The organism is Paraburkholderia sediminicola (assembly GCF_046026675.1).
Taxonomy (GTDB): Bacteria; Pseudomonadota; Gammaproteobacteria; order Burkholderiales; family Burkholderiaceae; genus Paraburkholderia; species Paraburkholderia sediminicola_F.
Genome location: NZ_JAQQEY010000001.1, coordinates 1,949,433 through 2,007,103, shown reverse-complemented (window position 1 = coordinate 2,007,103; position 57,671 = coordinate 1,949,433). Strand labels below are relative to the sequence as shown.

Genomic DNA, 57,671 nt, shown 5'->3' with positions numbered 1-57,671 from the left:
TCAGCAGCGAGCCTTCCGGCAGATCGTGCTTGTGCGTGTGCTGATCCGAAATATTGCCGATACCGCCGGCGATCATGATCGGCTTGTGATAACCGCGCACCAGACCCGCAACGTTCTGCTCGTACGCCCGGAAGTAGCCACCCAGATTCGGCCGCCCGAATTCGTTGTTGAACGCGGCGCCGCCGAGCGGGCCGTCGATCATGATTTGCAGCGGCGACGCGATGCGGTCAGGACGGCCATACGCTTCGTGCTTGTCGTCCGGGTTCCGGTGAGCCAGCGGCTGCGCGGCATCACGGGCGTTTTCCCACACTTCCACGCCGTCCGGCAATTCCAGATTCGACACCGTGAAGCCTGCCAGACCCGCCTTCGGACGCGCACCGCGGCCGGTCGCACCTTCGTCGCGGATTTCGCCGCCCGCGCCGGTCGAGGCGCCCGGGAACGGCGAGATCGCGGTTGGGTGGTTGTGCGTTTCCACCTTCATCAAGGTGTGCGTCAGTTCGACGTTGCGGCGATAGTGTTCGGGCAGCGCGCCGGGTTCAGCCGGCGTGCGCGGGAACCAGCGCTCAGCCACGCCACCCGCCATGATCGCCGAGTTGTCCGAATACGCGACGATCGTGCCTTGCGGGTTCAGCTTCTCCGTGTTGCGGATCATGTTGAACAGCGAGATGTCCTGCTTCTCGCCGTCGATCGTCCAGTCTGCGTTGAAGATCTTGTGACGGCAGTGTTCGCTGTTGGCCTGCGCGAACATCATCAATTCGACGTCGGTCGGGTTGCGGCCGAGTTTCGTGAAGGCGTCGACGAGGTAGTCGATTTCGTCGTCGGCGAGCGCGAGGCCCAGTTCCGTGTTCGCCACTTCCAGCGCGCCACGGCCGTTGCTCAACACGTCGACGGTTTGCAGCGGCTTGGCCGGCAGCTCGTCGAACAGATGCAGCGCATGGTCACGCGAGGGCGACACGCTCTCGGTCATGCGGTCGTGCAGCGCCGCGGCGACGGCCGCGCGGGCTTCGTCGGAGAGCGCCTTCTTGCCGCCCAGCAGACCGCTTTTCAGCGTGACCGTGTATTCGACGCCGCGCTCGATGCGGCGCACCTGTGTCAGGCCGCAGAGGTGGGCAATATCGGTTGCCTTGCTGGCCCACGGCGACACCGTGCCGAAGCGCGGCACCACGAGGAAGGTTTCAGCCGTGCCGCGCTCTTTGGTTTCTTCGAGCGGATCGCCGTAGTGCATCAGCGCTTCGATCTTCGCGTTGTCTTCCGCCGACAGCGGATTTTGCGCATTGACGAAGTGCAGATACTGCCCGCGCACGCCGGTGATGTTGGCGTCGATGCGCGTGAGCGTGTCGAGCAGGCGGGTTTGACGGAAATCGGAAAGGGCCGAAGCGCCGGGGAAACACGAGAAGTGGGCCATGGACTTGACGTTGCGTCGCTAATGTTGCCGATGAGTGATGCCGATGAGTCGCGCGTGAAGGCGACGTGAGGCGCAAAGGAAGTCCGAGATTATACCCCGGGAACGGCCTTCCAACGGGCGTCGCACCAGGGTTTTGGCGGGGTCTGCGTGGCCGGTCCGCCGTTTTGACTGCTATCATTCGCCCTTTCACCAGATCGGCGCGAGCAGCCTGAGGAATCCCGGGCAGTGCGCCGCATGCCACGCTTAACGGGAACGCGGCGTTTCGGCGTCCCGCCGGCAAATCGAATCAGATCATGGATGTCATCGTCATTGGCGGCGGAATTGTGGGCGTCGCCACCGCTTATCAACTGCGCGCGGCCGGGCACCGGGTATGCGTCGTCGAGCGCCACGCAACGGTCGCGCAAGGCGCGACCTATGGGCACGGCGGCACCGTGCTGCCGACCCCGCTCGACGTCTGGTTCGGTCCGACTTTCATGGCGAGCCGTCAGGGCGCCAAAAACGGCGTGATCAGCAAGACCGGCTTTAACGGGCCGGCACGCCAGTTCGTCAAGCAGCTGGCCGCTTTGCAGGAGCCGGAGGCGTTCAGCCGGCAGTACGCGCGGCTGCGTCCGTTGATCGAAGCATCGCGCGAGGCGATGGCCGACATCGAAGCGCGCTTCGGGCTGGAATTCGAACAGGCGAGCGGCCTGCTCTATCTGGTGCGTTCCGGGCAGGAATGGCAACAGACCCAGACCGCGCTCGATCTGCTGCGCCAATACGAAGTCCCGCACCATGTGCTCACGCCGGCCGAATGCGCCGCGTTTGAGCATTCCGTGCGAACCGAGCCGGAATTCGCCGGCGGCGTGCTGTTCGACCACGAGCGCACAGCCAACTGCCCGCTTTTCGCGAAACTGATCAAGCAGACCCTCGATACGCAAGGTGGGGTGCAATTCATGCTGGGCTGCGAAGTCTCGGCGATCCGCCTCGAGGGTCAGCGCGCCGCAGTGGAACTGGCGCCACGGCCTGGCATGGCATCGCGTTCACGCGAAGTCGACGTGATCAACGCCGATGCGATCGTCGTGGCTGCCGGTTACGGCAGTCTGCCGCTGCTCGAACGCCTGGGGCTGCGGCTGCCATTGCATCCGCTGCGCCTGCATAACCTGGTGGCGCCGATTGCGCATGAGGAATGCGCGCCGCACGTCGCGATTGTCGACGCGGTCAAGCGGATTACGGTCAGCCGCATGAATCATCGCCTGCGGGTTGCGGGCGGTGCGGTCCTGCAGAGCGCCGGACAGATCGACAAACCGCTCGGCGAAGCGTTGACAAAGGAAGCGCTGGCGCTGCTGGGTCAGGCGACGCACGACTGGATCCCGGGCGCCGCCCGGATTTCCGCGGCTTTGCCGTGGGAAGGCGTAAAACTGCTGTCACCGGACGGAATGCCTGTGATCGGCAATGCGCTTCATCCGCGCCTGTTTGTGAACGCCGGCCACGGGCCGGCCGGTTGGGGTCTGGCATGCGGGGCGGGCAAGCTGATCGCCGACCTGATTTCGGACAAGCCCCCCGACGTCCCCGCGGACACTCTCGCTGCACTGCGCGCGGACCGATTCCAGTAAATGGCGCGGCGGGAGCGTTCGGCACTACCATAGTGGCTCCCAACGCTTCCTCACCTTGCCCACAAGGTGAACTCCAAGCCTCGCCATGACAGTGCCCGAATCCACGCTCCCGACGCTAATCAGCCCGCACAACCGCGCGTTGCCGCTGCTCACGCTAACCGATCTGCGAATCCTTGAAACCCAGGCCGCAGCGGCACTGCCTCGGCACACCCTGATGTCTCGCGCCGGCAAAGCAGCCGCGAGCTACCTGCAGGAACAGATCACCCGCGACCCCTCGATCGAGAAATCGAAGCACAAGGTATGGGTCGTAGCCGGCCCGGGCAACAACGGCGGCGACGCTTTAATTGTGGCCGCGGAGCTGCACCAGGCAGGCATCGCCGTAGACCTTTGCATGCCGCTTGAAGTCAAACCGGACGACGCCCGCTGGGCGCTCGACACCGCCCGTGCGGCAGGCGTAGCCATGACATCGACACCGCCGGCTTCGCTGGAAAGCTATACATGGCTGGTGGACGGCATGTTCGGCATCGGCCTGACCCGCCCTCTGGACGGCGTCTTCGCCACCATCGCCCGCCAGCTTTCACAACGCACGAAAGCAAAGTCCAGAAGAGGCGGCGTCCTGGCACTCGATACGCCAAGCGGCCTCGACAGCGACACCGGCACGGTCGTCGGTGAAAAACAGAACCAGGGCGGGGGTCGAAGCGAAAACCAGAACGACGGTGCCGCAACAGTTCACGCCACCCACACGATCACCTTCATCGGCGCCAAGCCCGGCCTCTTCACGGCGCAGGGTCGCGATCTTGCCGGCACGGTAACGGTGGCGCCGATCGGCATTGACAGCACCAGCCGCACGGCCGTGCAACTCAATGCGCCGGAGCTATTCGCCGACTTCCTGCCGCCGCGCGACTTTGCCACCAACAAGGGCACCTTCGGCAGCCTCGCCGTGGTCGGCGGCGACACCGGCATGTGCGGCGCGCCGATCCTCGCCTCGCGCGCGGCGCTCTACACCGGCGCGGGCAAAGTGCACGTTGCCTTGCTCGGCGACGGCGCCCCGCCCTACGATCCGCCGCATCCCGAACTGATGCTGCATGCGATCGACGATCTGCCGCTCGACAAAATGGACGCGCTCGCCGTCGGTTGCGGCATGGGCGTGCGCGACATCGCCACGCGTGTCATGCACGACGTGCTGACGCTCGACGTACCCAAACTGTTCGACGCCGACGCGCTCAATCTGATTTCAACAGACCCATCGCTCGCGGCCAAAGTCACCGCGCGCGGCGTACAAGGCGATCCTTGCGTGCTCACGCCGCATCCGTTGGAAGCCGCGCGCCTGCTCGGCACGGATGCGCCGGGCGTGCAACGCAACCGCCTCGCCGCAGCACGCGCACTGGCTGCGCGCTTTGCCGCGGTGGTCGTGCTGAAAGGCACGGGCACGGTCATCGCCGCGCCGGACGGCCGCGTCGCGATCAATCCGACCGGCAATGCCGCACTCGCGACAGGCGGCACCGGCGACGTGCTCGGCGGCATCATCGGCGCACTGCTCGCCCAGCATCTGCCGCGTTACGAAGCCGCGCTGGCAGGCGTCTACCTGCACGGCCTCGCCGCCGACACGCTGAGCGCGCAAGGCCACGGCCCAGCCGGGTTGACGGCGGGTGAACTCGCGCCGATGGTGCGGACTCTGCTCAACCGTATGTTCTATCCGGCAACGGGTGGATGAGGCTGCGGGTGAATGAAGCGCCCCATCCAGCACCTCAAACCGGGTGTCCTGAACGTGACGCCCCATCCCACAGTTTGCATGGGACGCCCAATCCGCTGCCACCCGTCACACAACGCCGTTATACTGATTGACTGCGCCGCGCGTCGGGTTCATCGCGGGTTACGGCGAAATTTTGGTGAGCCGTTCGATCTCCGGGCGAACTCGCGAAGTTTCACCGCAACCCACCGCGAACCCCACCGCGCGGCATCGCTCTAACAGCATCGTTGCATCATCCTCGGCAGCGCTTCACGCGCGCGCCTTTCTTCGTGCCCCTTCGTTAGACGGACGCTATGACGCAGAACTCGCTCCCCTCCTGGTCCTCGCTGCAAACGCATTACGAGAAGATTCGCGATGCGCACATGCGCGACTGGTTCGCCCCCGAGAACGATCCCGCCCCTACCCGTGCTGAGCGCTTTGCGTTCGCGGGCGGCGGTCTCGCGGCCGATTTTTCGAAGAACCGCATCACCGACGAAACCCTGAAACTGCTGGTGCAACTCGCGCGCGAAGCCGGCGTCGAGAAACGCCGCGACGCGATGTTCGCGGGCGAAGTCGTCAACCCGACCGAAGGCCGCGCCGCCTTGCACACCGCGCTGCGCGCCACCGATTCGAAAGCACCGTTCCATGCGGAAATCCAGGCGGAACGCGCGAAGATGGCGGCGTTCGCCGACAAGGTTCGCAGCGGCGAGTGGACCGGTTATACCGGCAAGCGGATTCGCTACGTCGTGAACATCGGCATCGGCGGCTCGGACCTCGGGCCGAAGATGGTCGTGCACGCACTGCATCATCTGGCCACGCCGGAGATCACCACGCACTTCGTGTCGAACGTGGACGGCGCGGATCTGTACAACGTGATGCAGATGATCGATCCCGAAGAGACGCTTGCGATCATCGTCTCCAAGACCTTCACGACGCTCGAAACGATGACCAATGCGCGCTCGCTGCGCGACTGGTTCATCGAGAAAGGCTGCCCGGAGAGTGCGCTGGCGAAGCACTTTGTTGGCGTGTCGGCCAATCCTTCTGAGGTGGTCAGGTTCGGCATCGCGAAAGAAAACGTGTTCGAGATGTGGGACTGGGTCGGTGGGCGTTATTCGCTGTGGTCGGCAGTGGGTCTGTCGATCATGATCGCGATCGGCCCGCAACAGTTCGGCGAACTGCTGGCCGGCGCCAACGAGATGGACCAGCATTTCCGCGACGCTCCGCTCGAAAAAAATCTGCCGGTGCTGCTCGGCATGATTGGCATCTGGTATCGCAACTTCTTCGGCTCGCAAAGCTATCTGGTCGCGCCGTATTCGGAAGCACTGCATTTCCTGCCGTCGTATCTGCAACAGCTCGAAATGGAGAGCAACGGCAAGTCGGCTCGCCTGGATGGCGCGATGGTCGACTATCCGACCGCCGCCGTGACCTGGGGCGAACCGGGCACGAACGGGCAGCATGCGTTTTTCCAGATGCTGCATCAGGGCCCGACGATCGTGCCGATCGACTTCATCGCCGTGTTGACGCCGGAGCATCCGCTCGTCAGTCATCATCCGAAGCTGCTGGCGAACTGCTTCGCGCAAAGCGAAGCGTTGATGCTCGGCCGCACGCTCGAAGAAGCGAAGAAGGTTGCCGGTGCGGACAAGCCGGAACTGGCGCCGCATCTGGTGTTTCCGGGCAACCGTCCGACGAGCACGCTGCTGGTCGATGCACTCACCGCGCGTTCGCTCGGCGCATTGATCGCGCTGTACGAGCACAAGGTGCTGGTGCAGGCATCGGTATGGGATATCAACCCGTTCGATCAATGGGGCGTCGAGTTGGGCAAGATCCTCGGCAAGGTAGTCGAGGCGGATCTGACGTCAGCAAGCGTCGATGAGAAGAAGCATGACTCGTCGACGTCGGCGTTGATCGCGCGGGCGCGTGCTGCCTTGAAGCGATGAGCGTGAGCGGCGCGTTTCCTCGCGCCGCATGCGCTGAATGTTCACGCGCGCCTGGTTAGCGGCGTTGCGTTATCGCGTTGCATGAGATGAAAAGCAAAGCGGGCCCTTGTGGCCCGCTTTGCTTTATACGAACGAGTGACGCATGGCTGGCACGCTGCTCAGGCCAGACGTCCCGCTTCGATGGTCACCGTCGTATCGCAGCGGCGCGCCAGCTCGATGTCGTGCGTGACGAGGATCAACGTGGCGCCGTTCGCGCGGTTCATCTCGAACATCAAATCGATCACCGCGTGACCGGTGGCTGCATCGAGACTGCCGGTCGGCTCGTCGGCAAATAGAATCGCCGGATGGGTGACAAAGGCTCGCGCGAGCGCGACCCGCTGCTGTTCGCCGCCCGACAGCAGCTTCGGATAGTGCCCGGTGCGCTTAGCGAGTCCCACCTGCTCCAACAATCCGCGCGCACGCGCCGCGGCCTCGCGCGTACCGATGCCGCCTTGCAGTTCGAGCGGAAGCGTGACGTTTTCGAGCGCCGTCAAATGCGGCATCAGTTGAAACGACTGGAACACGAAACCGACCGAGCCGCTGCGCAACGCGGCTCGCTCGTCTTCGTTCAACTCGGTGAGCTCGCGGCCGAGCAGTCGAACCGAGCCCGAGCTCGCGCTGTCCAATCCTGCGAGCAAGCCGAGCAGCGTAGACTTGCCCGACCCGGATGCACCGACGATCGCCACACTGCTGCCGGCATCGATAGCAAGATCGATGTCCTCGAGAATCGTCAGTTCGCCTGTTGCATCCTTAACCTTCTTGCACAAACCCCGCACTTCAATGACTGGATCAGTTTTGTTTAGCATGGTGAAGCGTAGGTTGAAAGTGCGCGCCGTAGCGACGGCGCTGACTACTGCATTCGGCCCGGCCGTGCTGGCCGCAACCCTGTTTTCGTTGCCCTTCCCGGCCTATGCGGCCAACCCGCCCGAACAGGCCAAGCCGGTGATCGTCGTGCTCGGCGACAGCATCTCGGCCGAGTACGGCTTGCCCCGCGACACTGGCTGGGTTGCCTTGATGCGCCAGCGCCTCACCGATGAGCGAATCGATTATAGCGTCGCCAATGCAAGCATCAGTGGCGACACCACGAGCGGTGGCCGGGCCCGCTTGCCGGCGCTCCTGCAGCGGCTCAAGCCGAGTATCGTGATCGTCGAGCTCGGCGCGAACGATGCGTTGCGCGGCGTACCGCTCGCCACCACCGAAGACAACCTGCGCACGATCATCGAGCAGGCTCAACAAGGCCACGCGAAGGTCGTGCTGGTCGGCATGTATGTACCACCCAATTACGGCCCCGACTACACGCAAAAGTTCCACGGCCTGTACGGCGAACTCTCGAAGCAATTGCGTGTGCCGTTGGTGCCCTTCCTGCTAGCTGGCATCGCCGACAAACCGGACATGTTTCAGGCGGATCAGATCCATCCCACGCAGCAGGCACAGCCAGTGCTACTCAACAACGTGTGGCCGGCTGTCAAGCCACTCCTTCGCACAAGTTCGCCGCACTGAAAAGCTCGCTAACAACTTGTTTCCGGTAATTGGGGAGCGCGGATCGGCAAGATCGCTCCGACTTTCGTAATCCCGCGCAACCCGGCTCGATTCTGAGCGACTTCTGAGGAGATAACGTGAAATATTTACCGTTAATCGCTTTGACCGTGGCAATTTCTGCATGCGCCGCTCAACCGCCGGCAGGTGTCCAATCCGTGGGCCAAAGCCAGCAGCCGCCGAAGGCCGTCGCGACCTGCATCGCGCAAAAATGGGCCGATAGTTCGCAACAGCAAGTCGTGTCGCAAGACACCATGGCTAACGACCAGGCAATGGATGTCTATGTGCCGGGTCAACAGCCACCTAACGGCGCAGCCGCCGTCGTACGGCCCTCCTACAGCGGCCCGGGGTCATGGGTCGGCTTCCGCGCCAGTGGCGCTGCGGGCAGCGATGCCACCAGTTCGATCAGCGCTTGCCTCTAGGGCGGCTAACGACATAACAAGCTGCGCTCCCCGGCAGACCATTTGACGCGCTTGCACGCGTCAAATGAAAAAGCCCCGCAATTGCGGGGCTTTTTTGTGGCTGCGCGCTTTACCTGCTTGCGCGCGCCCACGCCGGTGCTTATTGGCCGCTCGCCTGCGCATTGCTGCTGTCGAGCGAGCCGTAGAACTTCACCTTCGAACGGGCGCGCAGCGACTCGACGTAAGCTTCAGCGTCGGACTGCGCATCGACTTGCGCAATCTGCTGTTGCGCAGCAGCCAGACGTTGCGGATCGATCGGGGCACTTGCAACGACCGCGTTCACGCGATAGATCGCATAGCCGTCGTCGCCAAGGTCCACACCGACGTACGCAGGTAATTTTTGCGCGTCTGCTTTGTAGATTGCACTCAATGCAGCCGGCGGCACGCCTTGCGCATCGTTGCGCGACACCTTCAGCGACGACGAGAAGCCCGTCGTGGCCTTCGACTTGTCGAGCTCCGCCAGTTTCGCGATGCCTTCCTTGTGAGCGGCCTCGTTCGACTGAACCGCGATCACTTTCTGACGCACTGCGTCCTTGACGGCGTCGAGCGCCGGCACGGCTGCAGCCTTGTAATCGGTCACGCGGGCCGCAATCAGCGCGTTACCGCCGACGTCGATCGCTTGCGTGTTGTTGCGCGCGGTGACCGCGTCGTTCGCGAACACGGCAGCCAGGAACTTCGCATTGTTCAGCGGGCTGTCAGGCGGCAGCTTCGGATCCGGCTGCGGCGTAACCGTGGCCGTTTGAAGTTGCAGCTTGTACTTGTCGGCAGCGGGCTGCAGGGTCTTCGCCTTCTCGTAAACGATCGACGTGAAGCCTTCCGAGTCGTCACTAAATGCCTTGCTCGCCAACTGCGTTTTCAGGTCTTTTGCAATCTGATCTTTCACTTCGTCGAACGGCTTGGTGACGGCCGGCTTCACGTCCGTGACCTTGACGATGTGATAGCCGAAGTCGGTCTGCACGATGCCGCTGACTTCGTCTTTCTTGAGACCGAACACCGCGTCGTCGAACGCCTGACCGCCTGCGATCATGCCGCGACCGAAGTAACCCAGGTCACCGCCCTTCGACGCCGAACCCGGATCCTGCGAATTCTGCTGCGCGATCTGCGCGAACTGGTCCGGATGTGCCTTGACCTGCGCGAGTACCTCATCGGCCTTCTGCTTTGCCTTAGCCTTGTCAGCCGCGCTTGCATCTTTCGGCGCGGCGATCAGGATGTGGCTCGCGCGCACCTGACCGTCCGTTCGGTAATGGGCGATGTTGTCGTCGTAGTACTTTTTCAGATCAGCATCGCTCGGCTGCACGGCGGCAGACAACGTTGCCGGCGACATCACAAGGTACTGGATCGTTGCAGTTGCGGGCGTGGCGAAGGCGTTGCGATGCGCGTCGTAATACGCCTGAAGTTGCGCGTCCGTGGGCTGCACCTTCGCTGCATAGTCGCGCGGATGGAACGCAATACCCTGCACTTCGCGCTGCTGTTCGGCGAGCTCGGTGAGATGCTGTGCGAGCGTCTTCGATGTGAAGGCGCTGCCTTGAATGCTTGCAGGCAACTGCTGCGTGGAAATGCTGTAACGCACGCGTTCGTCGTATTGATCGGGCGTCATGCCTTGCATTGCGAGCAGCTGCTTGTAACGGTCGACGTCGATCGAGCCGTCAGGATTCTTCAGCGACGAGATCACCGGATCGTTCAGCAGCACACGGCGCACGGCGTCGTCAGAAGCGGTCAGATGCAGGCGCTGTGTTTCGTCGGCCAGCACTCGCTGCTCGATCAGACCGTCGAGCATTTCGCTACGGCGCGCAGGCGTGTCGAACGACTTCATGTCGAACTGCGCACCGAGCATTTGACGGGCGCGGTCTAGCTGCTGACGCATCGCGTCGTCATACTCTGCGCGAGTAATCTTGTGGCCGTTGACGCTGGCGACGTTTGCACTTTCGTCAAAGAAGCCGCGGAAGCCTTGAATACCCACAAAACCCAACCCCGGCACAATGACGAGGATGAGCATGAACATCATCAGGCGTTTGTGATTGCGGAAAAAATCGAGCATGCGTGAGGGAGTGCCAAAAACAGAACGCCCGATCTTACAACAGCGGGCAATAAAAAAGGCGAACCGGAGTTCGCCTTTCGTGGATACTGGCGGAGTGGACGGGACTCGAACCCGCGACCCCCGGCGTGACAGGCCGGTATTCTAACCGACTGAACTACCACTCCTTATACTGCACTTGTACTAAACAGAACCACTATGCCGAATCTGAAACTGGTGGGTGCTGAGAGGCTCGAACTCCCGACCTACGCCTTGTAAGGGCGCCGCTCTACCAACTGAGCTAAGCACCCGTTTCGCGATTCAGCGTGCTTCTGCTTTTGCTGCCTGATTGATCAACTTGCGTATCAACTAGTGCGACGCCAAGTCACATAGATCACGCAGAATTCGTCGCACTTCTTTCTAACGAACCCGCAATTCCTCAAGCAGCAAGCCCATTAGTTTAGCGCATCCTTCAGAGCTTTGCCAGGCCTAAATTTAGGGACCTTCGCTGCCTTGATCTTGATGGCGGCGCCAGTGCGCGGATTGCGTCCTGTGCGCGCGGTACGCTTGCCCACGGCAAAAGTGCCGAAACCCACCAGCGTCACCGAACCGCCCTTCTTCAATGTACCTTTGACCCCACCGATCACCGCGTCGAGTGCACGACCTGCCGCAGCCTTCGAAATATCGGCTTGCTGGGCAATGTGATCGATCAATTCCGTTTTATTCATTCCAACCCCCGAGAATGTTTGTGGCAATCGTGACGGCGCTCTGTAGCGCCTGGCATCACGCGGCCGGCGGGTAACGCCGAGCCGACTCATTAGAATTGGCCGAAACCCTTGTGTCAAGCGGGGTTGAGCCTGATTTAAGCGGTTCTGGAGGGCGTTCTCTGTCACCAGATCTTGCTATAGATCGATGCGCGCGCAACCAGTCGACGGCTCAGAACGTCCTTTACTCAAAAAGTGGGATTGCGCGCATTCCGGACGTGATTTCCGGTATCTCGCAGGCATTAAAAAACCCGCGACCGAGGCCGCGCGTTTTATACAGCAAACAGCTTTCGCCGCTGACTAGCTTAGTGTTTGACGACTTCCGTTGCAGCAGCGTCTTTACCCGGCTCAGCCGCCGCGACAGGCGCAGCGGGCTTGGGCTCTTCGTCCGGCAAGGCCTGCGGCACACGTTCAAGCGCCAGTTCGAGCACCCTGTCGATCCAGCGGACCGGCATGATTTCGATGGCGTTCTTCACGTTGTCCGGAATCTCCGTCAAGTCCTTGACGTTTTCTTCCGGAATCAGCACCAGCTTGATACCGCCGCGATGCGCTGCCAGCAGTTTTTCCTTCAGGCCGCCGATCGGCAGGACTTCGCCACGCAACGTGATTTCGCCCGTCATCGCGACATCGGCACGAACCGGAATACCAGTCAACACCGACACCAGCGCGGTGGTCATCGCAATACCGGCCGACGGACCGTCCTTCGGCGTCGCGCCTTCCGGCACGTGGATGTGAATATCCTGCTTCTCGAACGCTTCGTCTTTGATACCCAGACGGCGCGAACGCGAGCGGACCACGGAGCGCGCAGCCTCGACCGATTCCTTCATCACGTCGCCGAGCGAACCCGTGCGGATCACATTGCCCTTACCCGGCATCACCGCGGCTTCGATGGTCAGCAGATCGCCGCCCACTTCCGTCCACGCAAGACCCGTGACCTGGCCAACCTGATTTTCCTTCGCGGCCAGACCGAAGTCGTACTTGCGCACGCCGAGGAAGGTGTCGATATTGCTGCCGTCGACCGTTACCGCGCCTTCCGCCTTCTTCAGCAGAAGCATCTTCACGACCTTGCGGCAGATCTTCGAAATTTCACGCTCGAGCGAACGGACGCCCGCTTCACGCGTGTAGTAACGAATGATGTCGCGGATCGCAGTTTCCGTCACATCGACCTCGCCATCCTTGAGGCCGTTGTTTTTCTTCTGCTTGGGCAAAAGATAACGTTGCGCGATGCTGACCTTCTCGTCTTCCGTATAACCCGACAGACGGATCACTTCCATCCGGTCGAGCAGCGGCGGAGGAATGTTCAGCGAGTTCGACGTCGCCACGAACATCACGTCCGACAGATCGAAGTCGACTTCGACGTAGTGATCGGCGAACGTATGGTTCTGTTCCGGATCGAGCACTTCCAACAGAGCCGACGACGGATCGCCGCGGAAATCCTGGCCCATCTTGTCGACTTCGTCGAGCAGGAAGAGCGGATTGCGCACGCCGACCTTGGCCAGGCTTTGCAGAATCTTGCCGGGCATCGAACCGATGTACGTACGACGGTGACCGCGAATCTCGGCTTCGTCGCGCACGCCGCCGAGCGCCATACGCACGAACTTGCGGTTCGTAGCGCGAGCGATCGACTGACCCAGCGACGTCTTACCGACACCCGGAGGCCCAACGAGGCACAGGATCGGCGCTTTCACCTTGTCGACACGTTGCTGGACCGCAAGATACTCGAGAATGCGTTCCTTCACTTTCTCGAGACCGAAGTGGTCTTCGTCGAGCACGCGTTCCGCATTCGAGAGGTCGTTGTTGACCTTGCTCTTCTTGCGCCACGGCAGGCCGATCAGCGTATCGATGTAGTTACGCACGACGGTCGCTTCAGCCGACATCGGCGACATCAGCTTGAGCTTCTTCAGCTCGGCGTCGGCCTTCTTCTTGGCTTCCTTCGGCATGCGGGCAGCCGTGATGCGCTTCTCGAGTTCTTCGAGATCCGCACCTTCTTCGCCCTCGCCCAGTTCCTTCTGGATCGCCTTGACCTGTTCGTTCAGGTAGTACTCGCGCTGGCTCTTCTCCATCTGGCGCTTCACACGCCCACGGATGCGCTTTTCGACCTGCAGGATGTCGATCTCCGCTTCGAGTTGCGCGAGCAGATGCTCGAGGCGCTCGATGACCGGGAACATTTCGAGGATGTGCTGCTTCTGGTCGAGCTTGAGCGGCAGATGCGCCGCGATCGTGTCGGCCAGGCGGCCAGCCTCGTCGATACCCGACAGCGACGTCAGGATCTCCGGCGGGATCTTCTTGTTCAGCTTCACATACTGATCGAACTGCGACACGATCGCGCGGCGCAGCGCTTCAGTTTCAGCGCTGTCGGCGTGGTCGGGTTCGAGCGGCATGACTTCGCACGAGAACTGCGTTTCCTGTTCTTCGATGGAAAGCGTTTTCGCGCGCTGCAAGCCCTCGACGAGCACCTTAACGGTGCCATCGGGCAGCTTCAGCATTTGCAGGATGTTGGCGATACACCCTACTTCGTACATGTCCTTTTCGGTCGGCTCATCTTTCGCAGCCGTTTTCTGGGCGACGAGCATGATGTGCTTGCCGCCTTCCATCGCTGCTTCGAGAGCCTTGATCGACTTCGGGCGGCCTACGAAGAGCGGAATCACCATGTGCGGGAAGACGACTACGTCACGCAGCGGGAGCAGCGGGAGCGTAATGCGTTCCGGCGGAAGGAGTTGGGTTCCTGACATTTCATTTCCCCATGAGTGGAATCAGTTCGTTCGATAGGTGAGGCCAGCAGAAAAGATTGCAAGCCTCCGCGTGTGGGAAAAGTTCAGTGACTCCGAAGGTTCAGTGACTCCATAGTGAAAACAACCATCCTGACCACACGATAAACGAAAAAAGCCGTTCACGTTGCCATGAACGGCTTTTTTTGCAGAACCCGAAAGCCGATCAGTTTGAACCCGCCACTTTGGGCGCGTCTTCGTAGATCAGTAGGGGTTTCCCGTCGCCGTCAATCACGTTGTCGTCGATGATGACCTTGCTAACACCTTTCATCTGCGGCAAATCGTACATGACATCAAGCAACGCCTGTTCCAGGATGGAGCGCAGGCCGCGAGCGCCCGTCTTGCGACGGATCGCTTTACGTGCAACAGCCTGCAACGCAGCCGGGCGAATTTCGAGCTCGACGCGCTCCATATTGAACAGCTTGTGGTATTGCTTCACCAGAGCATTCTTCGGTTCGACGAGGATCTTCATCAACGCGACTTCGTCGAGTTTGCCGAGCGTAGCCACCACCGGCAGACGGCCGATCAGTTCAGGAATCAGACCGAACTTGATCAGATCTTCCGGCTCCACTTCGCGCAGCACTTCACCGGCGTCGCGGTCCTGCTTGCTCTTTACGCTTGCACCGAAGCCAATACCAGTTTTCTCGGTACGGTCGACGATGACTTTCTCGAGACCGTCGAATGCGCCACCGCAAATGAACAGAATATTGGTGGTGTCAACCTGGATGAAGTCCTGATTCGGATGCTTACGGCCACCCTGCGGCGGCACCGACGCCATCGTGCCTTCGACCAGTTTCAGCAGGGCCTGTTGCACGCCTTCGCCCGACACATCGCGGGTGATCGACGGGTTGTCGGACTTGCGGCTGATCTTGTCGATTTCGTCGATGTAGACAATGCCACGCTGGGCCTTGTCGACTTCGTAATTGCAATTCTGCAGCAGCTTCTGAATGATGTTCTCGACGTCTTCGCCGACGTAGCCGGCTTCCGTCAGCGTCGTTGCATCGGCAATGACGAACGGGACGTTCAGAAGGCGCGCGAGCGTCTGAGCAAGCAGGGTCTTGCCGGAACCGGTCGGGCCGATCAGCAGGATGTTGCTCTTGGACAGCTCGATCTCGTCCTTCTTGTCGAGGTGCTTGAGGCGCTTGTAGTGGTTGTACACCGCGACTGCGAGAATCTTCTTCGCGCGTTCCTGACCAATCACGTACTGGTCGAGGATTTCACGGATTTCCTGCGGACTCGGCAGATCGGACTTGGACAAGCCCGCCTCAATGCCCGCACCTGCAGCCTCATCGCGGATGATTTCGTTGCACAGGTCGATACATTCATCACAGATGAACACCGACGGGCCGGCAATCAGTTTTTTGACTTCATGCTGGCTCTTGCCGCAGAACGAGCAATACAACAGCTTTTCGCTGTTAGAACCTTTCTTGTCCGCCATAGATGTGTGAGCCTCCGGACACTCGATTACATGATACGCCGTTTGCCCCGGCCTCGCAGTTTGGGCGTGGCAGGGCTTGAGCCAAGGTGACGGCGTTTGCCGCAGGCACTCGGACGAGTCTTGATTATTTCACAACCGATCCGACGACGGCCTTGCCCCGTTTTGGGGCAAGGCCGCACCGGCGTTTCAGGGACACTTCAAGGACGCTTGTGCGCCACCTGGTCAACCAGACCGTAAGCTTGCGCGTCATCGCCGGACATGAAATTGTCGCGGTCGGTGTCGCGCGCAATACGCTCGACCGGCTGGCCGGTGTGGTGCGCGAGCAGATGATTCAGACGTTCCTTCAGGTACAGAATTTCACGCGCCTGGATTTCGATGTCCGACGCCTGGCCGCGCGCCCCGCCCAGCGGCTGGTGAATCATCACACGTGAATTCGGCAGCGCAAAGCGCTTGCCCTTCGCGCCCGCCGCCAGCAGGAACGCGCCCATACTGGCCGCGAGACCCATGCACAGCGTCGACACGTCCGGCTTGATGAACTGCATCGTGTCGTAGATCGCCATCCCGGCCGAAACCGAACCGCCCGGGCTGTTGATGTAGAAGCTGATGTCCTTGTCCGGGTTTTCACTTTCAAGGAACAACATCTGCGCGACGACGAGGTTGGCCGTCTGGTCGTTCACTTCGCCGACCAGGAACACGATGCGTTCCTTCAGCAGACGCGAATAGATGTCATACGAGCGCTCGCCCCGGCCGCTCGTTTCCACGACGATCGGCACCAGTCCGAGCGCCTGCGCTTCGAGATCCCGGGACGACTGGGAGGTCAACGTGTCCAGCATTTGGGCGCGAAAGGTCATGCAATGGATCCTTGTCTGGAAATATTCTAAATATTAGATGCTAGACAGGTGTGGTCGACGAGCCCGTATTCAAGTGCCCGATCAGTGCCAACGCGGCATGCGACGCAGTGTGAAACACGCCATGCAAAACGCACCGCACTTTCACAGCACAAAAAAACGGCGTGCGGGCCGTCGCTTCGACAGCCGGCACGCCGTTGCAGCGACGCTTACGCTTGCGCCGTTGCGCTTGCCAGTTCTTCGAAGCTTACTTCCTTGTCCGTCACCTTGGCCTTGCTGAGGACGAAATCGACGACGTTGGCTTCAACGACGTACGCTTCCATTTCTGCAAGACGCTGCTGGTTGGAATAATACCAGCGGACGACTTCCTTCGGGTCTTCGTAGCTTTTCGCGAATTCGTCGACTTCGGCACGAATCTGCTCCGGCTTGGCTTGCAGTTCGTTGGCCTTGACCAGCTCGGCCAGCACGAGGCCCAGCTTCACGCGGCGCTCAGCCTGTTCCTTGAACATTTCAGCCGGGATCGGTGCGTCAGCGGCGTTCGGCACGCCACGTTGCTCGAGGTCTTGACGCGCCATGCCGACCAGACGTTCCTGATCTTGTGCGATCAAGGCGGTCGGCACGTCGAGCTCCGAAATCTTCAGCAGCGCGTCCATCACCTGATTCTTGACGATGGCTTGCGTGCGGCGCTTCGCTTCGCGTTCGAGATTGTCTTTGATCTCAGCGCGCATCTTGACCAGATCGCCGTCTTCGATACCGAGCGACTTTGCGAATTCAGCGTCGATTTCCGGCAGATGCGGCCACTCGATCTTCTTCATCGTGATCGTGAATTGCGCAGTCTTACCGGCGACGTCCTTGCCGTGGTAGTCAGCCGGGAAAGCCAGGTCGAATTCCTTCGATGCGCCGACCGCGAGACCCAGCGCTGCCTTTTCGAATTCCGGCAGCATGCGGCCTTCGCCCAGCACGAATGCGAAGTCGTCAGCACTGCCGCCCTGGAACACTTCACCGTCGATCTTGCCGACGAAGTCGACCGTCACGCGGTCGCCGTCTTTAGCCGCCGTGTCCGCGCCGCCGTCGCCATGCTCGCCGGCTTCGCCGCGAGCGTGGAAGTGCACGCGCTGCTTGCGCAGGATGTCCAGCGTGCGGTCGATTTCCGCTTCGCTGATGGTGGTCGTGGTGCGTTCGATTTCAGCCGTGCCGACGTCGCCCAGCTTCACTTCCGGATACACCTCGAATGTCGCGTCGAACGCGTAGTCGCCTTCAGCAGCGTCGGCCTTCGGCGCGAAGCTCGGCTGACCGGCAACGCGCAGGTTTTCGGCGCGACTGATGTCGAAAAATTCCTTGCCGACCTTGTCGCTCAGCACTTCAGCTTCAACCTGGCCCGAATACTGTTGCGTCACCATCTTGAGCGGCACCTTGCCCGGGCGGAAACCCGGCATGCGCACGTTCTTTGCCAGTTGGCGGATACGCGAGTCCACTTCCTTCTGCACGGTGTCCTTCGGCAGGGAAATCGTTACGCGGCGTTCGAGCTTGCCGAGGTTTTCAACAACGTTAGCCATGGCTTCAATCGTCCTAAAATTATTCGAGCGAATCAGTTATCTTCTCCGTGCCGCTTTTCGATGTCGCGTTTGCGTCGTCTGGCATCGATTGCGCGCCTGCGCCGCGGGCTTGCAGGCCGCCGGCAGCACGGTTGGGTCCAAAGAGCCGAATATTTTAGCAAACTATTTGCACGCTTAGCCGGGATTCGATGATTGCGCGCGCTTTTATCGGCGTTCGAGCCGTTTTCCGCGCTGTTTTTCGCCAGTTTGCAGGTTGCCTGGCGGCTGTTCGCTGACCGCTTCACGCCCAGCCCCTGCCAGTTTTCAGCCCACTTACGGCATCTTAACGAGCCCTTTCGCCTGCCGCGCTGCCGCCGGAAGCGCCCGCATTACCGAGCGTCGCGCCCGCCGCCCGCGTTCGCACGGATGGATCCCGCACGTGTCTTCACGGACAATCCCGGCTATGCCGTTCGACATATTCAGTCGGCGCGCCCATGCTGATAAGCTTACGGACGCGCTCGTGGCTGCGCCCGCATCTGGTCAATTCACCCGCCCTCGCAACGACTCCAACCATTCAGAGACACCATGCCGAATTTGCCGTCCTCGCCTGTCGTCGTCATTGCTCCCGATTCCTTCAAAGGTTCGCTCAGCGCGGAACAGGTCGCGCAGGCGATTGCGTCCGGCATCCAGCGCGCCCGGCCGGACGCCAGCGTGCGCATCTGTCCGATGGCCGACGGCGGCGAAGGCACACTCGACGCCATGCTCACGAGCGGCGGCGAACGCCGCAAGCTGAGCGTGCGCGGCGCGGCCGGTCCGGTGCGCGAGGCACTCACGGGTCTGCTAGCGGACGGCAGTGCGATCATCGAAACAGCGGAAATCGTCGGTATTACCGATCCGGTCGGCATGGGCGTACCGGTCGAGGCGCGCAGCACGCGCGGCATGGGCGAAGCAATTCGCGCACTGCTCGATGCAGGCGTGCGGCGCTTTTTCGTCGCGCTCGGCGGCAGCAGCACGAACGACGGCGGCGCCGGCTTGCTGGCCGGCCTCGGGCTGAAACTTTTCGACGCACAGGACAAAGAACTCGACGCCACGCCCGAACAACTCGCGCGCGTGGCGCGCCTCGACGTGTCGCAACTTGACGCGCGTCTCGCGGACACACAATTCGTCGGCATGTCAGACGTGGATAATCCCCTGACCGGCGATCACGGCGCAACCGCGGTGTTCGGTCCGCAAAAAGGTGTGAAGCCGGAGCAGGTTGCCCCGATCGACGCCGCCCTCGCCCGCTTCGCCGATCTGCTCGAAGCGGCGCTGGGACGCACGGCACGCGACCAACCTGGCGCGGGTGCGGCCGGCGGCCTCGGCTTTGCGCTGCACATGCTCGGCGCGCAGTTCGAGCCGGGCGCGGAAACCGTCGCGCGCCAGATCGGTCTGGACGCGGCGCTTGAGGGCGCGAACTGGCTGATCACCGGCGAAGGCCGCTCGGACGTGCAAACGCTGCATGGCAAGGCGCCGTTCATCGCGTGCCGTCATGCGCAGGCAGCGGGCGTGCCGGCCACGCTGCTCTCCGGCGCGGTTGACTCCGCGGCGCTCCCGCGCCTCGCCGAATACTTCAGTGGCTGCTTCTCTCCGGCCCCGGGGCCGATCACGCTCGAGGTTGCGATTCGCGACGCGGCGCGTTTGCTGGCGGACGCGGCCGAACAGTTGACGCGCCTGAAATACGGCGCGCGTTGACCGGCGGAACGGTTGCGGCAACAATCACTGCGCCACGACCGCGCCACTCATCACGGGAAGACAATGAAGGCCTCCGCCAGAACCGGACTCGAACAGTTCCTCACGTACCGTCTGCACGTCCTGAACAAACTCGCCGAGCGTGGCATCAGCGAGCGCTATCAGGACAAACTGGGCGTGACATTGCCTGAAGCAAGGGTGGTGGCGTCGGTGGGTTCGTTCGGACCGTTTTCGATCATGGAACTGGCGCGGCACGCCAACCTCGACAAGAGTCAGGCGAGCCGTGCCGCTGAGGCGTTGATCAAGCAAGGACTCGTGAAGCGTGAGCCGAGCGCCGAAGACGGCCGCGTCGTGCTGGTGTCGCTGACCCCTGAAGGCCGCGCGCTCTATCGCAAGGTGATGCCGATCGCGCGTAAATGGAACGGGGATATGTTCGACTGCCTCGACGAACAGGAAAAACTCGCGTTCGGCGAAGCGCTGGACAAGATCATCAACACGATGTCGGAGCGCGAGGAGTAAGTAACGGCGCGCAGCCGCGGGGTGCCCGCGCCATGCACTCACCTGGCGCCGCGCGATCGCTCTGTGCAGCGCGGATTCCCCGGCTGCAGGCAGCCCCTCGGCACGTTCCAGTTGCACGGTTTCCTGCAATCCTCTACGCCGAAATACGCTCGCACCGAAGTCACTTCTTTTCGGTGCTTTGACCGTCAGCGCTGGCGGTGCCTGCGTCCTTGGCTGTAGCGCTCGCGGCGCCTGCCGCGCCGAGCGCATCACCTGCCAATCCGGCATCGCCGGCCGCTCCAGCCACTCCACCGCCGCCGTCGGCCACGCCACCAGCCCGACCCCCGGCCTGCCCCTGAGCGCCACGCGCGAGCCGCCAGGCGATTGCACCGAGCGAGCCGACGGCCAGCAACAAAGCGGCCCACAACATATAGCGCCGCATTGCGTCAGGGTCTTTGCCCGATGACTGCGCATCGGTTTCCTGCCCAACGGGAAGTTCCTCACCCAGTCGCGCCGCCACGGCAACCGACGAAGCACCCATCAGCAGGTCCGCCCGGCTCACTGCCGACGACACCGCAGCCGCACTCCCCACCACCAGCGTGAACGGCGCAGCGCCGCGCGCGACGAAAGTGAGCGTCGCCGGACGCCAGCCCGCGGCGACGCTCAACGCGCCGCTGCCCAAACCGCCATTGCGCGTGTCGACCACCACGCGCCATTGACGATCCGTGTCGGGCGCCATTTCAAGCGATGGATTGCTCTGCTCCACCGTGCCGTTGTGCAAGCGGAACAGCATCGCGCTCGATACCTCTCGCCACGCCGTCTCCAGACCCGAGCGCGAATAGACGACGGCTGGCGCCACGGTATTTGGCTGCGGGAGATTCAGGCGCAAACGATCGACGGGATAAGGCCCCCCGGTCTCGAAGAAATACTCGCCGGCTTTCGGCCCCGGACGTGCCACGATACCTTCGCGCCATTGCCGTTGCATATCCGCGCGCTGCGCCGCGCCGGCGCTGGCCACCTGCACCTGAGCGTCGATCGATTCGACATACGGCGCGCCGTCGAGCCAGTGCAAGCGCAGATAACGCGCGCGCATCCCGTTGAGCTCGATGCGATCCTGGCTCAACGTGCTGCCGTTGTAGCTGACCTTGAGCAGTTGCGCCTCGCCCGCGGGTTGCCAGTTGCGCAGATCGTCACTCGACTCGACGCTGACGCGCCCCTGGTAATTGTCGTCGCGCACATGAACAACCAAGGCATCGACCCGAGCTTCGCCCCGCGCCTCGCGCGCGACATCGATCAGGTCGGTGTCATGTTGTGCGCGATCGGGCGGCGCCGATGTTGCCCGTAGCGATCCGTCCGCGGCAATCGTCACGCCGAGTGGCGCACCGGTGCCGCCGGAAGCGGCGGGCGGCAAGGGAAACCAGTGCACCGTTCGCAATGTGGCCGGTGCGCGGGCCGACTCATGTGGCGCGTCGAGCGAATAAGGTACAGGTTCGCCGGCGCCATTGAACACGCGCACATCGCCGAGATCGTTGCGCTGGCTGGCAGCGTACACGGCAGCCGGCAGCGGCACGCTGTAATAGGCGGCGCCGCTTTCGAGTTCGAGCGCAAAACGATGGGCAAAACGATCGGCCGCTACCGCCGCCATCGATACCCACACAGACGAGATTGCAAGACACCACCCCGTCGCTATCAGGACACGCTTCATTGCTCAGTTTCCAGAACTGCCGCTTTGGGCGGCAACGGCGAGAAGTAGCCGATCAACAGCAGCATCACGCCGATACCGATGAACGATACGATCCGTTCGATACCCGTCACGTGCGACAAATCGAACAGGAACAGCTTGACGACGGTCGCCGCCAGCAGGCCGCCGCCGATGAACCATAATATGCGGCTCGCCCGGCGCGTAGCCCAGATCATCATAGCCAGCGCGCAGACCGTCCAGAACACCGATACCGAAGCCTGCACGAACATCGAGTGTGACATCTCGTCGAGCTGGTATGGGACGCCGATCCAATGATGCAGCGTGCGCAGCAGCAATGCGTTGAACCATAGGAACAGCGTCGCGAGCACCGCGTAGTCGAAAGCCCGCGGATGCCAGTGCACACCGAGTGCGCGCAGCCGCCGCAGCCACACGGCGCAGGCGATGAACGCGAGGATTTGCGCCACATCCAGCGGATTGAGAATCGGTAGCCAGAAGAGCGGCGCGGCGCTGCCGTCGCTCGTCACGCTCGCGATGCTCCACGCCCACAGCAAGGCGGCGAGCGGCGCCGCTGCCCACACCTGATAGGCCGTTACGAAACGCTCGACCGGCCAGCCCAAACGGTGCCCGATGCCCGCCACCAACAGCAGCAGAATGCCGAAGCCATAAGCCCACGCGCTCCAGCTCCATGTGCCTTCCGGCACGTAAGCGCGCAAGCCCCAATAGCCTTCGAGCGCGATGAGCGCGCCGGCTGTCCAGAACATCAGTGTATGAAGCGGCGCAAGCACACGATCGCCGACTTCGCGCTGCTGACGCCACAGCAGCAGGTAGGTGGACGCTGCGACAACCGCGCAAACCAGCCAACCGTAGCCGCTGACCGGCGCCATGCTCAACATGAACAGACTCAAGGTCAGCAGAGCGAGAACCGGCACGAGCGCCAGAGCAGGCAGTCCGGCGAGCGGCCAACGCAGCTTGCGGCGCGCGCCATGCGCGAGCCACGCTGTCAGAACGGCAAACAGCGCGATGACTGCGGCCTCGAAACGATCGCGGTCATACGCAAGATGCGCCTGCCCGTACGCGTCGATTTCGTGGAGACCGCCAGAGACCCACCACAACAACCCCCACATGCTGGCGACAAGGCCGATCTGCGGCATCCATGCGTGCCAAGCGCCCGCCTCGCTGCGCCCATGCAACCGCCATCCTGTGAAGATGCCCGCGACCGCGATCAGCACGCTCGCGATGTACGCGCCGTTGAGGATCGGCCAGGCATGCGCGGCATCGATCTGCGCGAGCGTGCCGACCACATACGCGCCCGCCGCGGCCAGTTGCATCAGCAAGCCGAAGCCAAACGCGATCAAACGCCGCTGACGCACCGCGAGCCAGGTGATCGCGGCGCCTTCGATTGCCCAGGTCGCGCTCGTGGTCGGTCCGGTGAACGCGAGCGGGACAGCGAGCGTGGCGAAGATCACGGCCAGCGCCAGCATGGCTTCGAACATCATGCCGAGGTGCACGCGCCGCCGCGCCAGCCAGCCCGCGATCGCGAGGTAGAACGCGGCCAGCGCCACCGCGCTCCATGCAAGACCGAATTCGGTGCCTTTCATCAGCGCCGCTTGCAGACCGATCGCGACGAGCGGCGTGCCGAACACCAGCGTGCCGTCGACGTAATGCTTGAGCGCGACCTCGCGGCGCACCGCGTAGAGCAACGCGATGCCGACGTACATCAGGAAGAACAGGATCAGGAACGGTTCAGTGCTGGCAAGCAGCTCGGGCCGGTAAGCCGTCACGCCCCACGCGGCGCCGATCGAAAACGTGAACACGAAGCCGAGCAGATTGAGAGGCCGCCACGCCTTGAACCACGCAATCGCGAAAATGCCCGCGTTGAGTAGCGCGTAGTAGCTGAACAGCATCACGTGACTGCCGCCGCCCGTCGACAGGAGCACCGGCGCGAGGAAACCGCCCGCGCTGCCCATGAAGGCCAGCGACGACGCGTTCTGCCGCACGGCCAGAAACGCACTCAAGCCGCAGATCGCGATCATCAGCGGCAAGGCAGCGCCCGCCGGCAGCAGATGGTAGAGCCTGGTTGCGGCGAACACGGTCAGATAGAGCGCACCGACGCCACCGCCCTGCAAGATCAGTCCGTAGGCGCCGCGGCGCTCGCCGATGCGCCAGCCGAGTCCGATCAGGACGGTTGCGGCAAGCGCAACGCCGGCGAGGCGGAATTCGATCGGCAGCAGGCTGTTGTCGGCCGCGTATTTGAGCAGGAACGCAATGCCGAAGAACAGCACGACGATGCCGACCCGCACAACCGTGTTGCCGCCTAATAGCCAGTCGCGGCCACTTTTGAAGAGGCGTTCGGCGAGATTGGGACGGCGCGGCGGTGCGGGCGGGGTTGGCGCCGGCAGTTGTTCGGTGGAAAGCGCGGGCCCGGCGGACGGCGACAACGTCATCGGGCTGGGTGGCTGAGCATTCTGCTTGCTCGATGCACCCGAGGCGCTCGATGCAGGCGTGCCGGCCAACACCGGCGGCGTGACCGCAGTGGCGCTCGCCGCCGGGCGCACGGCGGCTGGTTGCGCTGGCATTGCCTCGGCCTCGCGGCGCGGCTTCTGCCCCGTCGCGGGCGGCATCGCGTACGGGCGCGGCACGACGTCGGCCGGACGCAATTTGAACGTCGCAGGCTCGCCATCCACGCTTTCAGTCGCCGATGCACCGGTGACGCTGGCCCGCAATTCGTGGATTTCGCCGCGCAGAGCAACGATCTCGCGCTCAAGTTGCTCGACGCGCGCGGCCAGTGTGCCGGATGGGCTGGCGGTCCGGCTCAAGCTATCGGCCGCAGCCGGCTGGGACGCGGGTTCGTTCGCGGCGCCCGGACGTCTCTTTTGCAACAGCCGTGCGAGCGCAACGCCAGCCACCCCACCCACCAATGCACCGAAGCCGATCGAGAAATCGTTCGACACGGCGGCGATTATCCCGACCACCACGCCGATCACGGCAAATATCACGCTCATCGCATCCCTCTTTTATTGTCTTCTGTTGCGAGATCCATTTGTCGCTCGAATTAATCCGCGAATATCGCGTCAGCAATACGGCGAAAATCGGCGCGCAGAATACCACGTAAAGCGCGCTTTTTAGCCATCGGGCGAGCGCAGTCGGATCGTCACGCTTATTTGCCGATGCATATCGGTTTTTCCCAACTTTGCGCTGCTTATTTCCCTGGATTAATCCACGAATGTGCTGGCATGAGCGCAAGCTGCATTAACAATCTACGCAATATGCGTGACAACGGATACCACCTTATCTCGGGCGCAGCTCGATGGGCACATCGATTACCTGAGCAAACCGGGCAGCGGTGTCCAACTCCGTATTGTTTAATCGACTGACTGCGCTGAAAACCATCGTCACGCTTCGAACACGGCAGGCCCGGCGAGGCATCCGCGTTCGCGGCAACCCGCCAACCATGTCAAAATTCGGGATCGGCCACCAGGCCTTCAGTCACCCCCATTTCATCCAGGGAAGCTTCAGTGGACATCAACAAACAGGTAGCGGCCCTCACCGCCTCAGAACTTCAAACCGCCGGCGCGAGCCAGGCGACGGCGATCGCCGTCAGCGTGCTGCTGCGTCATCTGCGCTCGCCTGAGCTGGCAAAGCTGTTGTCGTCGGCGTTCGAAAACCACCAGGCGGTCATGCTGCAAACGCCGTGGCCCGATCCGATGCTGCAGGCGTTCGAATCGACCCGCCGCTTTCTCGAAGGCGCCGTGCAAGCCGAGTTGCCAGGCACACAAGCCGAACCGCAACCGCCAGCACCGGACGCCTGAGCGCGGCCGGGCACGCGAGGCCTGGCGCCAGGTCATACGAAAAACAAAAAACCCCGTCAGTCCAAAGACTTAACGGGGTTCTCTGCTACATAGGCTTGGTGCGAGGGAGGGGACTCGAACCCCTACACCCTTGCGGGCGTCAGGACCTAAACCTGGTGCGTCTACCAATTTCGCCACCCTCGCAGCCGGGCAAAGCGCTGTGCGTTCCGCCCGATGTCCTGCATGCCCACGGCCGCGTTAAAATCCGCGCCCGAAAGCGTAAGCGCGAGATTCTAACCGATTGATTCGCACTTGTCTGCATTTGCTCGTGCATCGGCCTGCGGGGCGTCGATGCTACAATTTTTGGCTAAACGCACGCCCGACGTGCCCCTGTTCGCCTGCCCTTCCCCACATTCCTATCCCGTGAATTTCGACGAATACTGCCAGCAGAAAGCGACGCCGCCCGGATCGAGCACTTACTATGCGCTTCGGCAGGCGCCCGCGGCAAGCCAACCGCTCCTGACCGCGCTGTTCGCGCTGCGTCGCGAGTTCGAGGAAACCGTTAAGGAAACCAGCGATCCCGCCATCGGCCGCACCAAACTCGCGTGGTGGCAAAACGAGCTCGCCGCGCTCGCGTCGGGCTCACCGTCACATCCGGTTTCCAAGGCGCTGGCGGCTTATCTGCCTAACGTAGAGGCCGAATATCCCGAGTTGCAGGCGTTGCTCGCCGGTTTCGAAATGGACCTCGACCAGGCGCGCTATCTCGACTACCCGAATCTGCGGCGCTATGTGCAAGGCGTCGGCGGCACCTTCGCGTCGCTGGTCGCGCGTGCTACGGCGAAAGACGGCGCACAGGCGTCGAACTGGTCCGCGCCGCTCGGTGAGGCGCTGCAGCTTGCGCAGTTCGTCGCCGAAACCGGTAATGATGCGCGCCACGGTCGCATCTATATCCCGATCGATGAGATGCAGCGTTTTAACGTCACCGCTGCGGATCTGATTAATCGGAAATATTCCGACGCGTTTACCGAGTTGATGCGCTTCGAGACCAAGCGGGCGCGCGACGCGTTACAAGCAGCGCTCGCCGCCATGCCCGCGAATGAGCGCCGCTCGCAGCGCACCTTGGTGGCGCAGGCGGCACTCGCCCTGGCGCTGCTGGATGAAATCGAGCGTGACGGTTATCACGTGCTGCATCAGCGCATTGCATTGACGCCGATCCGCAAACTCTGGATCGCATGGCGCGCGAGGTAAACGGCCGGCACCTCATGCTGATAAGCCAACGCCGTCCGTCATCAGACGCGCAGTAACGGCAGCGGCTCGAACCGCTGCTGCAGGATCGCGGACGCGTCGAGTCCCCACCACGGTCCGAGCACGGTCGCGTAGAGTTGCTGAAAATCGACGCCGACCGGCAAGTTGCCATTGCCATCGAGCCGCGCGAGCACCGGCGGCACGCCGTACAAACCGCCCCGCACCCGCCCGCCCATGACGAAATGCGGCGCCACGGTGCCGTGGTCGGTGCCGTTGCTCTGATTCTCACGCGGGCGCCGGCCAAACTCGGCATAGGTCATCACCAGCGTCTCGTTCCAGCGGCCGAGTTCCACCAGCGCCGATTTCATCGACGCAAACCCATCGGCCAGTTGCTTGAGCAGAGCCGCCTGTTGACCCGGCTGATTCTGGTGCGTATCGAAACCGTTCAGCGTCAAACGGATCACCGCGACACCCTGCCCGCTCTTCGGCTGACCTTGCGGAGTATTCCCGGCAGCGAGCACCTGCATCGCCGTCTTGATTGAACCGCCGAACGCACCACCGGGAAACACCGTCTTCAATTGCGCCTGACCTTGTGTGGGACGCAGACGGTCGGCGGCTTTCACGATGTCGTTCTCGACGTCGAGAATGTGCGCCAATTCCGGATTGCGCTCGTGCAGCGACACGGGCGTGGCGAGACGCGAAGCCTTGACGAACTGCGCCGGATTGACCAGTGCGATCGCGCGTGCGCCGTTGGCGAGCGGTCCCATTTCGGCGCTGCCGATCACCACGCCGTCAGCGGCAAAACCAGCAGGCACCGGCGCCTGCGCGAACGCACGTGTGAGCCAGCCCTCGCGCAAATATTGATCCGAACGCGAAGCAGTGTCCCAGATCTCGATCGAGCGGAAATGCGACAGATTCGGCTGCGCGTAGCTGACGCCCTGCACGATCGCCAGTTGCTGGCTCTGCCAAAGCGGCATCAGCGGCTGCAACGACGGATGCAGCGCGGTGCGCTCGTCGAGCTGGATCGCCTGCCCGCGTTTGATGCCGATGTTTTTCCGCAGCTGATAGTAAGCGGGATCGGCAAATGGAATCACGGTATTCAAACCGTCGTTGCCGCCCTTCAGTTCGACGAGAATCAGCAGGTTGCCGTAACCTCGATTCGTCGAGCCGCCCACTTCTGCCGCCTGCGCAGCGAACGCGCGTGGCAACCAGAGCGTCGCGCTGGCGGCTGCACCCATCGAGAGAAAGCTGCGTCGTTTCATCCTGCACCTCGTTCGATTGTCATGGCGCGTGTCTTGGCATCGTCGACGGATCGTTTATTTGCGCGGCTCATCGGCGTTACACGGTTGAGCGGCTCAATTCCGTCGCGCTTCAGCGTTGCTCACTTCCTCACTTCAATTGATAAGCCGGGTCCATCAGCAACGCCTCCAGATAAGCGCTGGCGGTCGAATCGGTTTCGATCGCGTCGACCGGTGTGAGCGGCAAGACCGCGTGCTGCAACTGAAGCTCTGCCGACAGCCCCGGTTTCGCCGTCGGCGCGGTGTTGTAATGCGCAAGCCACGTGTCGATGTCAAAGCGTACGCCACCCTGGCCGGCCGGGCCGACACGCGCCATCGCGTGCTGCATCGGCGGACTCGTCTGCATATTGCCTGGTGCGCCGCTCGCCGCGATCTTCGCACCCACCGGATTGTTCATGCGCTGCGGACGGGCAGTTTCAGTCGCGCGAAACAGTTGCTCGACAAATTGCTTGCGCGCCAGCAGCGTCGAACTATTGATCCATATCGTACCGCCCGGCCATCCTTTGACGTTGGGCGGGTAGAACAGGTTCTCGCCGAGCGTACGGATCTGTGCGGCGAACGGTGCCGTGTTGTCGTAACCGATGTCAAACGCACGCAATGTCCCGACCACGAATTCCACCGGCGATTTCACGAGGACGCCGCGATCGCCGTCGTCCCAGAACCCGTCGCTCATGAAAAGGCCGCGCAGGGCGACCTTGATATCGTAATGACTCGCGCGGAACTGGGCGGCGATCGGCGCGATGCGCGCGGGGTCCGGTGTGTCGGAGACGAACTCACGCCACAGCTTGGTCGTGACGAAGGTCGCGGTTTCGGGTCGCGCAAGCAGGATATCGAGCACCTGATCGCCGTCGAACGGACCGGTTTGACCGAGCACGGTCTTGTCGCCATCGTCGTGCTGGTTGGCACGCCACACGTACGCCTGAGTGTCGGGATCGAGGCTCCATCCCGTGTAGGCACGCGCGGCTTCCGATACGTCGCGTTGTGTGTAGTGCCCTTCGCCCAGCGTGAACAGCTCCATGACTTCACGCGCGAAGTTTTCATTGGGCTTGCCCTTGCGATTGCTCGCACCATCGAGGTATTGCAGCATCGCCGGATCTTTCGCGACGTCGTGCAGCAGTTCGCCGAAGTTACCGAGCGCGTCACGGCGCAGCAGCATGTTCTGCTGCGCCATCTGTTGCGGATACTGGACCTTGTCCTGGCCGGACGTGAAGTGGTTGTGCCAGAAGAGCGTCATGCGCTCGGTGAGCGGCGACGGCGTGCCCAGCATCTCGCGCACCCACCACGCACGTAATAGTTCGTAACGCTGGCCGCGCAGCCGCTGCTCGTCGCGACGTTGATCGTCCGTCCATGTCTTGCGAATGTCACGCGTTGGGATGGGTTCGGGCACCCAGTCCGGCAGCGGCGTGACAGATTCGGTTCGGGCTGTCGCGAGCACCTTGTCGACCGCCTGCTCGCGTGTGAGGCCAACGTATTGCGCGACCTCGCCACTATCGGGCGCAAAGCCTACGCGCGTCAGGAAGAAGCGGGCGTCGTCGGCATCGAGAATATCCTGCTCGGCAGAAGAATCGGCCGAGGCTGCAACCGGCATGCGATGCGTGTTGCGGGGGACATGAGAGGCGCCCTGCTGCACGGCCGGCACCGGCGCACACCACGTCACGGCCACTAACGCCGTGGCCATGACTGCCAGCCAGCGCCCATTTTTACCGCCTGTCAGCACTTTCATCATCGGTCATCCGGTTGCGGGGCATCACGGAAAGGCATTCGCGCATGCGAAACGCGCTGTGCTCTGGCGACTCAACGGCAGATGGAACGGGAAAGTTGACGGGGGAAGTGCAACGAAATCTTTCATGCGCGGAGGAACGGCAACCGGCGGGCGACCAGCGTGCCTGGAGCAGGCACGAAAATAGCTACCGCTTATAGAGTTCGCGGACAGCGTCTTCGATGTGCTGCCGTAACAGGCGCCGCTCGTCGGGCGTCATATGACCATCACGACGGCGTTGATCGAGATCGGGGGGAACTGCAGTGCGCAACATCACGTCTGACGCAGGGCGGTCGTTAGTGACGTTGGGGTTGCGGCGGCTCGCTTTGGAATTGGGCGGCTTGGGTCCGCGCTCGCTCGCAGCTCTGTCGGCCGAAGGCTGGGCGTGGGCGAGCGTTGGTCCTAGTGTGCCTGCAAGCGTACCGGCAATCGCCAGCGCAATTACGCTCAGGCGCACATTCGGCCAAACCCCTCCCTTCATGTTGTTCCCTTCGTGGCGCGGCAACCGGCTACCTCAAATGCGTATACAAACCCCGGTAGCGAGCCGGGTGCGAGAGTTTTAGTCGAGTGAAGTATCCACCGAACAGCCGCATTCAGTAAAGGAGTCTACCTGCCCCCGCTTTACGTCGTGCCACAGTGCGGGTAAATTTTGTAACTGACTGTAACCCGATAAATGATGCAACCGCGCGCTACTTTCTAATCGCGCTAAGATGCCGACCATGGAAACCAAAAACCCTTCGAAAATCCTCGTCGTCGACGACGATCCGCGCCTGCGCGATCTGCTGCGCCGCTACCTCGGTGAACAGGGCTTCAATGTCTACGTTGCCGAGAACGCGCCGTCCATGAACAAGCTCTGGGTGCGTGAGCGCTTCGACTTGCTGGTGCTCGATCTCATGCTGCCTGGCGAAGACGGCCTGTCGATCTGCCGCCGTCTGCGCGGCAGCAACGACCGCACGCCGATCATCATGCTGACGGCCAAGGGTGAAGACGTCGATCGTATCGTCGGCCTCGAAATGGGCGCCGACGACTATCTGCCCAAGCCGTTCAACCCGCGCGAACTGGTCGCGCGGATTCATGCGGTGCTGCGCCGGCAATCGCCGTCGGAGTTGCCTGGGGCGCCGTCCGAAACCACCGAGGTGTTCGAGTTCGGCGAGTTCGCACTGAATCTCGCCACCCGCACGCTCACCAAGGCCGGCCAGGAAATTCCGCTGACCACGGGTGAATTCTCGGTGCTGAAGGTATTTGCGCGTCACCCGCGTCAGCCACTCTCGCGTGAAAAGCTGATGGAACTGGCACGCGGCCGTGAATATGAAGTATTCGACCGCAGTCTCGACGTGCAGATTTCGCGTCTGCGCAAGTTGATCGAACCGGATCCGGGCAGCCCGCGTTTCATTCAAACCGTCTGGGGCCTCGGCTACGTGTTCATTCCTGACGGTGCAGCCTGAGTTTGCTCTCACCTCCAGTGTCGACCAGAGTTGGTGCTTTGGCGCTTACTCTGGTCCCATGCAAGATAGTTCCAGATAAGAAGGGCCCATGCGGATCGACCGGCGCCTCCTGACGCTCGCGTTCGGTGGCCTTTTCTGGCGGACCTTTCTGTTGATCGCGCTGTTGATCGCAGTCAGTCTCGCCGCGTGGTTCCAGAGCTTTCGGGTGATCGAACGCGAGCCGCGCGCGCAGCGCGTGGCGTTGCAGCTGGTCGCCATCGTCAAGCTCACGCGCACCGCACTCCTCTATTCCGATCCTGACCTGCGGCGCGCTCTGCTGCAGGATCTGGAGAGCAATGAAGGCGTGCGCGTGTACCCGCGCGAAACCACCGACAAGTACAAGCTCCAGCCCGACGAGTCGCTGAACCGGCTGATCGAACACGACATTCGCGGCCGCCTCGGCGACGACACGGTCATTGCACAGAGCGTAAACGACATCCCCGGCGTCTGGATCAGCTTCAAGATCGACGACGACGATTACTGGGTGGCGCTGGACCGCGATCAACTGGACAACGCGACGGGCCTGCAATGGGCCGGCTGGGGCGTGTTCGCGCTGGCGCTGTCACTATTCGGCGCGGCGTTCATCACCAGTCTCGTGAACCGTCCGTTCGCCCGGCTCGCCATGGCCGCGCGCAAGGTCGGCTCAGGCCAGTCGCCAGAGCCCTTGCCCGAGCGCGGCATGGGCGTGGCCGCCGAGACCAATCGCAGTTTCAACCAGATGGTGCAGGACCTCGAACAGCTCGAGGCCGACCGTGCGCTGATGCTCGCGGGCATCTCGCACGATCTGCGCACGCCGCTCGCGCGGCTGCGGCTCGAAACCGAAATGAGCCCGTCCGACCAGGCCACGAAAGACGCGATGGTCGACGACATCGAGCAGATGGACATGATCATCGGCCGGTTCCTCGATTACGCCCGTCCGGTGCAGCGGGTGCCGGAGCCGGTCGACCTGTCGGTGATCGCAGGCGAGCTTGCCGCGCGGATGCAAAGCGAGGACAGCATGCGGCTGATTACGCGCCTCGCACCGTCGGCGGTGATCGAGGCGGATGAGACCGACATGCGGCGCGTGGTCGGCAACCTGCTGGAGAACGCGCGCAAGTACGGCTTGAGCGACGGCGACGGCATACCGCACGTGATTCTGGAAACACGGGTATCGCACTCGCGGGTCGAATTGTCCGTGGTCGACGAAGGACCCGGAATTCCCGAAGACCAGTTGGCTCTTGTCACGCGACCGTTCTATCGTGTGAATTCCGCGCGCACCCAGGCGAACGGCACCGGCCTCGGCATGGCCATCGTGCAGCGGCTCGTGGGCCGTTATCGCGGCGCGCTGCGCCTGCGCAATCGCACACCAGGCCCGGGCCTCGAGGTCACAATCGAGTTTCCACTGGCAAAAGGCGCCTGACCGCCCAGGGCGTCGCGTCGCCCGTGCGGCCGTTGGCCGCGTTTAGTCATGTCGCTCCAAGGCGCTAGCCAAAGACTATTGAGCAGATAACCTCATAGGGCCATACTCGAAAACGTGCAACGTGCCTGTTACGACGAGCTGATAGCGTCAAACATGCTGCTTTCCCATCTCACGAAGGAGCTCTTGCATGAAAACCGTTGGCGATAAAGTCGAAGCGTTCACCGTCACTGCGGCCAAGCCGGGCTTCAACAACCATGAAGAAAACGGTGTGTCGGCGTTTGAAGAGATCACCGAGCAGTCGTTTCCGGGCAAGTGGAAAATCATCTACTTTTATCCGAAGGACTTCACCTTCGTGTGCCCGACCGAAATCGTCGAGTTCGACAAGCTGGTCAAGGATTTCGAAGAACGCGACGCGGTATTGCTCGGCGGCAGTGTGGACAACGAATTCGTCAAGCTGGCCTGGCGCCGCGAGCAAAAGGACCTGAGCAGGCTAAACCACTATTCGTTTGGTGACGTGAAGGGCGAGTTAATCGACCAGCTCGGTGTGCGCGACCAGGAAGCCGGCGTGGCGCTGCGCGCAACCTTCATTGTCGATCCAGACAATACGATTCAACACGTTTCGGTGAACAACCTGAACGTCGGCCGCAATCCGACAGAAGTGCTGCGTATTCTCGACGCTCTGCAAACGGACGAAGAATGTCCTTGCAACCGTCCGATTGGCGGCGCAACGCTGTAAGCCGCGTATTGCGGCTGAAGGTGAACAGTTTTTTCGCGCGCAGCGGGATTAAGTTTTTTTCGCTGCGCGCTCATGGTTTTTGTGAATGCACAGCAAACACCAAAACCCAAACATCAATTCTTGATCAACAAAACCGCTGCCTGCGCTTCAATGCCCTCGCCTCGCCCGAGGTAGCCCAACTTCTCATTAGTCTTGGCCTTAACATTAACCCGTTCAACCGGCAGGTTAAGATCCGCAGCGATATTAGCCCGCATCCCTTCAATATGCGGCGCCAGCTTGGGCGCCTGCGCAACCACGCTGCTATCCACGTTAGCGATAGAAAACCCCGCCGCTGTTACGCGAGCAAAACACTCCCGCAATAAAACCCGGCTATCCGCGCCAGCGAACTTCGCATCCGTGTCGGAGAAATGCCGCCCAATATCGCCCATCGCGGCCGCGCCGAAAATAGCATCGGTAATCGCATGCAACAGCACATCCGCATCCGAATGCCCGAGCAGCCCGCGCTCATAAGGAATCGTCACGCCACCGATAATCAACGGACGTCCCGGCACCAGCGCATGCACGTCATAACCCTGCCCAATTCTGAAATCCATATGCGTCAAGTCCTCAAGCCCATTGATTAAAATCTGATTTATCCAATCAGGAAGTCGAAGACGGCCGGCACAGAATCGCCTCGGCCAGATCGAAGTCTTCCGGATACGTGACCTTGAAGTTACGCAAACTCCCCTGCACCAATCGGGGCGCGTACCCCAGCCACTCGATCGCGCTCGCTTCGTCGGTCAAATCGTGGCCGTCCGCCTGCGCGCGCAAAATCGCCTCGCGCAACATGCCGATGCGGAACATCTGCGGCGTCTGCGCCTGCCACAGGCCGTCCCGAGCCTCGGTGCGGGCAATCCGCCCGTCGGACGAGGCCGGGTCGATCCGCTTCAAGGTATCCGCCGCCGGCAAGGCCATGATGCCGCCCACCGCGTCGTCCTTCAGCGCGCCGATCAGCGCGCGGATCAAGCCCGGCGTAATACCCGGCCGCGCAGCGTCGTGCACCAGCACCCAGTCGTCATCGCGCGCGCCGAACTCGGCCAGCGCGTGCAGCCCGTTCAGCACCGACGCCTGGCGCGACGCCCCACCGGCGCGGCGCACGGCGAAACGCAAGCCGCTGAAGCGGCGGGCGTCGAAGTGCTGGTCGTCGGGGGCAATCACGACAAGGGTTTGCGCAAACTCGCTGCAGGCGTCGAAAGCCGCCAGCGAGTAATGCAACATGTCGCGACCGGCGACAGTGCGATATTGTTTGGGCATCGCGGCGCCGGAACGGCTGCCGGTGCCAGCGCACGGAATCAGGGCAAATAGACGGGAAGTCACGAGTGCGGATGCCGCGAGGTCAAAGTAAAGGACGGATTTTATAATAGGTCCTTCGCATCTACGCCCCGACACGCGTAAACTTGCCGATCACGTGTGAGCCCGAGGCCGCTTTTTCTCTTCTATGCCAGACATCGCCGCATCATCGCAGTACTCCCCGCCCGTCGCGCTCGTCAAGGCCGGCCAGCGTTTCGCCTTCGACGGCACGCACGGCTCGTCCGACGCGCTGCTGATCGCCCGCTACCATCTCGCCTACCGCGAGAAGGTGCCGCTACTGGCGGTCGTCTGCGAAAGCGCCGTCGACGCGCAGCGGCTGGCGCAGGAAATCAGCTTTTTCGCGCCCGAGGCACGCGTGCGTTTGCTGCCCGACTGGGAAACGCTGCCTTACGATACCTTTTCGCCCCACCAGGATCTGGTCTCGGAACGCCTCGCCACGCTGCACGATCTCGGCGAAGGCCGCTGCGACATCCTGCTGGTGCCGGCCACCACCGCTCTGTACCGGATGCCGCCCGCCTCATTCATGGCGGGGTACACCTTCTCCTTCTCGCAAGGTGAACGCCTCGACGAGGCCAGGCTTAAAGCGCAGTTGACGCTCGCCGGCTACGAGCACGTGAGCCAGGTGGTGCGTCCCGGCGAATACTGCGTGCGCGGCTCGCTGCTCGACCTCTACCCGATGGGCTCGCCTCTGCCGTACCGGATCGACCTGTTCGACGACCAGGTCGACTCGATCCGTGCGTTCGATCCGGACACCCAGCGCAGCCTCTATCCGGTGAAGGACGTGCGTCTCTTGCCCGGCCGCGAATTCCCCTTCGACGAAGCGGCGCGCACGGCTTTCCGCAGCCGCTGGCGCGAGACCTTCGAGGGCGATCCGAGCCGCGCGTCGATTTACAAGGACATCGGCAACGGCGTGCCGTCGGCGGGCATCGAGTATTATTTGCCGCTCTTCTTCGAAGAAACGGCGACGCTGTTCCACTACCTGCCCGAAGGCGCGCAACTGGCGTTCGTCGGCGATCTGGACGCGGCGATCCGGCGCTTCACCAACGACACCAGACAGCGCTACAACTTCCTGTCGCACGATCGCGACCGGCCAATTCTGGAGCCGGAGCGTCTGTTCCTCTCGGACGAGGATTTCTTTGCGTTCGCCAAGCCGTTCGCGCGGCTCGCCTTGCCCGCCAACGCGGGCGGCGGCTGGTCGACCCCGCTACCGGATCTTGCGATCGACCGTCACGCGGAGGATCCGGTCTCGGCCTTGCGTACCTATCTCGAGACCACGCCGAACCGCGTGCTGTTCGCCACGGAGTCGGCGGGCCGTCGTGAAACGCTCTTGCAACTGCTGGCCGACAATCACCTCCGGCCTGTATCGAGCGACAGCTTCCAGGACTGGCTCACGAGCAGCGAACGTTTTTCGCTAGGCGTCGCGCCTTTGGCGAACGGTTTTGCGGTGCCTATCGACGGCATCGCGATCATCACCGAGACCGAACTTTACGGCCCACTCGCGCGCCGCACGGGACGGCGCCGCCAGGAGCAGGCAAGCAACGTCGATTCGATGGTGCGGGACCTGTCCGAGCTGAAGCTCGGCGATCCGGTCGTGCATTCGCAGCATGGCATCGGCCGCTATATGGGTCTCGTCACGATGGATCTCGGCGAAGGCGAAACCGAGTTCCTACACCTCGAATACGCGGGCGACAGCAAGCTTTACGTGCCGGTCGCGCAATTGCACGTGATCTCGCGTTACAGCGGTGCGGATCCGGAAAGCGCGCCCTTGCATTCGCTCGGCTCGGGCCAGTGGGAAAAGGCCAAGCGAAGAGCCGCGCAGCAGATCCGCGACACCGCGGCCGAGTTGCTGAACCTGTATGCCCGGCGCGCCCTGCGCGAAGGCCATGCATTCGCGCTCGAACCGAAGGACTACGTGAAGTTCGCCGAGAGCTTCGGCTTCGAAGAAACGCCGGATCAGGCCGCAGCCATTGCTGCCGTGATCGGTGACATGACGAGCGGCAAACCCATGGACCGCCTCGTGTGCGGCGACGTCGGCTTCGGCAAGACCGAGGTGGCACTGCGCGCGGCATTCATCGCGGTGATGGGCGGCAAGCAGGTCGCGCTGCTCTCGCCCACCACGCTGCTTGCCGAACAGCACACGCAAACCTTTAGTGATCGCTTCTCCGACTGGCCGGTGCGCATCGCCGAATTGTCGCGCTTCAAGTCGACCAAGGAAGTCAACGCGGCGATCCAGCAGATCAACGAAGGCACGGTCGATATCGTGATCGGCACGCACAAGTTGCTGTCGTCAGACGTGCAGTTCAAGCGGCTGGGACTCGTGATCATCGACGAGGAACACCGTTTCGGCGTGCGTCAGAAAGAGGCATTGAAAGCGTTGCGCGCTGAAGTCGATGTGCTCACGCTCACTGCCACGCCGATCCCCCGTACGCTCGGCATGGCGCTCGAAGGCCTGCGCGATTTCTCCGTTATTGCCACCGCGCCGCAAAAGCGCCTCGCGATCAAAACCTTCGTGCGTCGCGAAGAAGACAGCGTGATTCGCGAAGCGATGTTGCGCGAGTTGAAACGTGGCGGCCAGGTGTACTTCCTGCACAACGAAGTCGAAACGATTGAGAATCGCCGGCAAATGCTTGAAACGCTCGTGCCTGAAGCACGTATCGCCGTCGCGCATGGACAGATGCACGAGCGCGAACTCGAACGCGTGATGCGTGACTTTGTCGCCCAGCGCGCGAACGTTCTGCTGTGCACGACGATCATCGAAACCGGTATCGACGTGCCGACCGCCAACACGATCCTGATTCACCGCTCCGACAAGTTCGGCCTCGCGCAATTGCACCAGTTGCGTGGCCGTGTCGGCCGCTCGCATCACCAGGCGTATTCGTATCTGCTGGTGCATGACCCGCAAGGTCTGACGAAGCAGGCGCAGCGCCGTCTCGAAGCGATCCAGCAGATGGAGGAACTCGGTTCGGGCTTCTATCTCGCGATGCACGACCTCGAAATCCGCGGTACGGGTGAAGTGCTTGGCGACAAGCAATCGGGCGAGATTCAGGAGATCGGATTCCAGCTTTACACCGACATGCTGAACGACGCCGTAAAGGCGCTCAAGGAAGGCAGGGAGCCGGACCTCACCGCACCGCTCGCGGCGACCACCGAGATCAATCTGCACGCACCCGCGATTCTGCCGGCGGACTATTGCGGCGACGTGCAGGAACGCCTGTCGCTCTACAAGCGCCTCGCTAATTGCGAACACAACGATTCGATCGACAGCATTCAGGAAGAGCTGATCGACCGCTTCGGCAAGTTGCCGCCGCAAGCCCATGCGCTTGTCGAGACGCATCGCCTGCGGTTGGCGGCGAAGCCCTTGGGCATTTCGAAGATCGATGCCGGCGAAACGGTGATCGGCTTGCAGTTCATCCCCAATCCGCCAATCGACGCGATGCGGATCATCGAGATGGTGCAGAAACACAAGCACATCAAGCTAGCGGGCCAGGACAAGCTGCGCATTGAAACGCGCAGCCCGGACTTGGCCGTCCGTGTGGCGACGGTGAAAGAAACCTTGCGCGCACTCGGCACGCCCAGCCGCGGCACAGCGGCCACGGCTGCCGCGCGCTAACGCCTCGCACCCGCTGAGTGCTCGCGCGCCGGTATCGTGTCAGCACCGGTGTCAACACCGGCGCAGCTACCGGAATCAACGGCGGCACGGTTAAAAAAACGGGGTACGTCTAGCCGTTTTTTGTTTATGCTGCGGTGCGCAAACGCGCGCCGCAGCATACGGGTGCGTTTTTTTTGGGTATGATCGAAAGACTCAAATGCTGGAGTCTTGTCATGTCTCACGTCGCTGAATCGGCGCAGTCCTCGCAAACGCCCGCCTCTGAATCGAATTCTTCCTCGCCTGCCTCGCTGCCCTGGGTGACCCGTCTCGTGTCGATGGACACGGTGAGCCGCAATCCGAATCTCGGTCTGATCGAAACCGTACGCGACGAATTGCGCGCAGTCGGCATCGAAGCCACGCTCACCCACGACGAAAGCGGCAAATGGGCGAATCTGTTCGCAACGATTCCCGCGCACGACGGCGAGACCAACGGCGGCGTTGTGCTGTCGGGCCATACAGATGTTGTGCCCGTAGACGGTCAGCAATGGGACAGCGATCCGTTCAAACCGGAAATTCGTGGCGACAAGCTGTACGGCCGCGGCACCTGCGATATGAAAGGCTTCATCGGCGCGGCGCTTTCACTCGTGCCCGAGATGCAGCGCACCAGGCTCGCGAGGCCAATTCACTTCGCGTTGTCGTTCGACGAAGAAGTGGGGTGTGCCGGCGCACCGCTCCTGATTGCCGATCTGATGAAACGCGGTGTGAAGCCGGACGGCTGCATCGTCGGCGAGCCGACCAGCATGCGCCCGATCGTGGCACACAAAGGCATCAACGCATATCAGTGCTGCGTGCGCGGCCAGGCGGCGCATTCGTCGCTCACACCGAAGGGCTTGAATGCGATCGAATACGCCGCGCGCCTGATCTGCTACATCCGCGATATGGCCGATCAATTCCGCGCACAAGGCCCGTTCGACGAACTGTACGACGTGCCCTTCACTACGGCGCAAACCAGCACGATCATCGGCGGCAACGCGATCAATACCGTGCCCGCCGAATGCAAGTTCCAGTTCGAATTCCGCAATCTGCCCACGCTCGACCCCGAACCGATCTTCGAGCGCATCGATCAATACGCGCGCGAAACCCTGCTGCCGAAAATGTTGCGCGAGCATCCATCTGCGGCCATCGAGATCACGAAGATCGCGGCGGCACCAGGCCTCGATTCGTCTGAACAAGCCGCGATCACGCAACTCGTGCGTGCGCTGACCGCGGATCAGGACAAGCGCAAGGTCGCGTACGGCACCGAAGCGGGGCTGTTCTCGCTAGCGGGCATTCCGAGCATTGTGTGCGGTCCCGGCGACATCCAGCAGGCGCACAAAGCCAACGAATTCGTCGCGCTGGATCAGCTCGTGGCATGCGAGCGCTTCCTGCAAAAATTCATCCACAGCATGTCGGTCGACGCGCACGCGCACTGAAACTGACTGCTGTAAAAACGGTCTTAGCCATATCGAGGAAAAACACGCCCACGCCATGTCAACCGCCACACCGCAGCACACCGACCATACGATCGACGGCGAGCCGATCCCTACCCTCGACAACATCGCCACGCAGCACTTTGCGTTGACGCCGTGGGTGACGCGAACGCCGGTGTTCGACCGGCTCGACTTTCCGTCGCTGGAAGGCACGGTGGTGAACTTCAAGTTCGAATTGCTGCAAGCGGGCGGCAGCTTCAAGGCGCGCGGTGCGTTCACTAATCTGCTCGCGCTCGATGAAGCGCAACGCAGCGCAGGCGTCACCTGTGTGTCGGGCGGCAATCATGCGGTGGCGGTCGCGTACGCCGCCATGCGTCTCGGCGTGAGCGCGAAGGTCGTGCTGTTTCGCGCGGCCAATCCGGCACGTATCGCCTTGTGCCGGCAATATCACGCCGACATCGTTTTCGCGGAAAACCTTGCGGAAGCCTTCGAGCTTGTGCGCCGTATCGAAGCGGAGGAAGGCCGTTATTTCGTGCATCCGTTCAACGGCTATCGCACCGTGCTCGGCTCAGCCACGCTCGGCTATGAATGGGCTACACAAACGCCCGACCTCGAAGCGGTGATCGTGCCGATCGGCGGCGGCGGCCTCGCTGCCGGCGTGGCCACCGCCATGCGGCTCGCGAATCCGCGGGTGCACCTGTACGGCGTCGAACCGGAAGGATCGGATGTGATGGGCAAAAGCTTTGCCGCCAATCACACGGTCAAGATGGGCCATATGCACACCATCGCCGATTCATTGGCATCGCCGCATACCGAGGAATACAGCTACGAGTTGTGCCGTCGCCATATCGACCAGCTCGTCACGGTTTCCGACGACCAGTTGCGCGCGGCCATGCTGACCTTGTTCGGACAACTGAAGCTGGCTGTCGAACCGGCCTGCGCTGCCGCTACGGCAGCACTGCTCGGACCGCTGCGCGAATCGCTGCAAGGCAAACGCGTGGGCGTGCTGCTGTGCGGCACCAATACCGATCCGGTCAGTTTTGCTGCGCATATCGAACGGGCACGTCATAGCCAGTCACAGTTTCCAGAATAAACGCAATCCTTCCTTTCCATGCCAAAAGACTAGCCTATCCTTCTCAGATTGGTATGATTCGACAATCGACTTCTGGGAGGAACGTATATGAGCATGATCAAGGAATTCAAGGAATTTGCCCTCAAAGGCAACGTAATGGATCTCGCCGTCGGGGTGATTATCGGCGGCGCATTTTCCACCATCGTCAATTCAATTGTTAAAGACCTGATCATGCCGGTTGTCGGCGTTGCCACCGGCGGCCTCGATTTCTCCAACAAGTTCGTTCGGCTCGGCGATATTCCCGCCAGCTTCAAAGGCAGTCCCGAGTCGTACAAAGACTTGCAGACGGCAGGCGTGGCCGTGTTCGGTTATGGTTCGTTTATCACCGTGGCCATCAACTTCGTGATCCTCGCGTTCATTATTTTCCTGATGGTCAAGTTCATCAATAATCTGCGCAAGCCGGCTGAAGCCGCGCCGGCAGAACCGGCGCCAACGCCGGAAGAAGTTGTGCTGCTGCGCGAAATCCGCGATTCGCTGAAGAGCTCACCGCAGCGCTGAGCCGCCGGGGTTAAGTCACCCGGGTTGGGTCAAGCTGAACCACGTTAAACATTCGCGTCGGCACATTACCGGCGCAAATAAATAAGGCCTGTCGCGAGGAAGTCGCCACAGGCCTTTTTCATACCGCGTGCAAATTACGTCGCCCGAGTCGACGTGGTGAACACACTAAGCGTTCTTTTTGTCCCCTTCGTCCCCTTCGCCCTTCTCTGCCTTCAGATTCACCGCGCTTTCGATCATCGTCTCGAGCTGTCCGAAATTGACAGGCTTGGTCAGATGCGAAGTAAAGCCGGCGCTCAGGCAACGGCGCACATCGTCATCGGTGCCGAAGCCGGTCAACGCGACCGCCGGCGCATCCGAACGCTCGCGGAACGCTTTGACGAAATCGAGGCCTGTACCATCGGGCAAGCCCACGTCGCTGATCACCAGATCGAACGTCTGCGCCTGGGTGGCGGCGAGAGCATCGTCTACACGGCCCACCGTGGTCACGTCGTGACCCAGGCTGCGAATCAGCTGCGCCATCACTTCGGCGGTATCCACGTGGTCTTCAATCAGTAGAATGGTCAGCAGGCCGTGATGACGAACCTCATCAGGCGCGGCAACGGGTGTTAGCTCCTCAGGCGCGGCGGCGGTCGGCAGCGTGATCGTGAAAGTCGCGCCGCAGTGCGCGCCCGGGCTCTGTGCGACCACCGTGCCGCCGTGCACATCGGTCAGGGCCTTCGTGATCGCGAGGCCCAGGCCCAGGCCGCCGAATTGCCGCGTCATGTTCTGGTTGCCCTGCTCGAACGCGTTGAACAGTTTGCCGATCTGCTCGGGTTCGATGCCGATGCCCGTATCCTCGACCGAAATCTGCACATGCATGCGTTCGTCGTGCGTGCGCACGTAGATATGGCCGCCGTCCGGCGTGAACTTGGCGGCGTTGCGAATCAGATTCCACAGCATCTGTTGCAGCCGTGCACGATCGGCGAGCACGTAATGGTGCTGCGCATTCGTGCAGACGTGCACGTCCTGCTGCTTGACCTGGATCTCGCTGCGAAATAGTTCGAGCACGCTGTCTATCACCTCGTGCACGTCGACGGTTTCGAGCGACAAACGCAGCTTGCCGTTCGCCACGCGCGTGAGATCGAGCAGGTCGTCGATCAGGCGCGCTTCGAGTTCGACGTTGCGGCGAATCATGCGCACGCTCGCACGCGCCTGATCGGGCAGACCCGGGATCATCTCCAGCACGCTAGCCCCTGCCAGAACGGGCGTGAGCGGCGTGCGCAATTCGTGCGACAGCATGGCAAGGAAGCGGTCTTTCGCACGATTGGCTTCCTCAGCGATCTGGCGGGCGGCCTGCTCCGAGGCAAGCAGCCGTTCGCGTTCCTCGATCGCCTCGCGTTGCGGATGAATATCCGTGCAACTGCCGAACCATTTGCTGACGTTGCCTTCAGCGTCGCGCATGGCGACCGCGCGGATGTCGAACCAGCGATAGGCGCCGTCGTGGCGGCGAATCCGCAGTTCGTGCCGGTAGTCGCCGGCGCCGCCCGTCACCGCCTTGAGCCAGGTGCGGCGAATCTCTTCGCGATCGTCGGGATGCACCGCTTCGAGCCACGCGAGACCGTACGAACTGCTTTCCGCCAACCCCGTGTAGTCGAACCACTGCTTCGAGAGGAAATCGCAATCGCCCGCGGCGTTGCAGGTCAGCACGAGGTGCGGCAACGCCTCCGACAAGGTGCGGTAATGCTGTTCGCGATCGCGCAGCAGCAAGGCGTCGTCCGAAGCCTTCTGCAAACGCACCTGGGACAGCACCCGCTCCACCGCCTCGGGCAGGTAATCGAGGTAGTCGCCGGACTTCGGCACCACGTCGGAAACGCCCGCGCGCAAGGCTTCGATCACCCGGGATTCGTCAGTAAAACCGGTCACGAGGATGGCGGGGATCCGCACGCCTTCCGCGCGCAAGCGGCGAAAGAAGTCGAGGCCGGTCTCCGGCCCGCTGAGCTGGTAGTCGAGCACCAGCAGGTCCGGCGCACCCGCGGCGAGTCGCGCGCGGGCCGCTTCGACCTGCGCACAGATTGCAACCCGGCAGCCGGCGCGTTCGAGCGACTTGCGCGCGAGCCGCAGGATGCCTTCGTCGTCATCGACGACCAGCACATACGCGGCGGGCTGCGTGGACACGTCTTCGGTCATGCGGAGTCTTCTCTGGCTAGGTCTGGTGTGGCTATCTTGTCATGGGTCGCTTTCGGAGCGCCTTCATATGAACCTTCCGTCACGGCGCGGCCAGCCGGTGGCCCGACGGCAGTTTGACCACCTGCAGGAAGAAGCCGAGACGGCGCACCGCTTCGATGAACGCGTCGTATTCGACCGGCTTGGTGATATAGACGTTGCAGCCGAGTTCGTAACAGCGCGCGATTTCGCGCGGATCGTCGGTCGTGGTCAGTACGATCACCGGCACCGCGGCTGTCTGCGGCGAATCCTTCAGACGCCGCAGCACCTCGAAGCCATCCACCCGCGGCATTTTCAGATCGAGCAGCACGACGAAATTCGTCAGATCTTCGCGAGGTGGGTAAGGACTGGCAGCGGCGTCCGCCGGCGCCGGGCCGAAGAAATAATCGAGGGCCTGCTGGCCGTCGCGAAAGCGCACGAAACCGTTCGAAATACCGGCGCGGCGCAGATTGCGCTCGACCAGCGTGGCGTGGCCGTCGTCATCTTCGATCAGCACGATACTGACCGTTTCCCCGTGACTCATATGCCCTCCGTACTGACAATCCGTTTTTGCATAATGCTTTTAACTATCCCCACCGTTTCCCTTGGTGCCCGTCGCGGCTCAATTGCGCGCAGGTTGCTCTGGTAACACGACAAAAAAAGTCGATCCCGCACCTTCCGCCGACTCGACCCAAACGCGGCCGCCATGCCGTTCTACCATACGCCGAACCACCGCGAGGCCAATGCCGTCTCCGTTCGCGACGTCGCCGTGCAGGCGCTGAAACGCCCGGAATACCTTCGACATATACGCCGCCGGAATCCCGAGTCCGTTGTCCCGTACATAATAGGTGCGCGTGCGCAACGCGCGCGGCTCCGTCTCGTCGACCGGTTCCGGCTCCAGCGCGCCGATCTCGATGCGCCCATTGCGCGCCGGGTCGAGATAATTGAGCGCGTTACCGATCAGGTTGCCGAAAATCTGCTCGATCGCGCCCGGGTCGCCCCATGCAGGCGGCAACTCGCGCACGGTCACCACCGTCCCGCGCTGGCTGATGGCGCCTTGCAGCGCATCGACCACTTTGCCCACCACCCGCCCGACACTCACCCGCTGCCACTGATATTCGAGCCGCCCGGCGCGTGAAATCCGCAACAGCGCGTCGATGATCGCCGCCGCCCGCGTCACCGCGGTGCGTAGATATTGCAGAGACTCGCGCACGTCGCCGTCAAGGATATGTGCCATACGCCGATGTTCGGCCTCCGGCAGCTTCGCCGCCTCGACGAGGCTGTCCAGTTCGTCGCACGACACCTGTAATTCTTTCGAAAAGCCTTGCAGATTCACCAGCGGCGAGCGCAGATCGTGCGACACGCTGTAGATGAACATTTCGTTGTCTTGCGTCTCCTGACGCAGCTCCTCGTTGACGCCAGCCAGTTCCCGTGCGCGCGCTTCGAGCCGCACTTTCAGCTTGGCCTGCTCGCCTTCGGCCTCGCGCAGGCGTGCGCCCGTCTGATGCAGCACCGCGTCGAGCGCGGCAATTTCGTCGCTGCCGGACAGCGGCGCCGCAAGCGGCCGCCCGCTGCCCAGGCGCTCGGCATTGCCGGTCAACACTTCCAACCGCCGGCCGATGCTGCGCGCAAACACGACGGCAGTGGCCGCCCAGATCAGCATCGAGCCCAATACCGCGGCGATTAGCGCATATTGCTGGCGTTCGCGGCGCCGTGCCAAGGCCGCGCCGCGCTCGGCGTCGAGCCGCGAGGCCTCATTGCTGAATTCGGCGAGCTGATCGCGAAACAGCGCGATCTGCTGGGGAAGCGCACCCGTGTCCAGCCCGGCAAACGAATTCAGGTTATGTCCTGCGCGTAGCGCCTGCGAGATCGAGGTGGCCTGCACGCGATACGCGTCGATCGCCTGTTGCATCTTGCGCACGCGCGCGACCTGTTGCGGCGTATCGGCCACCAGCGTTTCCAGATTCGAAAGGCGGTCACCGAGATCGACCCATACAGTATGGCGGTCGACAAACGACGGATCGCCAACGACCATACCCGTGCGGACCCGCGCGGCCTGACGCAGCAGCGGATCGACAATGGCCGACGACTGATAAAGGATCTGCTTGCTATTGCTGACCCACCGCGCGGCCTGCGCTGTTTGCTCCTGGGTATCGAAGACGACGCCCAGAAGCGCCAGCTCGACCACGCTCGGCACTGCAATCAGCAGCAGACCCTTGGTGAATAGTTTCATGTTCGCCCGAAGGGTCGTTCAAGCCGCGGCGTTACGCACGGACCATGCGGCTCGCCTCGGCATGCGGGCGGGCCGTTGCGGTGCAGGAATGGCCAGCACGCCGCGGTGCAGCCGGACGGGCCATTATCGACGTGAATGTGAGATATTTCAACGTAGTGGCTAGATGCGCTCGCCCACATAAAAATGACTTTTTTATTGATACGAGTTGTTTTTTCGGCGGCGCGTGCGTCTATGATGGAGACAGATGTGCTGGGAAGCGAAGGCGCGCGGCGAGGCGGTTCGGCATGATTCGTGCGGGAGGCGGTGGGACGGCGTAGAAGCCAAATCATCGTGAATCCGGCCTTGTCGTATGCTATAAAAGATCGACGTGCGGCGCGCGAAGCCGGGAGTTGTCGCATGAGGACGCTGCGTTTCTTGCAATTCTTTTTCAGGCGAATTTTTATGTCCTTCCCGAAAAAGCGTAGACGCGCGAAGGTGGACGGCGATGAGTCGTTCCTCGCGGTACTACGGCATTTCAAGCCGTTCGGTCAGCTCGACACCAAAATTGCGCGCGCTCGCGCGCAGGACGAGCCGGTGCTCTATGCACATGTGCTCCCCGGGCTCGACGTTCTTCTGTGCAGCGTACGCGGTGCCCAGCCGCCCTATCCCGCGCCCGCCGAATTGCGGCGGCGTTGTATCGAATCCATTACCAATGCATTGGAACAGCCGCTCGATGGTCTCGAGAACGGCGGGTATTGGTATGAAGCTGACGGATTCGGGTTCCTGGTCTTCGCCAGCCGGGCCAGAGGCAAGATTCTGACGGAGTTTGGCGCCACCCGCGTTGGCGGCGCCCGGCGAGGGGTTCGCAGGCAGGATGCGGCGGGCGATGCCGCTCCGCGCTCGCTAAGGTAGTTCTTTTCTTTCCTTTGCCTGGTGCGGCTGATTAGTGTTCGCCCCGTATCGCGGGAGCGCTAATCAGCCACAAGAAAGTAAAGGAAAGGCAGGCGCCGAAGAACCAACTCCACCAGTCCGCAGACAAAGCAGAAAACATTAACTCCCCTTATATTCAGCCCCCGTGGCCGGCGACGTGACCGCAGGCTTCCTGTCGGCCGCAGCCGGTGAGGAGGCGCCTGCGGAAGACTTGTTCACCGGCGCACCGTCGAGGGAAATGGCCGGCTTGGCCTGTTGCTTCATACCCGGCGCCGGCGCGCTCGGCGCCTGACGAACCTGCGACAGCAACTGCGCGCACGGCAGCGGTTTGTTATTGCTAGGCGCAAGCAGCGGAATCAGCGCCGCAAACGGATTGATCAACCCGAGCCCGATTACGGCACCCCCTCGCAGCGCCAACGCGGTGGCATTCACGCCCACGTGCGGATCCTTGAACGTCCCCTTCACATACAGCGGCGAGCGCAGCGAAAACACCCGGAAGCCCTTGGTATGCGGATGCACGCCAAGATCCATCGATTCGTCGCGCAGATTCACGTTGCCGTCGATATTGATGACCGCGTCGTCCGTGTCGAGCGCGAAGACACGCGAATCCAGCACACCGTTCGTCGCGACAAAATCCGCCGCCGCGCAGTTGATCTTCACGTCGCGATTGCCAAACAGCTTTTCATAGACCACGTTCGCCACGTTCAGGCCCGCGGCTTCCATCAGCAGGCGGCTTACCGTGCCGTCTGTGATCAACGCCTTCACCTCGCCGTTCGACGTCGCCGCCAGCGCCGCCGGCGAATTGCCGGTCGCGGTCAGCGCGGCGTCGCCGTTGATTTCGCCGAGCGCGTTCTGCATCGTCTTGAAGTCCGGGAACAGCTGCTTGAGCTTCAGATGGCGAGCTGAGGTCGCGAAGCGGCCCTTCAGCGGCGTCGTGCTGCCGTCCAGATGAATGTCCGATGACAGCGAGCCGCCCGCCACGCCGAACTTCAGCGGTTCGAGCGACAGCACGCCGTCGGTCATCACGACGTGCGTGTACAGGTCGGTAATCGGCAGATTGGTGTCCTTGACGATACGGCGCCCCGTAAACTTCACGTCGGCGTCGATCGCCTTCCAGCGGTCAGTGCGGAATTCTTCGACCGGCAAGACCTTGTTGGCCGGCTGCGCGGTCGCATCGCCGCGTTTGGCCTTGCTGGCATTAGAGTCCGCGCCGATGACCGGCGCCAGATCGGCGAATTGCAGCAGGTGCGACACCAGCTCGCCCTGCAACAGCGGGCGCGGCTCACGCGCCGTGTAGGTCAGCGAGCCATTCAGATCGCTGCCGCCCACCCGCCCTGTAAAATTTTCATACTTGAAGACGTTGGCGCCGGGCTTGAACTGGCCGACAAGACGTCCCTCGGTTGCATACGGCGGCGTGTCGGGCAAGGTCACGCCCGTCAGCGAATACAGCCTCGCCAGACTGTTGCCTTGCAGCCAAAGTCGCAGATCGACCGCGGCAAGATGCGCCGGATCGGTGATCGTGCCTACGAGGCCGACGCGCAGATCACCGGCCTTCACATCGGCCTGCACCGGGAAGGGCCGGTTCGCGTCCTGCAACGCCAGCACGCCGCCCACCTTGCCGCTACCGGATACCGGCGTCTTGTTATAAACACCCTTGACCGTCCAACCGATCGCGTACGGCGGGATCGCCGGCTTTGCGCCGTTCGCCGTGCCTGCCTCGCTGGCGTTCGACGCCGGGGCTACGGCGGCGCCGCTTGAACCCTCGCTTGCGCCCTCACTCGCACCGTTCGCGCCGCCGGCAACCAGCGCACCCGAAGCGCCATTCGCCGCAGTTGCGCCAGACGCCGTGATATCCGTCGACGAAGCGCCGGAGGCCGCCGCCGCGGCTTCCGATGCAGCCTGCGCGTTCGCCTGTGCCGTCAGCTTGCTCGCCCCCGCTTTACCGACCGCCTCCGCCGACGCGCTGCGCGACGCCGTCTCCTGCTGTTTCATCACCTCGCCGATCGGAATCGGCTGGCCGAGCGTATCGATGGCCATCTGCATCTCGACCTTCTGCTGCTGATCCGACAGCGCGATATTGCCTTTGGCAAAGGCGATGTCGTGCAGATCGAGCTTCCATTCGGAAGGCCCGCTGGAAGACGCCAGTTTGAAGGTCCAGTTGTCGCGCCCGTCGAGCAGTCGTTCGAGGTCGACCGAAGGATTCACGAGGTTGATCGCGGGAATCACGATGTCGTGCGCGAGCAGCGGCAACACCTTGACCTGGAAGTCGATTTCGTCCAGCGTCGCAAAGTGCGGCTGTTTGGCCCAGTCGGGGTTGCCTACCGTGATATTGGCCGCCGAAAAACGCGGCCAGGGCACCCAGCCACGCCAGCCGGTTTCACCGACCGGATGCTGCCAGCCTACTTTCAGATCGCCGTTGATCGCGAACGGCCGGCCGATGGCCTGCGTAACCTTGTCGTCGATGTAGGGGCGCGCCCGGTTCCAGTCAAAGGTCAGGATGAAGATTGCCAGGGCGACAATCAGAATGACGATGATCGCCAGCAACCATGCGATGATTTTTCCTACCCGTCTTCCAATCGTGCTCGACACTGCCATTGAAAAGCTCCGCCTTTGTTCTTCGTTGTGCATGGGGGCAGCACGTATCGTGCCCGATGGTATTGTTTAATAGGGGTCGTTTTATCATGCCGCACGGCGCCGGCACAGGTTTCCCAGCCATGGAAACGTAAGGAAATGTCATGGCGACCTCCGCATCCACGCAAAAATCCACCACGACCCAACTCATGTCAGATGTTCCCTTCGTCCTCGCCGACGGCATCGCCCGGCGCGATGCATTGCGCGGGCAAACGCTGCTGCAGCCGACTACCTTCGCCCTCTGCGCGGGCGACCGCGTCGCGGTCACCGGACCGTCGGGCTCGGGCAAGAGCGTGTTTCTGCGCGCCCTCGCCCTGCTCGATCCGCTCGATGCGGGACGCATCATGTGGCACGGCGCGCCGGTCGAGCGCGCCGCCATTCCACGTTACCGGCGCAACGTCGCGTATATCCGGCAGCGGCCCGCGCTGCTCGACGGCAGCGTCGAAGACAACCTGCGTTATCCGTTCGAATTGCGGACCTATCGCGACGTGCGCTTCGATCGCGCACGCGCGGCAAGCCTCGCCGCTCAGGCCGGCCGCGGCGACGATTTTCTCGACAAGCGCGCGAGCGAATTGTCTGGCGGAGAAGCGCAGATCACCGCGCTGATTCGCGTTCTGCAACTCGCGCCCGAAGTGCTGCTGCTGGATGAACCCACCGCTTCGCTCGATCCGGAGTCGTCACACGCGATCGAGGCGCTAGTGCACGCGTGGTTCGCGGCCGAACCCGGCCGGCATGCGTCGATGTGGGTATCGCACGATCCGGCGCAAGCCGCGCGCATGAGCGCGCGGCATCTCACGATGCGCGCGGGCGTGCTCGACGAATCCACCGTAACGCCCACGCTTCAGGAACCCGGCCAATGACCTTGCAAAACCTGAGTCTCTGGGATGTCGCGATTGCCGCATTGCTGATCGTGGTGAATGGCGTGGTGTCGGTGGCGCTCAAGCTTGATCTCGAACGCAAGCTGGCGTGGGCGGCGGTACGCACCGTCGTGCAATTGCTGGCGATCGGCTATGTGCTCGGCTGGGTGTTTCGCTATGACCGCTGGTTCGTGGTGCTGCCCTTGATGGTCGTGATGACGCTGATTGCCGGCTTCGCGGGGGCGCAGCGCGGCAGCCGCACGTACGCCGGGCAGCGTGCGGACAGTGTGCTGTCGATCTGGGTCAGTTCGTGGCTGGTGACCGCGGTCGGACTCTTCGTCGTGATCCGCATTCACCCATGGTACGAGCCGCAGTACGCGATTCCAATTCTCGGCATGATCCTCGGCAATACGCTCACCGGCGTGTCGCTCGGCATCGAACGGATGACCGAGGAACTGACCGCGCGGCGCGACCGTGTGGATATGGCGCTGGCGCTCGGCGCGACCCGTTGGGAAGCGGCGCAGGCGCCGGCGCGCCAGGCGGTGCGCGCGGGCATGATGCCCACCTTGAATCAGATGGCCGTGGTCGGCGTGGTGAGTTTGCCCGGCATGATGACCGGGCAGGTGCTGGCCGGTCAGTCGCCGTTGCAGGCGGTGCGTTATCAGATCGTTATCATGTTCCTGATCGCGGCGGCCTCAGCCTTGGGGACGGTGGGCGCAGTGCTGCTCACGTATCGGCGGCTCTTCTCGGCGGAACACCGGTTTCTGTCGGCGCGGCTGGTAGAACGGCCCGCGGCGCAGCGTTGATGGGACAGCAAACGGCATGCACTGGGCGACGCGGCTGGCGTCGCCCATTCGTGGTTTGTCTCATCGGCCGCGCGCCGTGAACGCTGCACCCATCGCGCAGGCTTCACGCGTGGCCCTCAGCGTTTCGCGGTGACCGCCACTTCGGTGCCGTCATTGAGCGTCAGCGTTTTCGTGCTGCCGTTGGTCGGCATCGTAAAACGCAGAATCTGGCTGACTGCCACGCTGTTCGGACACTTGAGCGTTTTGCCGCCGCTCGTCACCGTCTTGACGCCATGCGGTGTCTGCGCCTGGAAGCTCAGTTGCACGGACGCGGTGCCGTCACCGCCGACAACCGGCGCAAAACGGATCTGCGTCTGGCGAATCATTGCGCCGTTGGTATCGGTTGGCAGCGACGAGTAATTCGGGCAGCTATCCGCCGCGGGCACGGGGCCGCCTGGCGGCACCGTCTTCCACGTGAAGTCGTCTGATTCGCCGGAGCGGATCGTACGCGTTTCCTGTGAATTGCCGAACTGTTTCGACGTGACGCGGACCGTGTAGCGGATCGGACCGTCGAGGGCGGACTGCGACGTCACTGTGATCGGCGTGGCTGCGTGAGCCGCCGTCACGAGCATGCCGGGCGCGAGCGCGCATGCGAGAGAAGCAACAACTGAAACGGCGGAGAGTTTGAAGCTGGAGCTCATACTGTCACCTCGTTGTTGTACTGCTGCGCGCCCGCTCAAGCGCTACTGCCAATGCACCGCCTGACTGGAGCCTGATTCACGCTTGGCTAATACCTGGTAGCACCTGGTTAAACCTGGCTGAGGCCCTGCCAGACGAGCCGCGAGACGCGCAACTGTTTTAGCATGATGCCCCACCAGTCTACCGCCAAGCGGCGCCGCGCGCGCTTCATACGAATCGGGTGTTACCCCGCTTGCGTTGAGGCGTTTTCTGCGCGTGCGACGTGACAGAAATGCCAAACCCGGAGCGCTCTAGAAGCCCGTCAGCACCAGCTTGCCGATCGCGCGCCCCTCTTCGAGCAGCCGATGCGCACGGCGCAGATTGTCGGCGTTGATCGTGCCGAGATTCTGGCCAACCGTCGTGCGCAACGTGCCCGCATCGACGAGACGGGCCACCTCGGTGAGCAGCTTGTGCTGCTCGATCATATCCGGCGTGCCGAACATCGAACGCGTGAACATGAACTCCCAGTGGAACGCGGCGCTTTTCGCCTTCAATAGTTCGACAGGCACCGGTTGGCTGTTTTCGACGATCGTGCAGATGCCGCCCTGCGGCTTGATCAGTTCAGCGGCTGCCGGGAAATTCTTGTCGGTATCGTTGAAGATCAGCACGTAGTCGACCTGGTCGATACCAAGCCTTTTCAATTGCGCGGGCATATCGCCGAAGTGATCGACGATATGATCCGCACCCAACTCCGTCGCCCACTTCGCCGATTCAGGGCGCGAGGCGGTCGCGATCACTTTGAGCTTCGCGAGCTGCTTGGCCAACTGAATGCCGATCGAACCGACCCCGCCCGCCCCGCCGACGATCAGTACCGTGCGGCCTTCATCCGCGCCTTGCGGCGACACGCCGAGGCGGTCGAAGAGTGCTTCCCAGGCGGTGATCGCGGTCAACGGCAACGCGGCCGCGTGTGTGAAATCGAGCGATGCCGGCTTGCGCCCGGCAATGCGTTCGTCGACCAGATGGAACTCGCTATTCGCGCCCGGCCGGGTGATGCTGCCCGCATAGAAAACCGGGTCGCCGACCTTGAACAGCGTGACGTCGGGGCCAACCGCCACCACCGTGCCGGCGGCGTCCCAGCCGAGCACCCGCGGTGCTTTCTCGACGGTGTCTTTCGGGGCGCGCACCTTGGTGTCGACCGGATTGACGGAGATGGCTTCGACCTTCACCAACAGGTCGCGGCCGGCGGCTTCGGGTTTGGGAATCTCGACGTCAACGAGGGACTCGGCTTGATCGATCGGCAAATAACGATGGAGACCTACGGCTTTCATTACAGCTCCTGTTCTTTCTGATGAGGTTGAGAAACCGACGATCGGTGCCGACGGCGCCTGGCGCCGCACAGGTCGATCGATCGCATTGACGTCATCGTAAGGCGGTTCTTATTCTCATAAAAGCATCATAATGACTGAAACATCTTTTTGAATTTCAGAAGAATGGACCAGCCTGCCGACCCTGTGGAACCCGCCATCAAGCGCTCGTCCGGCGAACGGGAACGACTCGATCTACTCGACGTCGCCCTGTTCGTGCGGGCCGCCCTGCTCGCCAACGTGTCGGCGGCCGGCCGCGAATTCGGCCTGTCGGCGGCGGTGGCGAGTTCGCGCATCGCACAGCTGGAAAGGCTCCTTGGCGCGCGCCTGCTGCATCGGACCACCCGTCGCATCAGTCTCACGCAGGACGGCGAAGTGTTCATGACACGCGCCCAGGCGCTGCTCGACGCAGCCGATGCCGCACGCGCCTCGGTGGGCCGCGCGCAGGCCGAGCCGCAGGGGCGCCTGCGGGTGTCGATGCCGTCGTCGTTTGGGCGGCAGCACGTGTCGCCGGTAGTCAGCGAATTTCTGCGCCGTTATCCCGGCGTGAGCGTCGATCTGCGTCTGACGGATCAGATGGTCGATCTGGTCGATGCGGGTATCGACGTGGCAATCCGTGTCGGCGTGCTCAAGGATTCGTCGCTGGTGGCGCGGCGCCTCGCCGTCAACCGTCGCGTGCTATGCGCCGCGCCCGCTTACCTCGCCGCGCGTGGCGCGCCGCACCATCCATCGGACCTCGCGCAGCATGAATGCATCATCCTGTCAGACCAGCGCGACTGGGCATTCGTGACGCCCGCCGGACCGCTTACGGTGCGCGTGAGTGGACGCCTCGTCGTCGACAACGGCGAAGTCATTCGCGATGCCTTGCTGGCCGGTTTCGGCATCGCGCTCAAGTCAACCTGGGACGTGGCGCCGTATCTGCGCAGCGGCGAACTGGTCAGCGTGCTCGATACCTATCCGCTCGCGGAGCAAGTGGCGATATGGGCGGTCTGTCCGAGCCGTGCGTTCGTGCCACCGAGGACGCTCGCGTTCATCGAATTCCTTGTCGCGCATTTCGGCGATCCGCCTTATTGGGATGTGGAGCCCGGTGAGCCGGAATGAGCCAAACGCCGGACCGCCAAAGCGCTGACCACCAATGGCGCAGGGGCGAGCGCATAGGAGCTGATTCAAAGCGCAGCGACGGCGGCTCATTTGCGGACGCGCCGGATCGGCACGACGCGACGTTTTCCGCGGATCAGCGCATACGCACCGTCAGCGTTTGCCACGCCCGCCACCACCTGCTTTGCCATCAGAGTTGATGTCCGTGTGCGCATCGTTCTGCGTCTTTTGCTGATACTCGTCACCGCCGCGACGGTCCGTGTCCTTCAGTCCGCGCTCGAGGTCGCGATGTGCCTGCTTGCCGACACGACGCGGAGCGTCTTCGTGTTGCGATTCCGGGTCCTGATCGGATTCATGCGGCAGCGGCGCCGACGCCTCCTCGCGTGAACGCGGAGACTTCTTTGCATGCGGGTCGGCCTGCTTTTCGCCGTCGGACGATTGCGCTGAGGTCTTCATGGTTTGCTCCTTTTTCAGGTTGAATCAGACCGGCTGAATCGCGGTCACTACGCTTCATCCAGACGTTTTCTCATGGCTGCAGTGATGCGTTGACGCGTCTTCGCGTAGTCCGCCCACGGGTCGCGCTTAAGGTCTTCGAGACGCTCGTGCACGTTTTCGATGGTCCATTGATCGCCGCTCGTCGTGGCAGCGACTTCGTCCCACGAGAGTGGCACTGAAACACCCAGTCCCGGCCGGGCACGTGCCGAAAACGCCGCCACCGTACTCGAGCCGCGGTTGTTGCGCAGGTAATCGACGAAGATCTTCTGCTTGCGATTCTGGACGCCCATCTTCGCGCTGAAGTACTTGGGCAACGTCGTCGCCATATGCTGCGCGACGGCTTGCGAAAACGCCCTCACTTCGTCCCAGCCGGCATGCTTCGCGAGCGGCACCACGACATGGAACCCCTTGCCGCCGCTCGTCTTGCAGAACGAGGTCAGGCCGAGTTCTTCGAGTAGCGAGCGCGTCAGTTGCGCGGCCTCGATCATCCGCTCCCAACCGAGCGATGCATCGGGGTCGAGATCGAACACCATGCGATCGGGTTTTTCGATGTTCGACACCACCGCATTCCACGTGTGAAATTCGATCGTGCCCATCTGCGCGGCGCCGACCAGCGCCTTGAGGGTATCGACGGTAATCAGCGGTGGATGACCAGGGTCGAGTCCCGGATGCTGCGTGACGTTGGGGATCGACAGCTTCTGGCTATGCTTCTGGAAAAACAGCTCGCCGCCGATGTCCTCGGGCGCACGCACCAGCGACACCGGCCGGTCCTGCAGATGCGGCAGTATCCAGTCGGCCACTGATTCGTAGTACCGCACGAGATCGATTTTGCGGGTGCCGGTGCTTTTGTCGATGATGCGGTCGGGATGAGATACACGGACGCCGGCGACTTCGGCTGGTGTTGCACCGGTTTTTGATTTCGCCGCCGTGGTTTTTGTGGCTGGCGTTCTGGTTGTTGTTGCTTTCGCTGCTGGCGTGTTTTTGGCCGGCGTCTTTGCTGCGGTGGCTTTGGTCGCAGACGTCTTCGCCGCGCCCTTTTTAGCGAGCTTGAGTGCGGCACTCGTAGCGCTCGTTTTCGTCGTGCGCTTCTTCGCCACGGTGTCGGATGCGGTATCGGTTTGCTCCTGCACGTCGGCTCCTTTACGGGGTGCTTCCCTGACGATCTGCCGCGCCGGTTTGTCATTGCGCAGACTCACGAACGACGCCTGCCGCACGATGCCCTCGCTCGTCCATTCAGCGAAATTGCATTCGCAGACAAGCACCGGTTCGACCCAATGCACCGGCGTGCGGCTGCGCTCGCGCGGCGTGCTGGCGAACGGCATGCGGCTGGTTGCGTGCGCGTCGAGTGCCTTCTTGACCGAGCGCAGCAACGCAGCGTCAAAACCCGTGCCGACACGTCCGGCGTATTGCAGTTTGCCTTTGCCGTCGTAGACGCCGAGCAACAACGCACCGAACGCCGCACGGCTGCCCGACGGCTCCGAATAGCCGCCGACCACAAACTCCTGGCGGCGTCGGCATTTCAATTTGATCCATGCGGACGAACGCCCCGAGGTGTAGCCGCTATCGCGCCGTTTGCCGATGATGCCTTCGAGCGCCATATCGCACGCGCTCTTCAGCAGATCGTCGGCGCTAAACGCGAAGTCGTTCGAGAAGCGCAGTACGCTGTCGTCGCGCCCATCCAGGCCTTCCAATAACGCGCGCAGAATCGCGCGGCGTTGTTCGAGTGGCACGTCCCGCAAGTCGTAGCCGTTCAGGAACGGCACATCGAACAGATAGATGACGATGTCCTGCGGGCGGTCCGCATCGAACGCGTTTTGCAGCGCCTGGAAACCCGGTACGCCGTTTTCATCGAGCACCACCGCTTCGCCGTCGAGCCACGCGCTTTCGATGTCGAGTTGTTCGAACGCCTCCACCTGCTTGCCGAACTTCGCGGTCCAATCGTTGCCTGCACGCGTGAACACCTTGACCGCGCGGCTCTTTGCGTTTCGATCGATGCGGACCAGCACGCGATAGCCGTCAAACTTGATTTCGTATGCCCATTCATCGCCGGGTGGCGCGGCGTCGACGAGCGTCGCCAGTTGCGGCTTGAAGGCGGCGGGCAACGCGGCCTTGACCGCGCCTTCGATCGAGGGCGACGCGGCAAGCTCGCGCAGCGACTGCCCGCTGCGGGTCGACACGATGTCGGTTTTTTTCGGATCGGCACGGCTTGAAGAGCCGGCTTTCGCACCGTTCCTACCGGTGGTGTCCGAGCTCGATGCTGTCTCTTTGGCCTTGGCGGCGTTTGCAGTCCTCGCGGCCTTGATTGCAGTCTTCGCTCCGGTCCTGCTTGCGCTCTGGCGTGTGGACTCGCTCGCGGCCGTTCTAGTCGCAGTCCTCGTGGCCTTTGCGCGCTTGCCCGCCGACGCACTGCCGCCCAGTACACTGCCCGGGCGCTTCTTCAGGACGTCGTAGTCGTTCTGATCGCGGGCTTCATCGTCGCGCTCCTTGATCAGCAGCCACTGCTCCTTGTCGCCACTGCCGCGCATATGACTGCGCACCAGCGTCCAGCCACCGAGCAGCTTTTCGCCGAAAAGCCGGAATTTGAGCTTGCCCGCCTTATACGATCTGGCCGCCTCCGCCGCGCCGCCGACCGGCTCCCACGTCCCGCGATCCCACACGATCACGGTTCCCGCGCCGTAGTTACCAGGCGGGATCTCACC

General features: G+C 62.5%; 43 protein-coding genes and 3 tRNA genes (2 of these 46 cut by a window edge). 20 read left to right on the top strand and 26 right to left on the bottom strand.

The features are described from left to right. On the bottom strand, positions 1-1,405 hold the 5' end (the start) of the coding sequence (gene purL, locus PQQ86_RS08715) for a phosphoribosylformylglycinamidine synthase (protein WP_408265780.1). 2,675 nt of this gene lie to the left of the window's left edge; the window shows 1,405 of its 4,080 coding nt (coding positions 1-1,405); the start codon lies at positions 1,403-1,405; its stop codon lies off the left edge, out of view. A gap of 293 nt (positions 1,406-1,698) precedes the next feature. Between purL and PQQ86_RS08710 the strand changes: the two genes are divergently transcribed. The 3 genes from PQQ86_RS08710 (at position 1,699) to pgi (ending at position 6,663) form a co-directional block, all read left to right on the top strand. Next, positions 1,699-2,997: an FAD-dependent oxidoreductase gene (locus tag PQQ86_RS08710; RefSeq protein ID WP_408265779.1), complete on the top strand. Its 1,299-nt coding sequence runs from the start codon at positions 1,699-1,701 to the stop codon at positions 2,995-2,997. 85 nt (positions 2,998-3,082) lie between these two features. Further along, positions 3,083-4,711, top strand: coding sequence for an NAD(P)H-hydrate dehydratase (locus PQQ86_RS08705; protein ID WP_408265778.1), 1,629 nt, complete (start codon positions 3,083-3,085; stop codon positions 4,709-4,711). Positions 4,712-5,040: 329 nt separating this feature from the next. After that, entirely contained in the window at positions 5,041-6,663 is a 1,623-nt protein-coding gene (gene pgi / locus PQQ86_RS08700; RefSeq protein ID WP_408265777.1) for a glucose-6-phosphate isomerase, read from the top strand. A gap of 158 nt (positions 6,664-6,821) precedes the next feature. Here pgi and PQQ86_RS08695 read toward each other — a convergent pair whose 3' ends face one another. Further along, the gene (locus tag PQQ86_RS08695; RefSeq protein ID WP_408265776.1) at positions 6,822-7,508 is read right to left on the bottom strand and encodes an ABC transporter ATP-binding protein; all 687 of its coding nucleotides are present in this window, start codon (positions 7,506-7,508) and stop codon (positions 6,822-6,824) included. On the opposite strand from PQQ86_RS08695, the gene PQQ86_RS08690 reads away from it, so the two are divergent. Together PQQ86_RS08690 and PQQ86_RS08685 are read left to right on the top strand one after the other, a co-directional pair. Beyond that, the gene (locus PQQ86_RS08690) at positions 7,507-8,202 is read left to right on the top strand and encodes an arylesterase (RefSeq protein WP_408265775.1); all 696 of its coding nucleotides are present in this window, start codon (positions 7,507-7,509) and stop codon (positions 8,200-8,202) included. The two genes, PQQ86_RS08695 and PQQ86_RS08690, sit on opposite strands and share 2 nt — an antisense overlap. 116 nt (positions 8,203-8,318) lie before the next feature. After that, a complete protein-coding gene (locus tag PQQ86_RS08685; protein ID WP_408265774.1) occupies positions 8,319-8,660 on the top strand; it encodes a hypothetical protein in 342 nt (113 codons plus the stop codon). Between the two features lie 139 nt (positions 8,661-8,799). Here the strand turns inward: PQQ86_RS08685 and PQQ86_RS08680 are convergent, their stop codons facing one another. The 8 genes from PQQ86_RS08680 to tig all read right to left on the bottom strand — a co-directional run bounded on the left by PQQ86_RS08680 (position 8,800) and on the right by tig (position 18,087). Further along, a complete protein-coding gene (locus PQQ86_RS08680) occupies positions 8,800-10,737 on the bottom strand; it encodes a SurA N-terminal domain-containing protein (RefSeq protein WP_408265773.1) in 1,938 nt (645 codons plus the stop codon). Positions 10,738-10,824: 87 nt separating this feature from the next. Beyond that, positions 10,825-10,901 (bottom strand) — tRNA-Asp (locus PQQ86_RS08675). Between the two features lie 47 nt (positions 10,902-10,948). Further along, positions 10,949-11,024 (bottom strand) — tRNA-Val (locus tag PQQ86_RS08670). A gap of 144 nt (positions 11,025-11,168) precedes the next feature. Then, a complete protein-coding gene (locus PQQ86_RS08665) occupies positions 11,169-11,531 on the bottom strand; it encodes an HU family DNA-binding protein (RefSeq protein WP_266210673.1) in 363 nt (120 codons plus the stop codon). Between the two features lie 251 nt (positions 11,532-11,782). Further along, a complete protein-coding gene (gene lon / locus PQQ86_RS08660) occupies positions 11,783-14,209 on the bottom strand; it encodes an endopeptidase La (protein ID WP_408265772.1) in 2,427 nt (808 codons plus the stop codon). Positions 14,210-14,411: 202 nt separating this feature from the next. Then, positions 14,412-15,683, bottom strand: coding sequence for an ATP-dependent Clp protease ATP-binding subunit ClpX (gene clpX, locus PQQ86_RS08655; RefSeq protein ID WP_007182009.1), 1,272 nt, complete (start codon positions 15,681-15,683; stop codon positions 14,412-14,414). Between the two features lie 197 nt (positions 15,684-15,880). Next, positions 15,881-16,534, bottom strand: a complete 654-nt coding sequence (clpP, locus tag PQQ86_RS08650) for an ATP-dependent Clp endopeptidase proteolytic subunit ClpP (protein WP_007182010.1) — start codon at positions 16,532-16,534, stop codon at positions 15,881-15,883. Between the two features lie 206 nt (positions 16,535-16,740). After that, a complete protein-coding gene (gene tig, locus PQQ86_RS08645) occupies positions 16,741-18,087 on the bottom strand; it encodes a trigger factor (RefSeq protein WP_408265771.1) in 1,347 nt (448 codons plus the stop codon). A gap of 564 nt (positions 18,088-18,651) precedes the next feature. On the opposite strand from tig, the gene PQQ86_RS08640 reads away from it, so the two are divergent. Then, on the top strand, positions 18,652-19,797 hold the full coding sequence (locus PQQ86_RS08640) for a glycerate kinase (RefSeq protein ID WP_408265770.1): 1,146 nt from the start codon (positions 18,652-18,654) through the stop codon (positions 19,795-19,797). A 63-nt stretch (positions 19,798-19,860) separates the two neighbouring features. Next, positions 19,861-20,313 carry a MarR family winged helix-turn-helix transcriptional regulator gene (locus PQQ86_RS08635; protein WP_054039525.1) on the top strand — a complete coding sequence of 151 codons (453 nt, stop codon included), beginning with the start codon at positions 19,861-19,863 and terminating at the stop codon, positions 20,311-20,313. 160 nt (positions 20,314-20,473) lie between these two features. Here the strand turns inward: PQQ86_RS08635 and PQQ86_RS08630 are convergent, their stop codons facing one another. Both PQQ86_RS08630 and PQQ86_RS08625 read right to left on the bottom strand, forming a co-directional pair. Continuing rightward, on the bottom strand, positions 20,474-21,997 hold the full coding sequence (locus PQQ86_RS08630; RefSeq protein ID WP_408265769.1) for a DUF3999 domain-containing protein: 1,524 nt from the start codon (positions 21,995-21,997) through the stop codon (positions 20,474-20,476). After that, entirely contained in the window at positions 21,994-24,996 is a 3,003-nt protein-coding gene (locus tag PQQ86_RS08625) for a DUF2339 domain-containing protein (RefSeq protein WP_408265768.1), read from the bottom strand. The genes PQQ86_RS08630 and PQQ86_RS08625 overlap by 4 nt, the downstream gene beginning before the upstream one ends. A 513-nt stretch (positions 24,997-25,509) precedes the next feature. Here PQQ86_RS08625 and PQQ86_RS08620 point away from each other — a divergent pair. Next, positions 25,510-25,803 carry a hypothetical protein gene (locus PQQ86_RS08620; RefSeq protein WP_408265767.1) on the top strand — a complete coding sequence of 98 codons (294 nt, stop codon included), beginning with the start codon at positions 25,510-25,512 and terminating at the stop codon, positions 25,801-25,803. 96 nt (positions 25,804-25,899) lie between these two features. Here PQQ86_RS08620 and PQQ86_RS08615 read toward each other — a convergent pair. Beyond that, positions 25,900-25,986, bottom strand: a tRNA-Leu gene (locus PQQ86_RS08615). 219 nt (positions 25,987-26,205) lie between these two features. Between PQQ86_RS08615 and PQQ86_RS08610 the strand changes: the two genes are divergently transcribed. Then, positions 26,206-27,030, top strand: a complete 825-nt coding sequence (locus PQQ86_RS08610) for a squalene/phytoene synthase family protein (RefSeq protein ID WP_408270178.1) — start codon at positions 26,206-26,208, stop codon at positions 27,028-27,030. 41 nt (positions 27,031-27,071) lie between these two features. Here PQQ86_RS08610 and PQQ86_RS08605 read toward each other — a convergent pair whose 3' ends face one another. The 3 genes from PQQ86_RS08605 to PQQ86_RS08595 form a co-directional block, all read right to left on the bottom strand. Continuing rightward, complete coding sequence (locus tag PQQ86_RS08605; RefSeq protein WP_408265766.1) at positions 27,072-28,289, bottom strand: DUF1501 domain-containing protein; 1,218 nt, start codon at positions 28,287-28,289, stop codon at positions 27,072-27,074. Between the two features lie 127 nt (positions 28,290-28,416). Next, on the bottom strand, positions 28,417-29,913 hold the full coding sequence (locus tag PQQ86_RS08600) for a DUF1800 domain-containing protein (protein WP_408270175.1): 1,497 nt from the start codon (positions 29,911-29,913) through the stop codon (positions 28,417-28,419). Between the two features lie 319 nt (positions 29,914-30,232). Next, the gene (locus PQQ86_RS08595; protein ID WP_408265765.1) at positions 30,233-30,565 is read right to left on the bottom strand and encodes a hypothetical protein; all 333 of its coding nucleotides are present in this window, start codon (positions 30,563-30,565) and stop codon (positions 30,233-30,235) included. Between the two features lie 229 nt (positions 30,566-30,794). Between PQQ86_RS08595 and ompR the strand changes: the two genes are divergently transcribed. From ompR to PQQ86_RS08580, 3 genes are all read left to right on the top strand, one after another. Continuing rightward, positions 30,795-31,529: an osmolarity response regulator transcription factor OmpR gene (gene ompR, locus PQQ86_RS08590; RefSeq protein WP_006048917.1), complete on the top strand. Its 735-nt coding sequence runs from the start codon at positions 30,795-30,797 to the stop codon at positions 31,527-31,529. An 88-nt stretch (positions 31,530-31,617) separates the two neighbouring features. After that, positions 31,618-32,967 (top strand): ATP-binding protein, encoded by a 1,350-nt coding sequence (locus PQQ86_RS08585; protein ID WP_054039512.1) that lies wholly within the window; start codon positions 31,618-31,620, stop codon positions 32,965-32,967. Positions 32,968-33,154: 187 nt separating this feature from the next. Further along, positions 33,155-33,703, top strand: a complete 549-nt coding sequence (locus tag PQQ86_RS08580) for a peroxiredoxin (protein ID WP_408265764.1) — start codon at positions 33,155-33,157, stop codon at positions 33,701-33,703. 113 nt (positions 33,704-33,816) lie between these two features. On the opposite strand, the gene ispF is transcribed toward PQQ86_RS08580, so the two are convergent. Then, complete coding sequence (gene ispF, locus PQQ86_RS08575) at positions 33,817-34,296, bottom strand: 2-C-methyl-D-erythritol 2,4-cyclodiphosphate synthase (RefSeq protein ID WP_074285992.1); 480 nt, start codon at positions 34,294-34,296, stop codon at positions 33,817-33,819. Positions 34,297-34,342: 46 nt separating this feature from the next. Then, positions 34,343-35,059, bottom strand: a complete 717-nt coding sequence (ispD, locus tag PQQ86_RS08570; RefSeq protein WP_408265763.1) for a 2-C-methyl-D-erythritol 4-phosphate cytidylyltransferase — start codon at positions 35,057-35,059, stop codon at positions 34,343-34,345. 121 nt (positions 35,060-35,180) lie between these two features. On the opposite strand from ispD, the gene mfd reads away from it, so the two are divergent. The 4 genes from mfd to mscL all read left to right on the top strand — a co-directional run bounded on the left by mfd (position 35,181) and on the right by mscL (position 41,741). Beyond that, positions 35,181-38,663 carry a transcription-repair coupling factor gene (mfd, locus tag PQQ86_RS08565; protein ID WP_408265762.1) on the top strand — a complete coding sequence of 1,161 codons (3,483 nt, stop codon included), beginning with the start codon at positions 35,181-35,183 and terminating at the stop codon, positions 38,661-38,663. 212 nt (positions 38,664-38,875) lie between these two features. Beyond that, positions 38,876-40,114 carry an acetylornithine deacetylase gene (gene argE, locus PQQ86_RS08560; RefSeq protein WP_408265761.1) on the top strand — a complete coding sequence of 413 codons (1,239 nt, stop codon included), beginning with the start codon at positions 38,876-38,878 and terminating at the stop codon, positions 40,112-40,114. 55 nt (positions 40,115-40,169) lie between these two features. Beyond that, the gene (locus tag PQQ86_RS08555) at positions 40,170-41,204 is read left to right on the top strand and encodes a pyridoxal-phosphate dependent enzyme (RefSeq protein ID WP_408265760.1); all 1,035 of its coding nucleotides are present in this window, start codon (positions 40,170-40,172) and stop codon (positions 41,202-41,204) included. An 87-nt stretch (positions 41,205-41,291) separates the two neighbouring features. After that, on the top strand, positions 41,292-41,741 hold the full coding sequence (mscL, locus tag PQQ86_RS08550; protein WP_408265759.1) for a large conductance mechanosensitive channel protein MscL: 450 nt from the start codon (positions 41,292-41,294) through the stop codon (positions 41,739-41,741). 165 nt (positions 41,742-41,906) lie between these two features. Here the strand turns inward: mscL and PQQ86_RS08545 are convergent, their stop codons facing one another. The 3 genes from PQQ86_RS08545 to PQQ86_RS08535 form a co-directional block, all read right to left on the bottom strand. Continuing rightward, entirely contained in the window at positions 41,907-43,907 is a 2,001-nt protein-coding gene (locus PQQ86_RS08545; protein ID WP_408265758.1) for a hybrid sensor histidine kinase/response regulator, read from the bottom strand. A 79-nt stretch (positions 43,908-43,986) separates the two neighbouring features. Then, entirely contained in the window at positions 43,987-44,466 is a 480-nt protein-coding gene (locus tag PQQ86_RS08540) for a response regulator (protein ID WP_154563125.1), read from the bottom strand. Between the two features lie 78 nt (positions 44,467-44,544). Continuing rightward, the gene (locus PQQ86_RS08535) at positions 44,545-46,155 is read right to left on the bottom strand and encodes a sensor histidine kinase (RefSeq protein ID WP_408265757.1); all 1,611 of its coding nucleotides are present in this window, start codon (positions 46,153-46,155) and stop codon (positions 44,545-44,547) included. 396 nt (positions 46,156-46,551) lie between these two features. Here PQQ86_RS08535 and PQQ86_RS08530 point away from each other — a divergent pair, with 396 nt between their 5' ends. Next, the gene (locus tag PQQ86_RS08530; protein WP_028196609.1) at positions 46,552-47,046 is read left to right on the top strand and encodes a hypothetical protein; all 495 of its coding nucleotides are present in this window, start codon (positions 46,552-46,554) and stop codon (positions 47,044-47,046) included. Positions 47,047-47,184: 138 nt separating this feature from the next. Here PQQ86_RS08530 and PQQ86_RS08525 read toward each other — a convergent pair whose 3' ends face one another. Beyond that, a complete protein-coding gene (locus PQQ86_RS08525; protein WP_408265756.1) occupies positions 47,185-49,659 on the bottom strand; it encodes an AsmA family protein in 2,475 nt (824 codons plus the stop codon). Positions 49,660-49,844: 185 nt separating this feature from the next. Here PQQ86_RS08525 and PQQ86_RS08520 point away from each other — a divergent pair, with 185 nt between their 5' ends. Further along, positions 49,845-50,555 (top strand): ABC transporter ATP-binding protein, encoded by a 711-nt coding sequence (locus PQQ86_RS08520; protein ID WP_408265755.1) that lies wholly within the window; start codon positions 49,845-49,847, stop codon positions 50,553-50,555. Beyond that, positions 50,552-51,358 (top strand): ABC transporter permease, encoded by an 807-nt coding sequence (locus tag PQQ86_RS08515; protein WP_408265754.1) that lies wholly within the window; start codon positions 50,552-50,554, stop codon positions 51,356-51,358. The genes PQQ86_RS08520 and PQQ86_RS08515 overlap by 4 nt, the downstream gene beginning before the upstream one ends. A 116-nt stretch (positions 51,359-51,474) precedes the next feature. On the opposite strand, the gene PQQ86_RS08510 is transcribed toward PQQ86_RS08515, so the two are convergent. Continuing rightward, on the bottom strand, positions 51,475-52,038 hold the full coding sequence (locus PQQ86_RS08510) for a DUF6013 family protein (protein WP_408265753.1): 564 nt from the start codon (positions 52,036-52,038) through the stop codon (positions 51,475-51,477). Between the two features lie 288 nt (positions 52,039-52,326). Beyond that, entirely contained in the window at positions 52,327-53,343 is a 1,017-nt protein-coding gene (locus PQQ86_RS08505) for a zinc-binding alcohol dehydrogenase family protein (protein WP_408265752.1), read from the bottom strand. Between the two features lie 162 nt (positions 53,344-53,505). Here PQQ86_RS08505 and PQQ86_RS08500 point away from each other — a divergent pair, with 162 nt between their 5' ends. After that, positions 53,506-54,480: a LysR family transcriptional regulator gene (locus tag PQQ86_RS08500; protein ID WP_408265751.1), complete on the top strand. Its 975-nt coding sequence runs from the start codon at positions 53,506-53,508 to the stop codon at positions 54,478-54,480. 150 nt (positions 54,481-54,630) lie between these two features. On the opposite strand, the gene PQQ86_RS08495 is transcribed toward PQQ86_RS08500, so the two are convergent. Further along, complete coding sequence (locus tag PQQ86_RS08495; RefSeq protein ID WP_408265750.1) at positions 54,631-54,933, bottom strand: hypothetical protein; 303 nt, start codon at positions 54,931-54,933, stop codon at positions 54,631-54,633. A gap of 47 nt (positions 54,934-54,980) precedes the next feature. Then, positions 54,981-57,671, bottom strand: partial view of a DNA ligase D gene (gene ligD / locus PQQ86_RS08490; protein ID WP_408265749.1) — the 3' portion only. 297 nt of this gene lie beyond the right edge of the window; the window shows 2,691 of its 2,988 coding nt (coding positions 298-2,988); its start codon lies beyond the right edge, outside the window; it ends in the stop codon at positions 54,981-54,983.

Bases quoted from the DNA above. Each gene is read 5' to 3' on its own strand.
- PQQ86_RS08710 (WP_408265779.1), top strand. From the start codon at position 1,699: ATGGATGTCATCGTCATTGGCGGCGGAATTGTGGGCGTCGCCACCGCT.
- PQQ86_RS08705 (WP_408265778.1), top strand. From the start codon at position 3,083: ATGACAGTGCCCGAATCCACGCTCCCGACGCTAATCAGCCCGCACAAC.
- pgi (WP_408265777.1), top strand. From the start codon at position 5,041: ATGACGCAGAACTCGCTCCCCTCCTGGTCCTCGCTGCAAACGCATTAC.
- PQQ86_RS08690 (WP_408265775.1), top strand. From the start codon at position 7,507: ATGGTGAAGCGTAGGTTGAAAGTGCGCGCCGTAGCGACGGCGCTGACT.
- PQQ86_RS08695 (WP_408265776.1), bottom strand. From the start codon at position 7,508: ATGCTAAACAAAACTGATCCAGTCATTGAAGTGCGGGGTTTGTGCAAG.
- PQQ86_RS08680 (WP_408265773.1), bottom strand. From the start codon at position 10,737: ATGCTCGATTTTTTCCGCAATCACAAACGCCTGATGATGTTCATGCTC.
- PQQ86_RS08665 (WP_266210673.1), bottom strand. From the start codon at position 11,531: ATGAGTCGGCTCGGCGTTACCCGCCGGCCGCGTGATGCCAGGCGCTAC.
- lon (WP_408265772.1), bottom strand. From the start codon at position 14,209: ATGTCAGGAACCCAACTCCTTCCGCCGGAACGCATTACGCTCCCGCTG.
- clpX (WP_007182009.1), bottom strand. From the start codon at position 15,683: ATGGCGGACAAGAAAGGTTCTAACAGCGAAAAGCTGTTGTATTGCTCG.
- clpP (WP_007182010.1), bottom strand. From the start codon at position 16,534: ATGACCTTTCGCGCCCAAATGCTGGACACGTTGACCTCCCAGTCGTCC.
- tig (WP_408265771.1), bottom strand. From the start codon at position 18,087: ATGGCTAACGTTGTTGAAAACCTCGGCAAGCTCGAACGCCGCGTAACG.
- PQQ86_RS08640 (WP_408265770.1), top strand. From the start codon at position 18,652: ATGCCGAATTTGCCGTCCTCGCCTGTCGTCGTCATTGCTCCCGATTCC.
- PQQ86_RS08635 (WP_054039525.1), top strand. From the start codon at position 19,861: ATGAAGGCCTCCGCCAGAACCGGACTCGAACAGTTCCTCACGTACCGT.
- PQQ86_RS08630 (WP_408265769.1), bottom strand. From the start codon at position 21,997: ATGAAGCGTGTCCTGATAGCGACGGGGTGGTGTCTTGCAATCTCGTCT.
- PQQ86_RS08625 (WP_408265768.1), bottom strand. From the start codon at position 24,996: ATGAGCGTGATATTTGCCGTGATCGGCGTGGTGGTCGGGATAATCGCC.
- PQQ86_RS08605 (WP_408265766.1), bottom strand. From the start codon at position 28,289: ATGAAACGACGCAGCTTTCTCTCGATGGGTGCAGCCGCCAGCGCGACG.
- PQQ86_RS08600 (WP_408270175.1), bottom strand. From the start codon at position 29,913: ATGCCGGTTGCAGCCTCGGCCGATTCTTCTGCCGAGCAGGATATTCTC.
- PQQ86_RS08595 (WP_408265765.1), bottom strand. From the start codon at position 30,565: ATGAAGGGAGGGGTTTGGCCGAATGTGCGCCTGAGCGTAATTGCGCTG.
- ompR (WP_006048917.1), top strand. From the start codon at position 30,795: ATGCCGACCATGGAAACCAAAAACCCTTCGAAAATCCTCGTCGTCGAC.
- PQQ86_RS08585 (WP_054039512.1), top strand. From the start codon at position 31,618: ATGCGGATCGACCGGCGCCTCCTGACGCTCGCGTTCGGTGGCCTTTTC.
- PQQ86_RS08580 (WP_408265764.1), top strand. From the start codon at position 33,155: ATGAAAACCGTTGGCGATAAAGTCGAAGCGTTCACCGTCACTGCGGCC.
- ispF (WP_074285992.1), bottom strand. From the start codon at position 34,296: ATGGATTTCAGAATTGGGCAGGGTTATGACGTGCATGCGCTGGTGCCG.
- mfd (WP_408265762.1), top strand. From the start codon at position 35,181: ATGCCAGACATCGCCGCATCATCGCAGTACTCCCCGCCCGTCGCGCTC.
- argE (WP_408265761.1), top strand. From the start codon at position 38,876: ATGTCTCACGTCGCTGAATCGGCGCAGTCCTCGCAAACGCCCGCCTCT.
- PQQ86_RS08555 (WP_408265760.1), top strand. From the start codon at position 40,170: ATGTCAACCGCCACACCGCAGCACACCGACCATACGATCGACGGCGAG.
- mscL (WP_408265759.1), top strand. From the start codon at position 41,292: ATGAGCATGATCAAGGAATTCAAGGAATTTGCCCTCAAAGGCAACGTA.
- PQQ86_RS08545 (WP_408265758.1), bottom strand. From the start codon at position 43,907: ATGACCGAAGACGTGTCCACGCAGCCCGCCGCGTATGTGCTGGTCGTC.
- PQQ86_RS08540 (WP_154563125.1), bottom strand. From the start codon at position 44,466: ATGAGTCACGGGGAAACGGTCAGTATCGTGCTGATCGAAGATGACGAC.
- PQQ86_RS08535 (WP_408265757.1), bottom strand. From the start codon at position 46,155: ATGAAACTATTCACCAAGGGTCTGCTGCTGATTGCAGTGCCGAGCGTG.
- PQQ86_RS08530 (WP_028196609.1), top strand. From the start codon at position 46,552: ATGAGGACGCTGCGTTTCTTGCAATTCTTTTTCAGGCGAATTTTTATG.
- PQQ86_RS08525 (WP_408265756.1), bottom strand. From the start codon at position 49,659: ATGGCAGTGTCGAGCACGATTGGAAGACGGGTAGGAAAAATCATCGCA.
- PQQ86_RS08520 (WP_408265755.1), top strand. From the start codon at position 49,845: ATGTCAGATGTTCCCTTCGTCCTCGCCGACGGCATCGCCCGGCGCGAT.
- PQQ86_RS08515 (WP_408265754.1), top strand. From the start codon at position 50,552: ATGACCTTGCAAAACCTGAGTCTCTGGGATGTCGCGATTGCCGCATTG.
- PQQ86_RS08510 (WP_408265753.1), bottom strand. From the start codon at position 52,038: ATGAGCTCCAGCTTCAAACTCTCCGCCGTTTCAGTTGTTGCTTCTCTC.
- PQQ86_RS08505 (WP_408265752.1), bottom strand. From the start codon at position 53,343: ATGAAAGCCGTAGGTCTCCATCGTTATTTGCCGATCGATCAAGCCGAG.
- PQQ86_RS08500 (WP_408265751.1), top strand. From the start codon at position 53,506: ATGGACCAGCCTGCCGACCCTGTGGAACCCGCCATCAAGCGCTCGTCC.
- PQQ86_RS08495 (WP_408265750.1), bottom strand. From the start codon at position 54,933: ATGAAGACCTCAGCGCAATCGTCCGACGGCGAAAAGCAGGCCGACCCG.